Consider the following 56,133-nt stretch of genomic DNA (forward strand, 5'->3'; position numbering starts at 1 on the left):
CCGTTGGTGGATGGCGTTCGGCTCGTGGGAAGACGGGATCCATGTCCTCGAACTCGATCCGGCGACCGGGCTGCGGCTGCAATCGAACAGTGCGCTTCCGGTGATCGCCTTTCGCGGCGCGGGCCAGGAGGGGCCCTTCGTCCTGCCGCGCGTGGTGAACGGCCAGCAATGGTATTATTATTTCGGCTCGAACAATCCCTGCTGCTCGGCGAGCAGCACCTATCGGGTGGTGGTCGGACGATCGGCGAGTCCGACGGGACCGTTCCTCGATCGGGGCGGACTCGATCTGCGCGACGGCGGCGGCACGATCCTCCTGGGCACCCACGGCTATGTCGTCGGACCGGGCGGGCAGAGCGTGCGCGAGATCGGTGGGCAGCTCAAGCTGGTGTATCATTTCTACGATAGCCGCGCGAACGGCGCTCCCAAGCTCGGACTCAACACCATCGCGTTCGATGCCGAGGGCTGGCCGTACCTTCAGTAGCAGGCTGCGGTTCCGGGCCCGCGGCTTGAACGGCGCGGGCCACTCTTCGCTGTCCTAGGCTTCGCGCTTGTGCTTATGCATAGCTCGCGTGCGCAACCGTTTCTCGTCTGATGGCCGCCGAGCGCGGAGCTGGCGGCAAGCGGGGGCGCCGAGCCTTCAGGAACTAGCGCCGAGCCGAGACGCCGATGCCCGCCTATGCCTATCGCGCCGCTGACCGCACGGGTGCCTCGAAAAAGGGGCTGATCGAGGCTTCGTCGCCCGCCGCGGCGCGGGCGATGCTGCGCGATCAGTCATTGCTGCCGCTGTCGGTCGAATCGGCGGGCGAGCGGCGCAATCTCGGTGCCACCAGTATCCGTCTGCCGCGAATCGGCGGCCGGAGCGTCTCGTCCAAGCAGCTCGCGACGCTCACGCGCCAGATCGCTACGCTGGTCGGCTCGGACATTCCGGTCGAGGAGTCGCTCCGCCTCGTCGCCGTCCAGTCCGAATCGCAGAGCGTGAGTGCGCTGCTGCTCGGAGTGCGCGGCGCGATCCTCGACGGGCGCAGCTTCGCCGCGGCGCTGGCTCAGCATCCCAAGGCGTTTCCCGAATTCTACCGCGCCTCGGTCGCCGCGGGCGAGGCATCGGGCAAGCTTTCGAGCGTGCTCGAGCATCTCGCCGCCTTCGTCGAAACGCGTCAGGCGAACAGTCAGAAGCTGGGCCTTGCTTTGCTCTATCCGGCGCTGCTTGCGCTGGTCTCGCTCGGCATGGTCGTGCTGCTGATGATCTATGTCGTGCCCGATATCGTGCGCGTGTTCGTCTCGCGCGGTGCCGATCTGCCGTTCCTCACCCGGGCGCTGATCGCAGTGAGCTGGTTTCTCCAGAGCTTCGGCCTGTATCTGCTGATCGGGGCGGGCGCCGCGTTCCTGCTGTTCGGCCGCTGGTCGCGCGTGCCTGCGAACCGGCTGCGGCTGCACCGCTGGTTCGCCGTCCGCTCGCCGCTCAAGCGGTTCAGCCGTCAGCTCAATGCGGCACGCTTCGCGGGCAGCCTCGCCACCCTCGTCGGCAGCGCGGTCCCGCTGGTCGAGGCGCTGCACGCCGCCGCGGCCGTCACCCCCAATCTTCACGTCCGCGAAAAGGCGATGGGCGTCGCCCAGCGCGTGCGCGAGGGCGTCAGCCTGCGGGCGGCGATGCAGGAAGCGGGCGTGTTCCCGACGATGCTCGTCGCGATCGTCGCCTCGGGCGAATCGAGCGGCAAGCTGGCTCCCGCGCTCGCCCGCGCCTCGGGCGAGCTCGAACGCGAGCTCGACGCGCTGGTGGCGACGCTCGTCTCGCTGGTCGAGCCATTGGTGCTACTGGTGATGGGCGGGCTGGTGCTCACCATGGTGCTCGCGATCCTGCTGCCTATCATCAATCTGAACGAGCTGGTCACGCTGTGATTTGCTTCGATCCCTGCCTCGGCGGGCGAAGCATCGAAGCGCCGTCACATCTGTCCCTGCACGCGCATTCCGCCCGGCACGCCGAGGAACGGCAGCACTCTCGCTCCGTCCTGCGTCACGCCGACGTCGATCGTGCCGTCCTCGGTCAGCGTCGCTTCGACCAGCGTCTGGCGGCGCTGCGCGGCCGGCGTCAGGCGGATACGGGTTTCGTCGCCGATATGCTGTGCGGTCAGCAGCAGTGCCGGCACGGGAGTCGCCGCGCCGCCGCCGCGCGGAGTGCAGCTGCCGGGATCGGTCACGATCGTGCCCTGCAGCATCTGCTCGCCGCCGCCCGCCACGATCCGGTCCATGTCCACCTGCATCGTGAAGTCGCAGCTGAACGGCAGATTGGGCTGGAGCGCCTGCAACAGCGTCGCATCGGCCGATCCGCTCACCGTGTCGAGCGTGACGCCGGAAAAGCCGATCAGCAAGCGGCCGCCCAGGTCGGTATCGTTGCCGGCCGCGGTCCAGTCGGCGGCGAAGCCCAGACTGGTGAGCGAGCGGAGCGGCGCCCAGTTCCACGAAAGGATGCTGCCGCCGGCGATCCCAACTTCGCCGTTCCACACGGTTCCCGCGATGCCGGTGCGCCACGGCCGGTTCTTCAGGAACACGCTGGCCGGCATGGTGAAGACCATCGCCAGTGCATATGCGGCTATGCCGATTGCGGCGAAAACGATAAGACGCCGCCGTGCGACGAACCCTGTATCCTGAGGCGGCGATGAATCGGCGGAGCCTGCTGAAGTCCCTGCAAACCGGAGTGGTGGCAGCAACGGCATGCTATGCGTTCCCTTCGTTCGCATCGGTGGGCCGCCGCGGTGATCCTGCCACCGGGCTGCTCCTTCCGCTCACCGGCGAGCGGGCGCGGCTGGGCAATAGCATGCGTCAGGCGGCCTTGCTCGCCGAAAGTGGCGAGTTCCTCAAGATCCACGATACGGGCGATACGGCGGCCGGTGCGGCCGCTGCCGCCACTGCGGCGCTGCGCGAGGGTGCGGCGCTGCTGCTGGGGCCGCTGCTCGCCGAGCAGGTGCCGGCGGTCGGCAGTACCGCGGCGGGCCGCGTGCCCGTCATCGCCTTCAGCAACGATGCCGTGCTGCGCCAACCGGGCACCTATATCTTCGGCATCACCGCGGGCCAGGTTACGAGCGCTATCCTGCGCTATGCCCGCAGCCGCGGCGTCCGCTCGGTAGCGGTGATCGACGATCGCAGCCCCTGGTCCGCCGCCGCCGCGCTCGCGGCAGGACGGACGGAGACCGAGCTCGGCCTGCGCGTCCGCATCCTCGAAGTCGTTCCCGGCCAGCCGCTCCCCGATCCGGGCGAGGCGCCCGATGCGGTGCTGCTTCCGGGGAGCGGTGAGGCGGTACTGGCGGCGGCGCGGACGCTGAAGGACAGCGGCATCCAGCTGCTCGGCACCCTGCAGGCGCTCGACCATCGGCCCGCGGCGCTAGACGTGCTCGACGGCGCCTGGCTGGCAAGCCCGAGCCCGGACGAGTTCGGCCGCTTCGCCGCCGAGTTCGAAGCGCGCAACGGTGGCGGCGCAGGCGCGATCACTGCGCTCGCCTATGACGCCGCCTCGATTGCCAAGACGCTGCGCGAGGCGGAAAAGCTGGGGACGCAGGGCCTGCTCGAAAGTCCGGGCTTCCGCTGCGTCACCGGTCCGGTGCGTTTCCGAACCGACGGCAGCGTCGCGCGCGACTTCGCGATCCTCGTCGCCTCGCCCTCGGGCTATCAGGCCGTGGCGGTGAGCTCCGGATCGTGACTCGGGCGCCGTCCGGAGCGGCGGGCGAGCACGGCTTCACGCTTCTCGAACTGATGATCTCGCTGGCGCTGTTCGCACTGATCGCAGTCGCGGGGCTGGCGCTGGTGCAGAGCATCATGGGGGTGCAGGGACGCACCGAGGCGCGGCTCGACCGAGTCCAGCAGCTCCAGCGCAGCATGTATGTTCTCACCAGCGACTTCGATCAGATCGCTCGTGGCCGGCTTTCGGGGGAAGGGGCGGGCATCTCGTTCACACGTGCCGCGCCGGGCCTCGGCGGTCCGCCGGTGCCGATGCGCTACGATGCCTCGGGCGGCGCGCTGGTGCGCAGCATCGGGCCGGTGCCGCAACTTCTTCTGCCGGGAGTGACGGCGGCGCGATGGCGCTTCTGGAATGGCGAGTGGGTCGATCGCTGGCCGGCCGACGATACCCAGCCGGATGCATGGCCGCGCGCGGTCGAAGTCGAGATGCAGGTCGCGACGCCGGGCGGGCCGGGCGGCGTGCTCCGCCGTGTCATCGTCCTGCCCGAACGGCCCGAGGAGCCTGCGGCATGAAGCGTCGGCCCGAGCCCGACGAGGCGGGCATGATCCTCGTCAACGTGCTCATGTTCGTTGCGATCGCCAGCGCCATGGTGCTGCTGATGATCAATCGCGAGGCGCTCGCGCTCGATGGAGCGGTGCGGATGCGCGAGGCGTCGCGGGCGCTCGCAATCGCCCGGGGGGGCGAGCTTTCCGTGCTGGTCGCGCTCCGCCGCGACGCGGAGGAGGCGCCCGACAGCGATCATCGCGGCGAGGCCTGGGCCAACCTGGGCGAGCGCGGTGTCGCGATCGAGGGCGGCAGCTTCGACCTTGCCGTTTCGGACGCGCAGGGCCGCTTCAACATCAATCTGGTGCGCTCGGGCGATGCGGCCCCGCTGATCCTCTTCCAGACGATTGCCCAGGAGGCGGGCGCAAGCCGCGAGCAGATCCTGAAGCTGGTCGAGCTGGTGCGGCTCACCGGCCCTGTGACCGACATTCGCCCGCTGCGCGCCGCCGGCCTCGATGCCGAGCTCGCCGCGCGGCTCGAGCGGCTGGTGACGGCGCTGCCCGGCCGCACGTCGATCAATCTCAACGCGGCCGATCAGGAAATGCTGCGCATTCTCTTTCGCGACGCGGTCGTGGCGGAGCGGCTCGCAGCGGTGCGCGACCGGCAGGGCTATCTCACGCCGGAGGATCTCGCGGAGCAGAATGTCACCATGCCGTTCGGCACGGGGTTTCGCTCCGAAACCTTCTGGGTGCGGACCCGCGCCACGATCGGCGACACCAGCCAGGAAATCGCCACGCTCGTCCAGCGGCGAAGGAGCGATGGGGTCGCGGAGGCGATGCCGGTCGAGCGGTGGCGCGGCGCGGCGGTCCCGCCCGGTGCGCCGCCGCTCGCGCAAGCCGATTGAAGCGCGGCCAAGGCGCGCATCGGCACCGTTTCGCCTCAAGCGCAGAAATTTGGTCGGGGAGAGAGGATTCGAACCTCCGGCCCCTGCCTCCCGAAGGCAGTGCTCTACCAGGCTGAGCTACTCCCCGACCGTACTGGCCGAGGCCAGCGGACGACAGAGGCGGCTCTATACGGAGGGCTTTCGGGGAGTTCAAGCGGCGTTTCGCATCCCGCATCATGAAGTGCGCGCGTCCAGCATTCGTTCGATCGTCGTGAACTTCTCGCGTGGGGCGCCCGCGCGCGCGGCGGCGATCTCGGCGGTGTCGATCTTCTGCCAGTCGCGGAAGGTGACGAGGTCGACCCCGCGTTCGGCGAGCAGCGAATCGAGGCCCGGGCGGCCCGGCTTGCCGCTGTCGCCCGGCATGTCCGCGGCGATCTTCTCGGCGATCGCGAAGCCGTCTGGCCGGTTGGTGCCGATCGTGCCGGTCGGGCCGCGCCGCGCCCAGCCGACGGCATAGAGACCGGGCAATACGCGCCCTTCGTCATTGGCGAAGCGGCCGGCGCGATCGTCATAGGGGACGCCCTCGATCGGCGGCGTGCGATAGCCGATGCAGCTCACGACGAGCGATGCGGGGATCGCATAGGTTTCGCCGGTGCCCTGCGCCCGGCCGCTGGCATCGAGCCGCGTGCGCTCGACGAGCACGCGCTCGGCGCGATCTTCGCCTTCGATCGCAACCGGCTGGGCGAAGAAATCGAAGACGATGCGGATCGGCTTGCTTGCGTCTGCGCCTCCGGCCGCGAATGCGCGCAGATGACCGACGGACTTGCGCTGGCCCGGATCGAGTGCTGCGTCGGCGTCCGGCGGCGGCAGATCGGCCGAGTCGACGATCGGCGCGGCGCGGGCGAGCTCGCCCAGTTCGCCGAGCTCCTTGGGAGTCATCGCGATCTGATGCGGACCGCGGCGGCCGAGGATGGTGATCGTCTCGATCCCGGAGCCGCGGAGCTCGGCGAGCGCATGGGCAACGATATCGGCTCCCTCGAACTCGCTTTCATCCTTGGCAAGGATGCGCGCGACATCGAGCGCGACATTGCCGTTGCCGATCACGACTGCCCCTGGGCCATCGAGCGGCGGGGCGAGATCGGCGAAATCCGGATGGCCGTTGTACCAGCCGACGAACGCCGCCGATCCGACCACGCCGGGCAGGGCGGCTCCCGGAACGTCGAGCGGACGGTCGTTGGGGGCGCCGGTCGCCAGCACTACCGCGTCGTAGAGGCCGCGCAGTTCCTCGACGCTCACGTCGGCGCCGATCGTGACGTTGCCGACGAAGCGGACGCTGTCGGTGAGGGCGACCTTCTCATAGCGTCGCGAAACGCCCTTGATCGACTGGTGATCGGGCGCGACGCCGGAGCGGATCAGGCCGAAGGGGACGGGCAGGCGATCGAGGATATCGACCCGGCACTCCTCGCCGAATTGCTTCTGACAGGCCTCGGCGGTGTAATAGCCGGCGGGGCCGGATCCGATCACGGCAATATGGCGCATGGGCTCTTCTCTGGGCAGCGGATGCAGCGTCGATGGACGGCGGCGGGAATGGCGGATTTGCGTCGAAGGTCACACAAAGGTCGCACCTCAACGCGCGTGCGCGCCCCCGCGCGCAGGCGAGGATCGCAATGTGCGACCCGATGCGCAGCCCGTCCGGGTGGCGAAAGCGAGGTGCGGGGGGCGAAGTGCGCCATGCGCAGGAGCTTGGCAGATTCGCGGCGTGTAGGACAGGGGCGGCGCGCCGCGGCGGAGTCCGCCGTCAGCAGGCGCCATCGCCGCGATCCTGGCGCCTTCCGCGCCGGTCGTGCGGCGCCCGGCAGCTCGACAAGGCGGTTGTCGCGCCCGGAGATGAGCGACTAAGCCGGGAAAACACTGAGGGGAGAGCATGGCGATGGACGCTTCGGGCTTCGGCTGGATTCAGGACGGCGGCGCGTCTCGCCGCGGCGCGGGCGATTGGGCATGAGCGGACGGCCGCCCCTGCGCTCGCTGCTGTTCATTCCGGGCGACAGCGAGAAGAAGCTGGCGAAGGTCGACGGCTGCGGCGCCGACGCCGTGATCCTCGACCTTGAGGATGCGGTCGCACCGGCCAACAAGCCCGCCGCGCGGCGGCTGGTCGCCGAATTCCTCGCGGCGCGGCCGCGCGAAGGGCGCTCGCTCCGGATCTGGGTGCGGGTCAATCCGTTCGATACCGGGCTGACGCTCGAGGATCTGGCGGCGGTCGCGGGCGGCGCGCCCGACGGGATCATGCAGCCGAAGACCGACGGCCCGGCCGACGTCGCGCGGCTTTCGCATTATCTCGACGCGTTCGAGGCGGCGAACGGCACCGCCGCCGGATCGACCGGGATCATCCCGGTGGCGACCGAGACGGCGCGCGCGCCCTTCCACCTCGGCGCGTTCGCCACGGCTGGGCTCGCGCGGCTCGCCGGGCTGACCTGGGGGGCGGAGGATCTGGCCGCGGCGGTGGGCGCGAGCACCAATCGCGGCGCCGACGGCGAATGGGCCTTCACCTACAAGATGGCGCGCTCGCTGTGCCTGCTCGCCGCGCACGCCGCCGGAGTGCCGGCGATCGAGACGCTGCATGGCGATTTTCGCGACGAGGAAGGGCTGCGCGCATCGTGCCGCGCCGCGCGCAGCGAAGGCTTCACCGGGCGGCTCGCGATCCACCCGGCGCAGGTCGCCGCGATCAACGAGAGCTTCCTGCCATCCGAAGCGGAAATCGCCTTTGCGCGGCGGGTGCAGGCGGCGTTTGCCGCCGCTCCGGGGACCGGGACGGTGGGGCTCGACGGCAAGATGCTCGACATTCCGCACCTGAAGGCGGCGCAGCGGGTGCTGGCACAGGCCGAGGCGTTCGGCGTCGGCTGAGCCGCGGCTAGAGCGCGCGGAAGCTGAAGTTGCGGAACCGCGCCGTGCCCTCGCCGGCCGAATAGAGGCCCGGCCGCAGCATCAGGAATCCGCCGCGAACATTGTGGTGGTAGCCCGAGACTTCCATGCCGCGATCGAAGCGGCGCCAGGTCCGGCCGCCGTCCCCGCTGGTGTCATACGTGACGATGTGGCGATCGTTGGTGACTCGCATCCGCATCGCGCGCCCGTGCGGGTTCGCGGGTCGGGCGCGCTCGATGCCATATTGGTGCGTGACGAAGCGCGCGCTGTCGAAGCCCAGCCCGCAATAGAGCCTGTCGTCGTAGAACAGGATCAGCCCGGCGACGCCGCCCGGATCGATTTCGATGTCGCATTCGAAGCAATAGCCGAGATCGCCCGCGACCAGCAGCAGCGGAGACGAACTGCTCGGCGCCGTCCCGCGCGCCGCGAGGTGCAGCGTGTTGTCGGCGATGCCGATGCGACTGCGCTCGTCCGCGGCGGGGCGGAAGAAATTCCATTTGGTACCGAGCGCGAGCGTGGCGAAATCGTCCGACAGCGGCTGGCCGTGCGGAACGGGCACGCCGCCCGCAGGCTTGGCGATCGGCTGCGACAGGTCGCCGCCGGTCATGCGGAACCAGCCGTCGGGGGTCCATTCGACCGGATCGAGCAACGTCTGCCGTCCCAACGTCCAGAAGCCGTTCTCATAGCCGTGATAGACCGACCACCAGCCGCCGTCCGGCCCCTCGACCAGCGTGGCATGGCCGCGCGACCACCAGCGCTCGTCGACGCTGGTGGTGCGGACCAGCGGGTTGTGCGGGCAATGTTCCCACGGGCCGTGCAGCGATCGTGCGCGTGCGGCGATCACCATATGGCCGGTGGGCGGCCCGGCAGTCCCGCCGACGGCGGTGATCAGATAGAAATAGTCGCCGTGGCGCGTGATCTTCGGCCCCTCGGGCGCGAAGCCCTCGACCACCCAGTCGGCCGGATAGCGCCAGGGGTCATAGACATGTTCGACCGGACCGGCGGTGGCCAGGCCGTCGGGGGTGAGCGGCACGCGATCGCCGCCCGACAGGAAGAGCCAGCGCGACCCGTCCTCGGCGACGGCGTGGCCCGGATCGATATGGTCGGGCAGATGCAGGTCGATCGGATCGCTCCACGGGCCGCGAATATCGTCGGCCCAGGCGACATAGCTCGACCGGTAGCTGGCGGTGCGCGCCGGGATGTAGAGGAAATAGCGGCCGTCATGCTTGCAGAGTTCGGGCGCCCAGACCGAACCGATGTCTTTCGTCAGCGCCGCCGTGACCGGTTGCCAGTTCACCAGGTCGCGCGAGTGCCAGATGACCAGGCCGGGATAGGATTCGAAGGTGGAGAAGGTCATGTAATAATCGGCACCGTCCTTCAGGATCGAAGGATCGGGATGGTCGCCCGACATCAGCGGATTGAGGAAGGTGCCGTCGCCGCGATCGGCGACCCGCTGATTATCGAAACCGCGGCGCCACTGCGGCGATTCCGCCAGGCACTCCTCGGGAGCGCGGGCGAAGGCGGGGAAGGGCATGCCGGCGGCGATGGCGGCCAGCAGCGCGTCGCGGCGATGCAGCTTCATGACACCGGTTTCTCGCACGGTTTTCGGGGCACGCCAAGCCACCAAAGGTGCTGCGCCGCAGCACGTTTCGCGCGATGCGATGCTGTCCCGATGCTGAACAGCGGTTAACCATGGATGGGGGTGGCGCGAACCGTAAACGAGCCCTTAACCTTGCCGGCATGCACCACCAGCTTCGCCTCGCCGATCAGCGCCACGGGCATCCGTTCCGTGCGACGCTGCGCACCGCCGCCCTAGAGCGCCGCCGCGCGGCGGAAGACAGCGACGTCAAGTTGTTCGTGCTCAGCTTCACTGCCTTCTTCGTCTGCTTCTACACCTTCATCGCCTGAAGGCGGCTGCCGCTCAGCTGTGCGGCACGGCCCCCGCGCGGTGGAGCAGCCAGGCCGACCAGGCCGAGGCGAGGCACAGCGCGAAGATCACCCACATCGCGCCGAGCACGCTCAGCCCCAGCTGAGTCGCGCCGTAGATGCCGACCGAACCCGCCACCATCGCGCCCGAACTGACGATGTTGTTCGCCGCCACCGTGCGTGACGTCTGTGATTTTTCGACCGTGGTGGTGAGGAAGGCATAGAGCGGCACGACGAACATGCCGCCGGTGATCGCGATCATCCCCAGATCGAGCAGGATGCGCCAGGTGCTGGGCAGCGCGAGGAACGCGCCGGTGTTGAGCAGCGGCCCGGCGCGCTCAGGCCAGCCGCTGGCGGCGAAGTAGAAATCGGCGACGAACCCTGCCATCACCAGCACCGAGACGGTGCCGTAGCGCGCCGAAACCTCGCCCCTGAGCAGCCGGTTGATGATCACCGATCCGATCGCGATGCCGACCGAGAAGATGGCGAGGAACACGCTCGCCACATCCTTTTGCGCGTGGAAGACGTTCTTCACCAGCGGCGGAAACAGCACGCCGAGGATCGCGGCGATGCTCCAGAAGATGCTCATCGCCACGATCGCGAGCGCGACGCGCCGGATCCGCATCACGGCGCCGACCAGCCGGATCGAGGCGCGGACGATGTTGTAATCGACCTTCAATGTCGTCAGCGGCGGCGCGGGCGGGATCTTGAGCGACGCCAGCCAGCCCGCGATGGCGATCAGCAGCACGGCGACCGCGGCAACATGCGCGCTCAGCAGCCCGCCGGCGATTGTGCCGCCCAGGATCGCGATATAGGTGCCCGCTTCCACCAGCCCGGTGCCGCCGAGCACTTCCTCGTCCGCCAGATGCTGCGGCAGCACCGAATATTTGATCGGCCCGAAGAAGGCCGAATGGACTCCCATGCCGAACAGCGCGAGCAGCATCAGCTCGATATGCGCGGTGAAGATGCCGATCGCGCCCACGGCCATGATGCCGATCTCGGCGGCCTTGATGATCCGCATGATCCGCGCCTTGTCATATCCGTCGGCGAACTGGCCGGCGAGCGCGGAGAACAGGAAATAGGGCAGGATGAAGATGCCCGTCGCGATCGCGCTGAACCGGGTCTCCGCCTCGATCGAATTGTAGATCTGATAGGTGGCGAAGAAGACGAGCGCGTTCTTGAACAGATTGTCGTTGAACGCGCCCAACGACTGAGCGACGAACAAGGGCAGAAACCGCCGCTTCGTGAGCAGCCCGACGAACTGGATCATGCGGAGAAGCGGTCCTTCGTCCCACCGGCAGGAAACCGGCCCATAGCCGAGCCCGGCGCGGCGCTTCAATCGGTTAATCGCCTCGCCCCTTCCCGTGGCGCGGCACGGAGTGGTAGGACAGGCGCATGTGGAGCCTGCCCAACATCCTCACCCTTTCGCGAATCGTGCTGCTGCCGCTGCTCATCTGGCTGCTGTGGTGGCCGGAATGGCAGGGCGGGTTCGCGGCCGCCTTCGCCCTCTATGTGCTGCTGGCGGTCACCGACTATGTCGACGGGGTGCTCGCCCGCGCGCGCGGCGTCGCCTCGAAGCTCGGCGCGTTCCTCGATCCGATCGCCGACAAGATCATGGTGGCTGGCGTGCTGCTGATGCTGGTTGCGCACGACTTCATCTTCGGCGTCCACGTGATCGCCGCGATCCTGATCCTCATGCGCGAGATCCTGGTGTCGGGGCTGCGCGAGTTCCTGGGCGGACTGCCCCAGTCGGTCGCGCTGCCGGTGTCGAAGCTCGCCAAGTGGAAGACGATGGTGCAGATGGTGGCGCTCGGCGCGCTGATCCTGGCGGGCGCGCTGCCCGACGTGCCGGCGGTGCTCACGCTGGGGCTGGCGGCGCTGTGGGGCGCGGCGCTGCTGACGACGATCACCGGCTGGGACTATCTGCGGGTCGGCCTGCGCCATATGGACACCTGATGCCGGTCACGATCCTCTACTTCGCCTGGGTGCGCGAGGCGGTGGGGGCCGGCGAGGAGCAGGTCGAGGTGCCGGAGGCGGTGCGGACCGTCGCTGAGCTGATCGACTGGCTGGCGGCGCGAAGCGATGGCCATGCGCAGGCGCTGAGAGAGCCGGCACGGCTGCGCGCCGCGCTGGACCAGCGGTTCGTGCCGCTCGACACGCCGCTGGGCGATGCGCGCGAAGTGGCGCTCTTTCCGCCGGTGACGGGCGGATGATCCGAGTTTCGGTCCAGCCCGCGCCGATCGAACTCGCGGTCGAAGTGGCGGCGCTCGAGGAGCGCGGGGCCGGCGGCGTCGCGACCTTCACCGGCGTGGTGCGCGGCGACGACGGAGTCACCGAACTGTTGCTCGAACATTATCCGGGCATGACCGAGGCGGCGCTGGTCGCGCTGGCCGAGCAGGCGACGCAGCGCTGGGGCCTGCTCGGCGTCACACTCGTCCACCGCATCGGCGCGATGGCGCCGGACGACCGGATCGTCTTCGTCGGCACCGCCGCGGCGCATCGCCGCGAAGCACTTGAGGCGTGCGCCTATCTGATCGACCGGCTCAAGACCGACGCCCCCTTCTGGAAGCGCGAGCGCCGCGGCGGCGACACGCGCTGGGTGGAGGCGCGGACAAGCGACGCGGAGGCCGCCGAACGATGGCGGTGACCGCGGCGGTGGGGCGGCCCACCCGTGCTGCCGCGAACGGCGTGCAGGACGAGCGCCTCGCGCGGCCGGTGTGACGCCACATTGACTGGGTCAGCGGCGCTCGCTTGCCCCCAGCACCTCCGCGAGCAGCCGGAAATCGCGCTCTCTGGGGCTCGCCTTGCGCCATACCAGCGCGATCTTGCGGGCGGGGTTGTCGGCTTCCAGCGGCCGGGCAGTGACTCGCGTGTTGTCGAGGATGCCGGCATCGACCGCCATCTGCGGCAGCATGGTGACGCCCAGGCCATTGTCGACCATCTGCACCATCGTGTGCAGCGAGGTGCCGAGCATCGTCGCCTCGGCGCGCAGCTCGGGCCGGTTGCATGCGGCGAGCGCGTGATCCTTGAGGCAGTGGCCGTCCTCGAGTAGCAGCAGCCGCCCCTCGGCGATCTGCGACGGATCGATCGCCGAGGGGGTCGGCGGCAGGATCTCGCCCTCGGGAAAGGCGACGTAGAGCCGATCCTCGAACAGCAGCTGCGTTTCCACTTCGCCACAGGCATAGGGCAGCGCCAGAAGCACGCAATCGGTGCGCCCCTGGTGCAGGCTCTCGCAGGCATGGTGGCTGGTTTCCTCGCGCAGGAACAGCTTGAGGTCCGGATAGTCGGTGCGCAGCCGGGGCAGGATCCGCGGCAGCAGGAACGGCGCGATGGTGGGGATCACGCTCATCCGCATCTCGCCCGATAGCGGGTGGCCCGCAGCGCGGGCGAGATCGCCCAGCTCGTCGGCCTCGCGCAGTACCTTACGCGCCTTGGCGACGATCTGTTCGCCCAGCGGCGTGAAGCGGACGACGCGGCGGGTGCGCTCGACCAGCGTGACGCCGATCAGCGTCTCGAGCTCGCGAATTCCCGCCGACAGAGTCGATTGGGTGACGAAACACGCCTCCGCCGCCCGGCCGAAATGGCCGGAATCGTGCAGCGCCACCAGATATTGGAGCTGCTTGAGCGTCGGAAGATAGGTCGCGGCCAGTGATCGTCTCCGTCGATTACCGGGGATCACATAGGGGGTTTTCGCGCATGAGGAAGGGGTGGGGCCTTCGGCCGGAGCCTTTCTGGGGGGCGGGGCCTTTCGGTCGGCGCCTTGGGCGGGTGGGCCCCCTTCTAGACGGAACCTCCGCCGTGCTCGATCTCCTCCTCAGGGGAACGGGTGGGGGCGCAGGTTTTCCGATCCGTTGGAGTGCGCGTTCGGAGGCCGCGGGTCGCAGGGCCCGAGGGGCGGCCGCCTGCCCGAGGAGAGGGGAGGGGAGGCAGGCGGCCTTGGGGTCAGGCTGCTTCGAGTTGCTGGGCTTCCTCGGGCAGCCGGATCAGATAGTCGAACGCCGAGAGCGCCGCGGTGGATCCCGCGCCCATCGCGATCACGATCTGCTTGTACGGCACGGTGGTGGCGTCGCCGGCGGCGAAGATGCCGGGCTGGCTCGTCTCGCCGCGATGATCGATCTCGATCTCGCCATGCGGCGTCAGCGCCACCGCGCCCTTCAGCCACTCGGTGTTCGGCACCAGCCCGATCTGGACGAAGATGCCTTCCAGCTCGACCTGGTGCAGGCTGCCGTCATTGCGGTCCTTGTAGGTGAGGCCGGTCACCTTGTCGCCGTCGCCCAGCACTTCGGTGGTCAGCGCCGACGTGATGATCTTGACGTTGGGCAGGCTGGCGAGCTTGCGCTGGAGCACTGCGTCGGCGCGCAGATCGCTGGCATATTCGATCAGCGTGACGTGCGCGACGATGCCGGCCAGGTCGATCGCCGCCTCGACGCCCGAATTGCCGCCGCCGATCACCGCGACTCGCTTGCCCTTGTAGAAGGGGCCGTCGCAATGCGGGCAATAGGCCACGCCCTTGTTCTTGTACGCGTCCTCTCCGGGAACGTTCATCTGGCGCCAGCGTGCTCCGGTCGACAGGATCAGCGTGCGCGCCTTCAGCGAGGCGCCGTTCTTCAGCTTCACTTCGTGTAGCCCGCCCTCCGCGCGCGCGGGGACCAGCGCCTCGGCGGTCTGCAGGTTCATCACGTCGACGTCATATTCCTTGACGTGCTGCTCGAGATGCGCGGCGAGCTTGGGCCCTTCGGTGTGCGGGACCGAAATGAAATTCTCGATCGCCATGGTGTCGAGCACCTGGCCGCCGAACCGCTCGGCGACCACGCCGGTGCGGATGCCCTTGCGCGCGGCATAGATCGCCGCTGACGCGCCGGCGGGACCGCCGCCGACGACGAGCACGTCGAACGCGTCCTTCGCCGCGATCTTCTCGGCGGCTTTGGCTTCGGCGCCGGTGTCGAGCTTCGCGACGATCTGTTCGACGTCCATGCGGCCCTGGGCGAAGGGTTCGCCGTTCAGGAAGATCTGCGGCACCGACATCACCTTGCGGCGGTCGACCTCTTCCTTGAACAGCGCGCCGTCGATCGCGGTGTGGGTGATGCGCGGGTTGAGCACTGCCATCAGGTTCAGCGCCTGCACCACATCGGGGCAGTTCTGGCACGACAGCGAGAAATAGGTTTCGAAGGCATAGTCGCCGTCGAGTGCCTGCACCGCTTCGATCACATCCTGCGATGCCTTGGGCGGATGCCCGCCGACCTGGAGCAGCGCCAGCACCAGCGAGGTGAATTCATGCCCCATCGGCAGCCCGGCGAAGCGGACCGCGACCTCGTGCGCGCCAGCGCGGCGGATCAGGAAGCTGGGGGTGCGTTCGTCGGCGCCCTCGACGACCTCGATCAGGTCGGAAAGCGCGGCGATCTCGTTCAGGAGGTCGCGCATCTCGCGGCTCTTCGCGCCGTCGTCCAGGCTGGCGACGAGCTCGATCGGCTGCTTCAGATTGCCGAGATAGGTCTTGAGCTGCTGCGTCAGATTGGCGTCGAGCATTGCGGAACTCCTGTTCTTCTATTCTGTCGGGAAAGCCCGGCCCCGGGCGAGGTGCCCGGAGCCGGTTTTCGGTCGCGTCGGCGCGACTTAGATCTTGCCGACGAGGTCGAGCGAGGGAGCGAGCGTCTCTTCGCCCTCTTCCCACTTGGCGGGGCAGACTTCGCCCGGATGCGCGGCGATATACTGCGCGGCCTTCACCTTGCGGAGCAGCTCGGCGGCGTTGCGACCGACGCCTTCGCTGGTGATCTCGACCAGCTGGATCACGCCCTCGGGATCGACGACGAAGGTGCCGCGATCGGCCAGTCCCTGGCCTTCGCGCAGCACGTCGAAGTTCGTGCTGATGCTGTGGTTTTGGTCACCCAGCATGTAGAAGTCGATCTTGCCGATCGCGGGCGAGGTGTCGTGCCACGCCTTGTGGCTGAAGTGGGTGTCGGTCGACACCGAATAGACTTCGACGCCCATGTCCTGGAGCTTGGGATAGATGCCGGCGAGATCTTCCAGCTCGGTCGGGCACACGAAGGTGAAGTCGGCGGGATAGAAGAAAAAGACCGCCCACTTGCCCTTCACGTCCTCGTCGGTGACGGTGACGAACTTGCCCTGCTTATAGGCCTGGGTCGTGAACGGTTTGATCGTGCTGCCGATAAGCGCCATATTGGTTCCTCCGATGGGCGATTGGTGCGGTGCAGCATATATCTGCTGCGCCGCCGTTCCTGTAATGAGTAGCCTCACTCGATGTGATCGGCGAAACCGATCACTCGCCCTCCAATTATCGAAGGTGTCGAACGAAATTCAAGGGCGCGAGGTCGCTTGGTGCAGTGCAAAAACTGCAACCATATCGGTGTGCCGGTGCAACTGTACGGCGCACCTGCGGTGAGCCGGGGCGGGCTTCAGGCGAGCGCGCGATAGAGGCTGTAGAGGCTGGTAAGCGTCAGCACGATCCCGACCAGCATCAGCAATGCCCGCGTCGGCACACGCTTGGCGAAATAGCCGCCGAAGGGCGCTGCCAGCACGCCGCCGATCAGCAGGCCGAGCACCGGGTGGAGGAACTCGTGGCTCAGCCCCTCGATGCCGATCTGCACCAGGAAGGCGGCGGAGATGGTGATGGTGAGGAAGAATTCCACCGTGTTCACCGTCCCGATCGTGGTGCGCGGAAGCGCACCCTGGACCAGCAGGTTCGACGTGACGACCGGCCCCCAGCCGCCGCCGCCCGCCGCGTCGAGGAAGCCGCCGGCGAGCCCGAGCGGCTCGACGATGCGGGGATCGCGCGGCGGCGGCGGAAAGCGCAGCGCGCGGAACAGCAGATAGACGCCGATCAGCGCCAGATAGCCCATCACGAACGGCCGCGTCACCGAGGCCTCGAGCGACGTGAGCACATAGGCGCCCAGCACGCCGCCGATCATGCCGGGGATCAACAGCCGCAGGAACAGGCGCCAGTTGACGTTGCGATGGAGCGCGTGGCTGATGCCCGAAACGCCGGTGGTGAAGCTTTCGACGATGTGGACGCCGGCCGAGGCTGTCGCCGGGGGAACGCCGAGCACGCTCACCAGCAAGGTGCTGGAGATCACGCCGAATGCCATGCCGAGCGCGCCGTCCACCATCTGCGCCGCGAAGCCCACGGCGAGATAGGGGAGGAGGGCGCTCAAATCCAATCCGTCGAGCATTCGGGCCTTTCGCGAGCTATGCTGCATCCACGGGATGGCGCGCGGCCGCAGGGGCGGCAAGACAGTTCGTGTTTAGCCCTGCCAAGCCGCGACACCGGGCCTTCTGGCAATCGCGCAGCGGCTTCCCTAGATTGGAGCGCAGAACGAAGAGGGGGCCAGGCCCATGTTCCAGCGTCTCAAAACCTATCTCGATTCGATCAAGGCGCGCGATCCCGCGCCGAGATCGCGGCTGGAGATCCTCACCTATCCGGGGGTGTGGGCGCTCTTCTACCATCGCATCGCGCATCGCTTCTATCGCAACGGCTGGTTCCTGGCGGCGCGCTTCGTCAACCACTGGTCGCGCTGGATGACGGCGATCGACATTCACCCCGGGGCGACGATCGGGCGCAATTTCTTCATCGATCACGGCTTCACCGTGATCGGCGAGACCGCGCACATCGGCGACAATGTGACCATCTATCAGAACGTCACGCTGGGCGGCACCAGCCCGGACAACGGCGTCGCCGGCAAGCGGCATCCCACGGTGCAGGACGGCGCGATCATCGGGTCGGGCGCGCAGGTGCTGGGGCCGATCACGCTGGGTCCGCGCGCGCGGGTGGGCGCCAATGCGGTCGTCACCAAGGACGTGACCGAGGGCGCGGTGGTGGTCGGCATTCCGGCGCGGCCCACACTGGTCGAAGCGGAGACCTGGCAGCGCGATTTCGTGCCCTATGGCACGTCGTGCAGCGAGATGTTCGATCCGGCGACGCAGAAGCTCGAGATCATGCGCTGCGAGATCGAAACGCTGCGCAAGCGGCTCGACGAATTGCTCGCCGAGCGCGAGGAGCACCGCGACCGCGCCTGATGGGTACTGTAACGCCGCTTCCGCTTCGCCATCCCGCGCAGGTCGGGTTCGACCGCGCCGAGCTTGCCCGGATCCTCGATCTCTACGGCCGAATGGTCGCGGCGGGGCACTGGAAGGATTATGCGATCGACTTGGGGCGCGACGCGGCGGTTTTCTCGGCGTTCCGCCGGACCGCCGAGAACCCCGAATTCCGGGTCGAGAAGCGGCCCGCGCTGCGCAGCCGCCAGGGAATGTGGGCGCTCGTCAACGAAGCCGGGCTGGTGCTGAAACGGGGCCACGAACTGGGCCCCGTTCTCGCGCCGGTCGAGCGCCGGCTGATGAAGCTGGTCGCGGAGTAGCACTCGCCTCCCGCGAAGGAAGGCGAGTGCTCCCCCTCCGGTCAGGCGTATTCGGGCCGGTGGACCGGCGGCAGCCGCGCGTCGAGCCCGCCGAGCAGACTCACCACGCCGCGCCGCATCGGCTGCCAGAAGGCGGACAGCGTCAGCAGCGCCGATCCGATCACCAGCGCGGTGAGCGCCGCACTCAGTTCGACTGCGCCCGACTGGTTGAACAGCGTGTACATCGCGTAGAGCACATAGATCAGCGACGAGACGAGCAGCGCGCGCCGATCGACCGCCAGCGCCACGAAGGCGAAGGCGACGTAGAGCGCCACCACCAGCAGCGCCATGCCGACCGGGATCGCGCCGTCGAACACGCCGAGCATGTGGAACACCGGATGCGCGATCAGCGGCGCGGCGGCGAGGTGCAGCCAGAAGGCGACGTCCGAACGGCGGGTCCGCCGCTCGAGATCAGACATGTCCCAGCGCATCGCGAGCAGGAACACGAGCACGCCCGCAACCAGCAGCAGCGGGTTCAGCCAGCGATCTGCGCCGGGCACGAAGCCCAGGATCAGCGCGACCACCACCGCGACCAGCGCGGCGGCGCCGGCGGCGACGGTGATCGGCACCACGAACCGCTTCCAGTGCAGCCAGGCGGCGATGCTGGTCAGCAGCGCGACGATCGCAGCGATCGACGCGGCGAGCTGGCGTTCCTCCACTTCGCCCGAAACGTCGAGCGCGACCTTGAGATTCTCGCCGTTCATCACGCCGATGCCGCTCAGCCCGATGAAGGTGCCGCCGACGAAGGCGAGCAGCAGCAGGATGCTGGGGAGCGCCATGCGGCGCTTGCGGGTGAAATATTCGGCGAGCAGCCAGGCAAGCGCCGCAACGGCGAGGCCGCCGCCGGTGAAGGCGAGGCCGACCTGTTGCGGCGTATCCCCGCCGGCGCCGGGCAGCGTTCCCATCAGCGCGCCGATCCGCGCCGCCGCGACCAGCATCAGCGTCGCCGCGATCGCGACGAAGATGTCGTTGAAGCCGGAAAGCAGCCGGAAATGTTCTTCATCGACCGCCGGCGCCGAGCGGCCGGCGGCGACATGGTCGCGGAACGCTGCGGCGGCCTCGGGGGAGAGCACTCCCGCCTCGACCGCCTGGGCGATGTCGCTTTCGCTGTACATGGCATTCCTCCCTGTTGCCGGGGGAGGATAGCATTACTGTATTGCATCGGCAATACAGTTGCGGTCAACCCTGCAGCTTGCCCATGATGAGCATCGACTGTTCGGTGCCCGAATTGGGGACGATCTCGCCCGAACGGTCGGTGATCTGCGCCCAGTGCGCCGCCACGCCCTCGGGAGACAGTTCCTCGCCGGTGAGGCGGACGCCGGGCGTCAGCGTGACGTAAGAAGCCTGGAACACGCCCGCTCCGGCGCCCACGATGGCATTCGAGGGGGCATCCTCCGACACGAGATACAGTGCGGCGGGGGCGACATTCTCCGGTGCGAACAGCTTGAACGCTTCTTCGGGCAGGATGTCTTCGGTCATGCGCGTGCCGGCGACCGGCGCCAGCGTGTTGACGCGGATGTTGTACTTGGCGCCTTCGAGATAGAGCGTCTTGGTGAGGCCCGCGAGGCCGAGCTTGGCCGCGCCGTAATTGGCCTGACCGAAGTTTCCGAACAGGCCGGTCGAGGATGCGGTCATCAGAATGCGGCCATAGGCCTGCTCGCGCATCGTCTCCCACACCGCCTTGGTGACGTTGGCCGATCCGTTGAGATGCACGTCGACGACGAAGCGGAAATCCTCCGGCTCCATCTTGGCGAAGCTCTTGTCGCGCAGCACGCCGGCGTTGTTGATCAGGATGTGAACGCCGCCCCAGGCTTCCTTGGCCTTGGCGACCATTTCGACCATCTGGTCATATTCGGTCACGCTGCCGCCGTTCGACATCGCCTCGCCGCCGACGGCCTTGATCTCTTCGACGACCTGGAGCGCGGCGTCCGAATGGCCGGTGCCGTCGCGCGCGCCGCCCAGATCATTGACCACTACTTTGGCGCCACGCTTCGCCAGCTCGAGCGCATAGGCACGGCCGAGCCCGCCTCCTGCGCCGGTGACGATGGCGACTTTGTCGTCGAAGCGGATGGTCATTGCAGGGCGCTCCTCATGCTGGATTCGAGTCGCGCCTTGCTACCGTTTCGTGTGAGATGCGCAATGCGCGTCCCGCGGAGCCGGGCTCCGCGGGACGCAGGCAGCCTCAGCGCTGCATGCAGTTGTCATATTGGTTGGGGCCGCAGGGCGGATAGCTCGCCAGCGGCTGCGGCGGCGGAAACGCCTGATCGGGCGTCATCGTGGAAGGGCGGAATATGACCCGCGTCTGCGGCGTGACCGGCCCGCTGTAGAGCGGCGTCGTCGGCATGTAGCCCGCCATGTTCTCCGCGTCGAGCGGCTGGGGCGCAGTGTTGCTCCCCGGCTGCTGTTTCGGCACATCCTGGTTCATGGGCGCGGTCTGGGCGGCAGCGGGAGCCGCCAGCGCGAACGCTGCTGCAAGAGCAATCAGCTTCATTGACCTTCTCCTGTTGGTTTCGACGATGAGCGATATGCTCCCCTGGCCAACGCGGAAGGCGGCGAAAGTCTCCAAGCCCGGTGCGACGCTCGTTCAGCTGCCCGAATCGAGCGCGTAGCCGGCGGAGCGCACGGTCCGGATGATATCCGGCTTGTCGCCCGCGTTGATCGCCTTGCGCAGCCGCCGGATGTGGACGTCGACAGTGCGGCTCTCGATGTCGCTGTCATGGCCCCAGACCGCGTCGAGCAGCCGCTCGCGCGAGAAGACCCAGCCGGGATGCTCGAGAAAATGCTTGAGCAGGCGGAACTCGGTGGGGCCGAGCGGCACGACCTCGCCGCCGCGGCGCACCTTGTGGCCCACCGTGTCCATTTCGATGTCCGCATAGGTGAGCTGCTCCCCGGCGAGCGCGGGGCGCACGCGCCGCAGCACCGCGCCGACCCGCGCGACCAGCTCGCGCGGGCTGAACGGCTTGGTCACATAATCGTCGGCGCCGGTTTCCAGCCCGCGCACGCGATCCTCTTCCTCGCCGCGCGCGGTGAGCATGATGATCGGCACGTTCGCCGTCTCGGGCATGCGGCGCAGGCGGCGGCACACTTCGATGCCCGACAGCCCTTCGACCATCCAGTCGAGCAGGACGATGTCGGGCGTGGCCTCCTTGGCGAGCAGCAGCGCTTCCTCGCCGTCCGGGGTATGCTTGACCTCGAAGTCCTCGCGCTTGAAATGGTAAATGAGGAGTTCGGCCAGCGCCGCATCGTCCTCGACCAGCAGCATCTTCACGCGCGCCATTTCCCGTCCCCGATAGCTCAGTCGGTCAGCGGACTATCGCCGCGCTCGCGCTCGCCCATATGGCTCCCGGTCGCAGCATAATAGACCATCTCGGCAACATTGGTCGCCTGATCGCCGATCCGCTCGAGATTCTTGGCGACGAACAGCAGATGCGCCGCCTGTGTGATGCTCTTGGGGTTTTCCATCATGAACGTGACGAGCGCCCGGAAGATCGAATTGTAGAAATCGTCGACCGCCTTGTCGCGTTCGCAGATCTCCACCGCGACCGCCGAATCGCGCGCGGCGAAGGCATCGAGCACGTCGTGCAGCATGTCGCTGGCCATGCCCGCCATCGCGGGCAGCACCGACAGCGGCTCGATCTCGCCGTGATCCTCGATGATCGCCACGCGCCGCGCGATGTTCTTGGCATGGTCGCCGACCCGCTCCAGCACGCCCGCGATCTTGAGCGCGGCGACCACTTCGCGCAGGTCGTCGGCGAGGGGAGCACGCAGCGCAATGAGGCGGATCGCCAGCCGCTCGATCTCGTTCTCGAGCGCGTCGATCTTCTTGTCGCCCGCGGCGACGCTGGCGGCGCCTTCGAGGTCGTGCCGCCGCAGCGCCTCGATCGCGCCGGTGATCGCCTGTTCGGCGAGGCCGCCCATCTGGGCGACGAGGCCGCGAAGCTCGCTCAGCTCGTCGTCGAAAGCCTTCACGGTATGTTCGGTCATGGTACGCATTACGTTTCCTTAGCCGTAACGTCCGGTGATGTAATCAGTCGTCCGTTCTTCCTTGGGATTGGTGAAGATATCGGATGTCACACCGTATTCGACCAGATGCCCGAGGTGAAAGAAGGCGGTGCGCTGCGAAACGCGTGCCGCCTGCTGCATGTTGTGGGTCACGATCACGATGGCATAGCGGCCGCGCAGCTCGCCGATCAGTTCTTCGATCTTTGCCGTGGCGATCGGATCGAGTGCCGAGCAGGGTTCGTCCATCAGGATCACTTCGGGATCGACCGCGATCGCGCGCGCGATGCACAGTCGCTGCTGCTGACCGCCCGACAGCGCGGTGCCGCTGTCGGAAAGCCGGTCCTTCACTTCCTCCCAAAGGCCGGCGCGGCGCAGCGAGCGCTCGACGATCTCGTCCATGTCGCGCTTCGACGCCGCAAGCCCGTGGATGCGCGGGCCATAGGCGACATTCTCGTAGATCGACTTGGGGAAGGGGTTCGGCTTCTGGAACACCATGCCGACCCGCGCGCGCAGCTGCACCACGTCCATCTCGGGCGAATAGATATCCTCGCCGTCGAGCGTGATGAGCCCCTCGACCCGCGCGATCGGAATCGTGTCGTTCATCCGGTTGAGCGTGCGCAGGAAGGTCGACTTGCCGCATCCCGACGGACCGATGAAGGCAGTCACATTCTCCATGTCGATGTCGATCGACACGCCCTTGATCGCTTCGTTGCTGCCGTAGAAAACGTGCACGTCCCGCGTCGAAAGCTTGGTCTCGCCGGGCGAGGTGGCCTCGGCGCGCGCGGTTTCGATGGCCTCTCGGCTCACGTCCATATTGGTCATCTCAATCACCAGCGGGTTTCGAATCGGTTGCGAAGATAGATGGCGAGGCTGTTCATCGCGAGCAGGAAGGCCAGCAGCACGATGATCGCGGCAGACGTCTTTTCGACAAAGCCGCGGCTCACTTCGTCCGACCAGAGGAAGATCTGGACGGGCAGTACCGTCGCCGGATCGGTCAGCGTGTCCGGCGGATTGACGATGAAGGCGCGCATCCCGATCAGCAGCAGCGGCGCCGTCTCGCCGAGCGCGCGGGCCATGCCGATGATCGTGCCGGTGAGGATGCCCGGCAGCGCGAGCGGCAGCACGTGATGGAACACCACCTGCACTCGGCTTGCGCCGATGCCCAGCGCCGCGTCGCGGATCGACGGAGGCACCGCCTTGATCGCATTTCGGCTGGCGATGACGATCACCGGCATGATCATCAGTGCGAGCGTTAGCCCGCCGACCAGCGCCGCCGAACGCGGCAGCAGCGGCCCGACCTGGGTGCCGAACAGGTTCCAGGTGCCGAGAAACACCGCGAGGCCGAGCAGGCCGAAGATGATCGACGGCACCGCGGCCAGATTGTTGATCGACACTTCGATGAGGTCGGTCCACCGGTTCCGCGGCGCATATTCCTCGAGGTAGATCGCCGAGAGCACGCCGACGGGGAAGGCGATCAGGAACGTCACCAGCATCGTCAGCAGCGATCCCTTGAGCGCGCCCCAGATGCCGACCTGCGTGGGATCGGTCGAATCCGATTCGGTCAGGAAGCCCCAGTTGAAGCCGCGGTTCAGCGCGCCCGCCGCCTCCAGCCGCTCGACCGCGGCCAGCGCCTCGGGCGTTCCCTGGCCGCTCACGGCCAGGTCGATGTCGGTCGAGGCGGGAACATCGATCACCGGCCGGCCGTCGAGGATCGAGGGATCGTCCTTCACTGCCTGGCGGACATGGGTCCAGGCGCTCTGTGCGATATAGCTCTCGCCTTCTTCGCCGAACGCCGCCACTGCTGCCGCGCGCGTGACGTTCTCGAGCCCGGCGCCCGCCAGCGCCAGATCGGCGCCGGGCGCGTCGAGCGCGGCTCGATCGACTTCGAAGCCGGCGCCGGCGAAATCGATCGGCAACGCGATCTCGGTCCGGGTGAAGCCGCGCGCGCCCTGGGCGATCATCGTCACCAGCAGGAAGGCGAGGAAGGCGGCCGAAAGCACCACCGCCGCCAGCCCGAGCAGCCGAAAGCGCCGCTCGCGTGCATAGCGTTTGCGGATGCGCGCCTGCATCGCATCGGTGCGCCAGTCGGTCGGCTGGCGGGCCGCCGGCTCCTTGGGCGAGAGCGTCGGCGTCTCGGGGACGAGGGACTCACTCATAGGCTTCGCGATACCGTTTGACGACGCGCAGCGCGACGATGTTGAGAAGGAGCGTGACCAGGAACAGCGTAAGCCCGAGCGCGAAGGCGGCGAGCGTCTTCGGGCTGTCGAACTCCGCCTCGCCGGTCAGCAGATCGACGATCTGCTTGGTCACGGTGGTCGTGCTCTCGAACGGATTGAGCGTGATGTTGGCCGCGCCGGATGCGGCCATCACCACGATCATCGTCTCGCCGATCGCGCGGCTGACGGCGAGCAGGATGCCCGCCATCACGCCGGGCAGTGCCGCGGGCAGCAGCACGCGGCGAATCGTTTCCGATGTCGTCGCGCCCATCGCCAGGCTGCCGTCGCGCATCGCGCTGGGCACTGCGGCGATCGAATCGTCGGCCATCGACGAGACGAACGGGATGATCATCACCCCCATTACAACGCCGGCCGCCAGCGCGCTTTCCGACGAGGCATAGGTATAGCCAAGCGACACCGCGAGATCGCGCACCGCCGGCGCGACGGTGAGCGCGGCGAAATAGCCGTAGACGACCGTGGGCACGCCGGCGAGGATCTCCAGGATCGGCTTCATCCAGCGGCGCACCCGCGGTGCGGCATATTGGGTGAGATAGATCGCGCTCATCAGCCCGAACGGGATGGCGACGATCATCGCGATCACCGCGCCGATGAAGAAGGTGCCCCAGAACAGCGGAACCGCGCCCAGCGTCTCGCCCGGATCGGCGGGGTCGATCACCTGCGGACTCCACAGCGTGCCCAGCAGGAAATCGGTGATCGGTACGATCGAGAAGAAGCGCAGCGATTCCCACAGCAGCGACAGGAAGATGCCGACAGTCGTCAGGATCGCGATCAGCGAGGCGATCAGCAGCAGCAGCATCACCGAGCGCTCGACGCGCGAGCGCGCCTTGAAGCCCGCCTGAACCCGTGTGTACGCGAAGGCGCCGCCGGCGAAGGCGAGCACGATCGCCAGCGCGGTGCCGATCCAGGCATAGCGCGTCTGCGCCGCCGCCATCACCGGGGCAAGCTGCTCGGCAAGCGGGTTGAACGCACCCGCATCGGGATTGGCGGCGAGGCGCGAGGCTTCGCTCAGCACGGCGTCGCGCTCGAAGGCGAAAGCGGGAAGCTCGGCCGCGGCGGGATGCTGCATCACCGCCTCGCTCACGAGTCCGGTGCTGACGACGCTCCAGATGCCGAGGAAGATCAGCGGCGGCACGATCGTCCAGATCGCGACGTACCAGCCGTGCTGCGAGGGCAGTGAATGCAGCCGCTTCTGCCGGCCGCGATCGAAGCCGGCGGCGCGGGTGCGCGCCGTCAGCCAGCCGATCAGGCCCAGGCCGCCGATCAGGATCAGCAGGAGGTAAAAGTTCACGGCAGCGTCGACTCGAGCAAGAGTTGGATGCGTGGGCGAATGGCGGCGACCATGGTCACTGCAGTTCGGCGGGATCGAGCGGGATGCGCTGTTCGATGATCTCGGCAGAACGCTGCCGGACCTCGGCGGGGGCGGCGATCATGCCGCGGCGGACGAGCTCGCCGTCGGGGCCCCACATGGTCGAGAACAGCCGCAGATATTCCGGAAGGCCCGGAACCGCGTTCATGTGCTTGTCCTTGACGTAGAGGAACAGCGGGCGCGCGCCCGGATATTCGCGCGCGGCGATCGTGTCGTAGCTTGGCTCGACGCCGTCGATCGGCACGCCGCGCAGGCGATCCTGATTCTCCTCCAGATAGCTGTAGCCGAAGATGCCGATGGCATTGGGGTTCGCGGCGAGCTTCTGGACGATCAGATTGTCGTTCTCGCCCGAATCGATGTAGGCGGCGTCGCTGCGTACCCGGATGCAGACATTCTCCTGCTGCTCGTCCTCGAGCTGCTCGGCTTCCGAATATGCCTCCAGGCAGCCCGGCTCCATGATCAGCTCCGCCAGCGCATCGCGCGTGCCGCTGGTCGACGGCGGGCCGTAGACCGCGATCGGCACGTCGGGCAGCGAGGGGTTCACGTCGCGCCAGGTGCGCGCGGTGTTCGGCTGGCCGCGCGGATTGGCGGCCAGGGCGAGATAGACGTCCTTCTTGGTGAGCTGCATCTGCGGCCCCTGAAGCGACTCGGCGAGCGCCACGCCGTCCATGCCGATCTGCACTTCCATGATATTGCCGACGGCGTTGGCCTGGCAGCGGGCATATTCGCTCGCCTTGATGCGGCGCGAGGCGTTCGCGATGTCGGGGAAATCCGGCCCGATGCCGTCGCAGAAGCGATCGATGCCGCCGCCGGTGCCGATCGATTCGATGACCGGCGCGGACCGGCTGGGGTCCTGATTGACATACGCCTCGGCGACGGCAGTCGTGAACGGATAGACCGTGGACGAGCCGACTGCCTTGATCTGGTCGCGCACGCCGCCGCTGTCGCCGCACGCCGACAGCGCCACCGCCGCCGTTGCGATAATAGCCAGCCTGCCGAGCATCACTGTCTCCTGGAATTGGGAAGCAAGGTGGAGCGCCGCATGGGGATGGCACTCGTTCGCGCCCGCCTCTGTTGCAGCACGGTTACGTCTTCATGACACCCCATGCGGAGGCAGTAGCACAGATACGGTCGTTCCCTTGCCCGTCTCGCTGCTAATGTCCATTCGGCCGCGGTGGCGCTCGACGATGTGCTTGACGATCGAAAGGCCCAATCCGGTGCCGCCCATGGCGCGACTCCGGCCCGAATCGACTCGGTAGAAGCGCTCGGTGAGCCGCGGGATATGCTCGAGCGCGATTCCCTCGCCTTCGTCGGTGACGGTGATCGTCACCATCGACGGCGTCTCCTGGCGCAGCGTGACCGTGACGGGCGTGCCTTCCCGGCCGTATTTCATGGCATTTCCGACGATGTTGTGCAGCACCTGGCTCAGCTGCGCGCGATCCCCGCGAACCGGAGGAACGTCATGAATGACGGTGCACAGGTCGGTCGCGCGCGCGTCGGCGGTGGCGGAAAGCTCGGCGCGGACCTCCTCGATCAGCCCCGCGAGATCGACCGACTGGTCGGGCGCGCGATATTTCTCCGCTTCGATTCGCGACAGCGACATCAAGTCGTCGATCAGCCGCTGCATGCGCTTGGCTTCGTCGTGCATGATTCGCAGGAAACGGTTGCGCACCGCCGGATCGTCGCCCGCTTCCTCGCCCAACGTCTCGATATAGCCGAGCAGGGAGGCCAGCGGAGTGCGCAGCTCGTGGCTGGCATTGGCGACAAAATCGACTCGGATGCGGTCGGCGGCATAGCTGCCGGTGCGGTCGATCAGATGCACGATCCGCTGGCCGAAGCCGACATTGCGCACCCGCATCTCCCACCGCTGCTCGCGCGTGCCCAGGCCGACGAGGTGGATCGGCGCACCCGGGGTCTGGTCGTCGGGCTTCAGCAGGCGCTCGGCCGCCGCCGGGTGGCGGATCGCCAGCCGGACGTCCTGATCGAGAATATGTCGGCCGAGCAGCGCACGGGCGGCGCGGTTCGCCGAAACCACTCGATTTTCCACCACGATCAGAACGGGCTCGGCGATCGCCTCGATCACTTCGGTCATCGGCGGCGCTGGAAGCGCTTCGGCAGGAGGCGGCGCCGCCCGCGCGGTCCGGTTTTCCGATTCGGGTGTTCCCAGCGCCACGAGCGCGGCCACAACCGCGCACACCAGCACGATCATGCTGGCCTCGACATTGGCCGTGACGACAAAGCTCATCAGCGCCGCGAGCCCGGCGATCGCCAGTGCCGTCAGTCCACGCAATCCTCGGGGGGTCACCATCGCGTCTCCTCTAGCCGAAGTTTTCGCGGTCGCGGTAGGCGCTTCGATGCTTTACCTTTGCGAAAGACCGATCGGGCACAAGGACAGCGATGGCGGACGAAGCACCTCCCGAACCGCAAGGCACCACACGCCGCCGCGCGCTGATGCTGGGCGCCGCGGGGGCGACGGCGATCGTCTCGATTCGCCCGGCACTCGCGCAGACCAGCGCCTCGGTGATGAACTGCGAGATTCCCGTCCCCGATCCGGGCCGCGCGGGCAATTATATCGCGCCCGACGGATCGCTGGTGCCGCCGGGCACGCCGGGCGCGTTTCCGCCCACCGGCATGTCGTTCAAGGGCGAGGACGTGAAGCGGGCGCTGTCGGGCGGCACGCTGCCGGGCACCACCTATGAGCAGAGCCGCGCCTATACCAACTACATCCGCCGGCTTCAGTCGGGCACCAGCGGCTTCACTTGCTTCGCTTCGCTGCAGATGCCGCGCGGCTGAGGCGCCTGGGCTTTCCGCATTGCTCGGTTGAAGTGAAGGGCAGTGCCTCATCCGGCTCGGCACGAAGGGGGAAGGAGCCGTGACCGCCATTCGCTATCGCGCTGCCGATGCCGCGACGCTGCGGATCGTGCCGCTCGACGCGCTGACTTTGGTGTTCCACCGCGCTTCCGGCATCACGCATGTCGTCGACTCGCCTGTTCCCGAGATCCTCGAGGCGCTGGGAGAGGAGGTGCTGACCGCGCCCGATCTTCTGGGTCGTCTGACCGCCCGCTACGAGCTGAGCGACGCCGATCCGGTCGCGCTGGCGGTGCGGCTGGACGAACTGGCTGCGGCCGGGCTGGTGGAGCGGCTGTGAGGCACGCGGCATCGCTTCGAATCGGCCCGATCGGCTTTCGGATCGGCAGCGATTGGCGCGGTCCGGTCGCCGCCGTGCGCGCGCTCTATTCCGACTATCCGCAGCCCGACGACGATATCCCCGATTTCAACGTCCATCTTTTCGCGGCGCGGCCGTGGCGGCGGGTGCTGCGCCCGTCGGTCCAGATCGGCGGCGACTTCGTCATTCCCGATGCCGCCCCGCTGCCGCTGGCGCAGGGGCTGCTCGCCGCCGAGATGGGGATGAACCTCCAGATGGCGCTCGGCCAGCGGCGCTATCTGCTGCTCCATGCGGCCACTGCCGAGCGCGAGGGGCGGGCGATCCTGATGACCGGCATCTCGGGCGCGGGTAAATCGACGCTGGCGGCGCTGCTGATGGCGCGCGGCTGGCGGCTGATGGGTGACGAGTTCGCGCTCGTCGATCCGGCGACCGGCCGTGTCCACGCCTTTCCCCGGCTGGTCAGCCTGAAGAACGAAGGCATTGCCGTGGCCGAGGCGGCGCTGCCGCAGGCGCGCTTCGGTCCGCGGCTGGAGGGTACGCCCAAAGGCGCGATCCGCCATCTCGTGCCCGATGCGCGCGCGATCGCCGCAATGGCCGAGCCGGCCGATCCCGCGCTGATCCTGTTCCCGCGCTTCGGCTTCGAGGTGGCCGAGCGGCCGGTGCTGCCGAGCGAGACCTTCGTTCGGCTGACTCAGGCGTCGACCAACTATACCGCGCTCGGCGAACGCGGGTTCGAATCGCTCACTCGGCTGGTGCGCGACGTGCCCGCGCGGGCGATCGACTATCCCGACGCGCAGACCGCGCTCGCCCACATCGAGCGCATCTGGAGCGTCTTGTGAGGCACGACGGCCGCCTCCTCGCCGCCGCGCTGCGCGATCCCGGCTCGACCGCCGCGCTCGATTTCGCCGGCTGGACCGCATTGCTTGCCATCGCGCGCGCCGAGCAGCTGCTCGGCACGCTCGCGCATCGGCTCGAAGGATTGCCGATTCCCGAGGCGGTTCGCCGCATCCTTGCCGACGCGCGCGCTTCGGCCGAGCAGGGGCGCGTCGTCGCGCTGTGGGAAGCGGAGATGGCGCGTCGCGCGCTGGCGCCGAGCGGAATGCCGGTGATGCTGCTCAAGGGTACCGCCTTCGTCGCGGCGGGCCTTTCGGCAGGGCGCGGGCGCCAGATCGGCGACCTCGACATATTGGTGCCGCGCGACCGGATCGACGAAGCCGAAACCGCGCTGATCGCGGCGGGATGGGAATGGGTGAAGCCCGATCCCTATGATGACGCCTATTACCGGCGCTGGATGCACGAGTTGCCGCCGCTGATTCATCGCGAGCGTGACCGGATGATCGACGTGCATCACACGATCCTGCCGCTCACTGCGCGGATCACGCCCGATGCCGCCGCGATGCTGGCCGATGCGCGCCCGCTGGCGAACGGACTGCGCATCCCTTCGCCCGAGGATCTGCTGTGCCACGCCGCCGCGCATCTCTTCGCCGACGGCGATCTGGCGGGTGGCATGCGCAATCTGTGGGACATCCACTGCCTGCTCGACGAGTTCGACGGCTCGGGCTTTGCCGAGCGGCTGGAAGCGCGCGCCAGGCTGCATGGGCTGGAGGCGGAGATGGCCCGCGCGCTGCGGCTGCGGGCGGCCCTCTATACCGGCGAGCGGTCGAGGCTGGTCGGGGCGGATCGTCTCTATCTGCGCCGGTTGACTGCGCGCGATGGATGGGGACGCCAGATCCGGAAGGCCACTCGCCTCGGCTTCTACATCCGGTCGCACTGGCTGCGGATGCCGCCGCATCTGCTGGCGCGGCATCTCTGGACCAAGTTCAGGAAGGGCCATTCGCCAGGCTGAGCAGCGTCGGGACCAGCTCGTCGAAGTGATCGATCACTGCGTCCGCGCGCAGATCCTCGACCGGGCCGAGCAGAAAGCCGAAGCTGACTGCGATCGCCGGAACGCCTGCGTTCCGCGCCGCGCCCATGTCGTAGATCGAATCGCCCACGAACGCCGCGCGGCCGCCGCCGCAGCGGCGGATCATCTCGTCGATCGGAGCGCGATGCGGCTTGGCGAAGCCCTTGCCCATCGTGTCGCCGCCGATCAGGCAGGCGAAGCGCTCGCGCAGGCCGAGCGCGCCGAGCAGCTTTTCGGCGAAGCCTTCGAACTTGTTGGTGACGACGGCGGTGGTCACGCCCAGCGCGTCGAGCCGGTCGAGTGCGTCGATCATGCCCGGAAAGGGCCGAGTGCCGTCGGCGATATGCTCCTCATAATGGCCGAGCAGCAGCTTGTAGAGGCGGCGGAACTCGTCGTCCGGGCATCCGCCGGTCGCATCGAGCGCCTGGCGCAGCATGTTCTTCGCGCCGCCGCCCACCATCGGCACCACGTCGGCGGACGTCAGCAGCGGGCGCTCCGCCGCGGCGAGCGCATGGTTCACGGCGGCGGTCAGGTCGGCGCTGGTGTCCAGCAGGGTTCCGTCCAGATCGAAGCCGACGATGTCGAAGGGGAAGGATGCCATGGCGGCGCTGGTGCCAGCATCGCTATGGAATTGGCAAGGAGATCATGGCAGGGGCAGGGCTTCAGGAGGCTTGCATGACCACGCCGGTAGCCGCCGTGATCCTTGCCGCGGGCAAGGGGACGCGGATGAAATCCGATCTCCACAAGGTGCTCCATCCGATCGCCGGACGGCCGATGCTGCTGCATCTCGTCGCCAGCGTGGGCGCGCTGGCACCCGAGCGGACGATCGTCGTCGTCGGCGCCGGGCGCGAGCAGGTCGAGGCGGCGGTACACCCGCATGGCGCCGAGACGGTGCACCAGGCCGAACAGCTCGGCACCGGCCATGCCGTCGCGCAGGCGGAAGCACCGCTCGCCGGTTTCGCGGGCGACGTCCTGATCCTCTATGGCGATGTGCCGCTGGTGACGCCCGCCACGATGCGGCGGATGCTCGATCGGCTGCACGGCGACGATGCGCCCGCCGCCGTCGTGCTCGGCTTTCGCCCCGCGGATCCGGGCGCCTATGGCCGCGTGATCGCCGATCCCGACGGGCGGATCGCGAAGATGGTCGAGTTCAAGGACGCGACCGCGCAGGAGCGCGCGGAGACGCTCTGCAACTCGGGACTGATGGCGGTTCGTTCCGCAGACCTGTTTGCACTGCTTAAGCGGGTAGGCAACGACAACGCCGCCGGCGAGTATTATCTGCCCGATATCGTCCTGCTCGCCGCTGCCGACGGCCGCCACAGCGCTGTGATCGAAACCGACGCGCGGGAAGTGGCGGGTGTGAACAGCCGCGGCGAGCTGGCGGCGCTCGAATCCGAATGGCAGTCGGCCCGCCGCGCGCGCGCGATGGCCGAGGGCGCCACCTTGACTGCGCCCGAAACCGTGTGGTTCGCGCACGATACGGCGATCGGCCGCGACGTGACGATCGGGCCCAATGTGGTGTTCGGACCCGGCGTGGCGATCGCCGACGGTGCGACGATCCACGCCTTCTGCCACATCGAAGGCGCGACGATCGGGTCGGGCGCATCGGTCGGCCCCTTCGCGCGGCTGCGCCCCGGCACGCAGCTGGGCGAGGGCGCGCGGATCGGCAATTTCGTCGAGACGAAGAAAGCGGTTCTCGGCAAGGGTGCGAAGGCGAACCACCTCACCTATCTGGGCGATGCGGCGATCGGCGCCGGCGCCAACATCGGCGCCGGGACGATCACCTGCAACTATGACGGGTTCGGCAAATACGGCACGGAGATAGGGGCGGGGGCCTTCGTCGGATCGAACACTGCGCTTGTCGCCCCCGTCTCGGTGGGCGCGGGCGCGATGATCGGTGCCGGGTCGGTGATCACCGCGAATGTCGAAGCCGATGCGCTGGCCGTGGCGCGCGGCACGCAGGAGGCGCGGCCCGGCTGGGCCCGACGCTTCCGCGAGCGCATGGCCGCACGGAAAGGAAGCACATGACCGATCGTTACGAAGGCAAGCCGTTCCTCAAGCTCCTCGACAGCTACGTCCTCGATGCGATCGACGCGCTCGACACCACCGCCGAGGCGGCGCTGACCGCGATCGAGCCGCAGCTGCGCGACAGCTATGGCGTGCAGGGAAGCTGGCGCGAGATCGTGGTGCGCGAGATGCAGTTTCCCGAAGGGATGCAGGGTGCGATCCGCGAAGTCTGGGAGAAGGGCCGGGTGCGGTTCGTCCAGACGGTCGGCAAGGAGCCCGATCCGGTCGAATTCGCCCGCACCTTCGTCGACACCAATTTCCCCCGCTGACCGAAAAGGAACGCCAAGCGCATGTGCGGTATTGTCGGTATTCTGGGCGCGGAAGACGTCGCCGGTCGCTTGTTCGACGGGCTGAAACGGCTCGAATATCGCGGCTATGACTCGGCCGGAATCGCGACGCTGCACGACGGCGCGATCCTGCGCCGCCGCGCCGAGGGCAAGCTGGCGAAGCTGGGCGCGCGGCTGGCGGAGGATCCGCTGCCCGGCACGATCGGCATCGCGCACACTCGCTGGGCGACGCACGGCGCGCCGACCGAGGACAATGCGCACCCGCACATCGTCGGCGACGTCACGATCGTTCACAACGGCATCATAGAGAATTTCAAACCGCTGCGCGACGAACTCATCGCCGACGGGCGCACGTTCAACAGCCAGACCGACACCGAAGTGGTCGCGCATCTGGTGGACCGTGAACTCAAGGCGGGCAAGTCGCCGCAGGACGCTGTCGCCGCGGTGCTGCCGCGCCTGCACGGCGCGTTCGCCATTGCCTTTCTGTTCGCGAACCAGCCCGATCTGCTGATCGCCGCGCGGCAGGGCGCGCCGCTGACCGTCGGCTATGGCGAGGGCGAGAATTACCTCGGTTCGGACGCGCATGCGCTGGCGGGGCTGACCCAGCGCATCGCCTATCTCGACGAAGGCGACTGGGCGGTGCTGACGCGCACCGACATCGAGGTGTATGACCGCGACAATCGCCCGGTCACGCGCGCGATCGTGCCGTCGGGCGTGTCCCCGGCGATGATCGACAAGGGCAATCACCGCCACTTCATGCTGAAGGAAATCTTCGAGCAGCCGGTGGTGGTGGCGCAGACGCTCGCGTCGTACGTCCGGCCCGTCGAGCAGCGCGTGGCGCTGCCCGACATGGCGTTCGATCTGGCGGGCACCGAGCGCGTGGCGATCGTCGCCTGCGGCACCGCCAGCTATGTCGGGATGATCGGCAAATACTGGATCGAGCGGTTCGCGCGGCTCCCGGTCGAAATCGATGTCGCGTCCGAGTTCCGCTATCGCGATCCGGTGCTGCTGCCGAACACGCTCGGCGTCGTCGTCAGCCAGTCGGGCGAGACCGCCGACACGCTGGCGGCGCTGCGCCACATGAAGGCGAACGGCGTGACCACCGCCGGCATCATCAACGTGCCGACCAGCTCGATGGCGCGTGAGGTCGATCTGCTGCTGTCGACGCATGCCGGGCCGGAAATCGGCGTCGCCTCGACCAAGGCGTTCACCTGCCAGCTCGCGGTCATGGCCGCGCTCGCGGTCAATCTCGCTCGGGCCAGGGGGCTGTTGTCGGAAGGCGAAGAGCGCGAGATCGTCCGCCATCTGCTCGAGGCGCCCGCCGCGATCAACGCCGCGCTCCAGCACGATGCCGAGATCGAGGCGATGGCGCATACCATCGCCGGTGCCCGCGACGTGCTGTATCTGGGCCGCGGTCCGGAATATCCGATGGCGCTCGAAGGCGCGCTGAAGCTCAAGGAAATCAGCTACATCCATGCCGAGGGCTATGCCTCGGGCGAGATGAAGCACGGGCCGATCGCGTTGATCGACGATTCCGTGCCGCTGATCGTGCTGGCGCCGTCGGGGCCGCTGTTCGACAAGACCGTCTCGAACATGCAGGAGGCGCAGGCGCGCGGCGCGCAGGTGGTGCTCATCAGCGATGCCGAGGGGCTCGCCCAGGCCGGCGAGGACGCGATGGCGACGATCGAAATGCCCAAGGTGCATCCGCTGATCGCGCCGCTGGTCTATGCGGTGCCGGTCCAGCTGCTCGCCTATCATGTCGCGGTCGCCAAGGGCACTGACGTCGACCAGCCGCGCAACCTAGCCAAATCCGTCACCGTCGAATAGCGCGGGCTAGGCCAGCACGCGCTCCAGCGCCGCCGCCAGATCGGCTTCGCGATAGGGTTTGCCGAGCAACGGCACGCCTTCTTCGAAGCCCGCGGGTGCATTGCCGTAGCCGCTGGCGAAGACGAACGGGATGCCGCGCGCCCGCAGCGCCGCGGCGATCGTGTCGCTGCGTTCGCCCGCCAGGTTGATGTCGAGAACGGCGGCGTCCGCCTGCGCGTCGCGGGCGAGCGCCAGTCCCTCGGCGAGCCGTCCGGCGGGGCCGATCACGCTGCACCCAAGCGCCATCAGCATGTCTTCGAGGCACATTGCGACGACCGGCTCGTCCTCGACGATCAGCACGCGGATTCCGGCAAGGCGGCTCATGCGGCCGCGCTCGGGATCGGCGCTTCGACGGTGCAGCGCAGCCCCTCCGGATCGAAGTGGATCGTGACGCTGCCGCTCAGCTCGGCGGCCAGTCCGCGCTCGATCATCCGCGTGCCGAAACCGCGGCGTTCGGGGTGGCGCACGGGCGGTCCGCCGCGCTCGGTCCATTCGAGCAGCAGTCGGTCCGCGTCGCGGCTCCAGCGGATCGTCACCGCTCCCTCGGCCACCGAAAGCGCACCGTGCTTGACGGCGTTGGTCGCCAGTTCGTGCACCGCAAGCGCCAGCGAGATCGCGGTCTTGGGGGCGAGCGCCAGGTCCGGCCCGTCGAGCAGGAAGCGGCCTTCGCCGCCGCCGTGCGGCGCGACCGCGTCGCTGATGATCCGCGCCATCGAAACCGGCGACCAGTGTTCGCGCGTGAGCAGGTTGTGCGCTTCGGACAGCGCCGCCAGCCGCCCCTCGAACGCGGCGCGCGCCGCCGCCATGTCTTCCTCGTTGCGGAAGGTCTGCTGCGCAATGCCCTGGACGATCGCCAGCGTGTTCTTCACCCGGTGGTTGAGTTCGTCGATCAGCAGCCGCTGATGCGCCTCGAACCGCTTGGCTTCGGTCACGTCGCGCGCGATCGCGTGCAGCCCGGTCACGGTGCCGTCCTCTTCGTCGGACGTGAGCTGTGAATTGACTTCCCAGACCAGCTCGCGCCCGTCGCTCGAGCGCACGCGGATCGTGTGCCGCGTGGTCCCGCCCTCGATCAGCTTGCGCCGGAGCATCTCGCGGCTTTGGGCGAACTGGTCCGCGTCCATGAAATCGCCGATCGAGCGGCCGACGAGCTGATCCTCGGCATAGCCGAGTGCGGCGAGCAGGGCGGGGTTCACCGACGTGATCCGGTGATCGAGATCGCAGGTGATCAGATAATCGTTCGCCTGTTCGAAGATCGTGCGGAAGCGCGCCTCGCTGGCGCGCAATTCCTGTTCGGCGCGCTTGCGCGTGGTGACGTCGAACGACACGCCCACGAACCGCCGGGCGCGCTCCTCGCCCTGCTCGATGCAGCTTCCATGGCTCTGCAGCCAGCGCTCCTCGCCCGTATCGGCCCGGTGGATCCGATATTCGATCGTGAAGGGGCTCGAATCGTCGAAGCAGCCGAAGGCAGCCGCGCGCACCGCTTCGCGATCGTCGGGGTGGACGCGCGCCAGCCAGTCGTCGACCGAGCCCTCTCCGGCCGGATGGCGCTCGAGTCCAAGAAGATCAAACCGGTTTGCGGACCAGACTCCGCTCATCGAGGCGAGATCGAGTTCCCAGGTCGCCATGCCCGCACATTCGACGGCGAGGCGGATGCTCTCCTCGCTCTTGCGCAGCGCCATCTCGTTCGCGCGCCGATCGGTGACGTCGATCGTCACCGCCAGAACGCCATAGGGTTCGCCGGTCTCGCGGCGGAGGACCGCAACCGAATTGTTCACCCACACGATCTCGCCGTCGCTGCGGACATAGCGCTTCTCGAGCACGAACGGCACGCGCTCGCGAATGGCGCGATCGAACAGCTTCTGGTTCCTGCCGAGGTCGTCCGGATGCGTGATCGACTGCATCGTCCGGTTGAGCAGCTCCGCGCGCGTCCAGCCGGAGATCGCGCAGAAGCGGTCGTTCACCAGCGTGAACCGGCCGCTCAGATCGGTCTGGGCGAAGCCTGCCGTCGCCTGATTGACGAAGGCGGAAAGTTGCGCCTCGCGCTCGCGCAGCGCGAGTTCGGCTTCCTTCGCCTCGGTCACGTCGTGGGCGACGCCGATGAAGCCGATATGCCGTCCCCGCGCGTCGCGTCGCGGCTGCGATACCGACCGCAGCCAGCGCCAGCTGCCGTCGCCGCGGCGATAGCGGCCCTCGAGCGTAAAGGTCTGCAGACCGGCTTCGCCGGCAATCGACTCCGCGACGATACGATCCCGATCGTCGGGGTGAATGATCGTGCGCCAATCGAACACCAGTGCCGCGGGATAGTCGACGCCGAGGAAATCCAGATAGGCACGGTTCACGAAGCTGCGGGTCCGGTCGAGGCGAGTCACCCAGATCGGCACCGGTGCGCTGTCGGCGATCAGGCGAAATTCGTCCTCGCCGCTGGGCCGCGGCTCATCCCCCGGCAGGGGATCGGCAGCAGGCTCTTCACTATACTCCGAACTGGCCATCGTCCCGGTGGTAGTGCGGTTCCGCGATGAATCAATCATTAGGTCGCGTTCATGCCGACGCAAGCGACCTGGATCGGGGCGGGCACCTGCCGCTCGTGCGGGGAACCCAAGGGTGCGTCCCGCCATTCAAGTTCCGGGACCCGGATGGATAGGAGCTAGCATTGGCAGAACTGTTGGACGACGCACCCGCGTCACGCCGCCGCCGCAAGAAGATCGCGCTCACGTTGCTCGCCCTGTTCGTCCTGCTGCTGATCGCGACGATCCTGTGGTGGACCAGCCTGCCGAACGACGATGACGTGCTCGTCGGGCAGCCGGTCGCACCGGTCACGCTGACGGGCGGCGACCTGATCGCGGCCTATGAGGCGGATCCGGGGCTGCGCGATCTTCCGGCAGGGCCGCATCGCGTGATCGCTCCTCTGGTCGCGCCGCCCACGGGTACCACCGTGCTGCTCCGCACGGCCGACCCGCTCCTCAGCATCGCGGCCCGGATCTCGCCGACCGACGCTTCGAGACTTGCCGGGCTGGAGCGCGGCGCCGAGGTGGTGCTGCTGTGCGACCGGATCGTGGCGGGGATGCGAGCGCCGGCGCTCGAGGGTTGCACGGTGGCGATGCCGCCCGCGTAATTCGGCGAAAGTGAGCCCGCGTCGGGGACGACGGTCGCGGATACGCTCCCCTCCTGCGGCGCCAGCTTTTACTGCGCCTTAACCCTGCCCGGTTACGCCATGGCAAGGCTGTTGCAGGGGATCATCGGCAGTGCGCATTCTGATCGTGGACGACGAACCGGCGATGCACCAATCGTATCGCCAGGTGTTCGGATCCGGCGCCGCCGGCGCGGGGAGCAGTGCCGCGCTTTCGGCGATGGCGGCCGAGCTGTTCGGCGACGATGAAGGCGCCGGTGATGCGCCCGATGCCCCGTCGGCGAACGATTCCATCGTCTTCGACTGCAATCACCAGAGTCAGGGCCTCGATGCGGTCGCCGAAGTGGAGGCCAGCATCGCGAGCGGCGAGCGGTTCGCGGTCGCCTTCATCGACGTGCGCATGCCCCCCGGTATCGACGGCAAGGAGACCGCCAGGCGGATTCGTGCGCTCGATCCCGACATCAATCTGGTGATCGTTACCGGCTATTCCGATTTCTCGCCGCTCGACATCAGCCGCGCGGCGGGTCCCGCGGACAAGATCTTCTACATCGCCAAGCCGTTCCAGGCCGAGGAAGTGCTCCAGACCGCGAGCGCGCTGGCGCACCGCTGGCAGGTGGACCGCGAACTCGCGCAGGCGCGCGAGGCGCTCGCCGCCAAGATCGACGAGCTCGAGGAACAGAAGCTCGAGCTTGCGGCAAACGAATCCAGGGCCGTTCACTTGGCCAATCACGATCCGCTGACCGATGCGCCGAACAGGCTCGCTTTTCTCCGCGCGCTTACCGAGCATGTTCGCGGCCGGGATTGCTTCGCGATGGCGATGATGGACCTCGATCGGTTCAAGCTCGTCAACGATACGCTGGGCCATCTCGCGGGCGACGAGCTGATCCGCATGGTTTGCGAGCTGCTTCAGCGCACCGTGCCCGAGGGGAGTCTGGTCGCGCGGCTGGGTGGCGACGAATTCGCGGTGCTGATGAGGGTGATCGGCGAGGACGAGGCGGCGATGTGCTGCGAAAAGCTCATCAAGGCCGTATCGACGAGCTTCAAGGTGTTCGGCCACTCGGTGCAGGGCGGCGCCTCGATCGGGCTGGTGGTCGTCGATCCCGACGAGACCACCGATCCGATCGACGTCATGCGTCGCGCCGATCTCGCGCTCAACGAATCCAAGCGTGCCGGCCGCGGCGTCGCACGCTCGTTCGACGAGAGCATGGACGAGTCGATCCGCTTCCGTCGCCAGATCGAAAGCGGCTTGAGTCAGGCCATTGCCAATGGCGAACTCCGGCTGGTCTATCAGCCGATCGTGCATCGCGACCGGCTCGAAGTCGTCGGGTTCGAGGCGCTGATGCGGTGGAACACCGAGGAATATGGCCCGATCTCGCCGGCGATGTTCATTCCGATCGCCGAGGAATCGAACCTGATCCACGAGCTCGGCGACTGGGCGATCGACGAGGCGCTCAAGACGCTCCAGCACTGGCCGGGGCAATATGTCTCGGTCAATTTCTCGCCGCGCCAGTTCCGCCGCCAGAATTTCGTCGGCCATGTGATCGAGCGCGTGCAGCGCAGCGGCGTCTCGCCCTCGCGCTTCCAGATCGAGATCACCGAAACCGCGATCTTCGACGATGCCGAGCGTGCCGCCGAGACTCTCTATCGCCTGCGCCAGATGGGTTTCCGCATCGCGCTCGACGATTTCGGCACCGGCTATTCCTCGCTGTACAACATTCGCAAATTCGCGCTCGACTGTCTGAAGATCGACCGCAGCTTCATCGACGGCATGGGCCGCGAGCGCGAAAGCGCCGCGATCGTCCATTCGATCATCCATCTGGGCCGCGCGCTGGGGCTCGAAGTCGTCGCCGAGGGCGTCGAGACCGAAGCGCAGCTCCAGACGCTGCTGACGGCCGGATGCAGCCATCTGCAGGGCTATCACCTCGCGCGTCCGGTCGACGCCGATCAGGCGCTGGCGCTCGCCGAGCAGCGCTATTTCGCGGCGGATGGCGAGGCGGAGCCGGAGCTACAGGCGAGTTACGGGACCACCGGCTGATGCGGGCACTGCTCGCCGGCGCCGCGCACGGGCTGCGCAGGCGTATTCCCGTGTCGCTCGGCGCGAAGCTCGTCCTGATCCTCACGGCGGTCGGTCTGCTCGGCTCGGCGGCGATCACGCTGCTGCTCGCCGCGATCATCACGCCGAGCTTCAACCAGCTCGAAAACAGCGCCGTTTCCGCGCATGTCGAGCGCACTCGCGCCGCGCTGGCGGATTTTGGCGCAAAGCTGGAGACGGCGGTGCGCGACTATGGCGACTGGACCGACAGCTACGACTATATGGGGCGCCCGAACCGCGCCTTCGAGGAGGATTCCTTCTCCACCACCGCGATGGCCAATCTGGCGGTCCCCGGCATGGCCTATGTCCGCCCCGACGGATCGGTCGTGCTCGCGCGCTGGATCGATACCGCGACGCAGGAGGATTCGCCGGAGATGAAGGCGCGCTTCCTGCACAAGCTCGCGCCGGTCGATCTCGATGCGATTGCCGGGAGCGACAGTTCGGGCAGTTTCTACATGCGGCTGGACGACATGATCGCCGCGATCGGCGTCGCGCGCATCCGGCGCAGCGACGGCACCGGCGATCCGCGCGGCTATGTGGTGATGGCGCGCACGCTCACTTCGGATCAGCTCAGCCGGCTGCTCCAGATCTCGGCGCGGCTCGATCTCGACACTCAGGTCAGGGAACTGACGGTGGTGCCGCACGTCTCGCGCGTCGAAATCGCAGTGCCGGTCCGCGGCCCCGGCGATACGCCGGTCGCGACCGCCGCCTATTCGGTGCCGCGCGATCTGTCGCTGCTCGGCAAGCGGATGCTGCTCTTCGCCACGCTCGGCACGGTGCTGCTGATGGGCGTCGTGCTGATCGTGCTGCGGCGAGCGATCGCCCGGCTGGTGCTCCGGCCGCTGCACCGGGTCGAGCGGCACATGGGGCTGGTACGCGAATCCGGGTCGATGCGGCTGCTGAAGGAGGCGCCGCGCGACGACGAGATCGGCAGCCTCGTCACCAGCTTCAATTCGATGCTCCGCCAGCTCAAGGATCTGCGCGAGCAGCTCGAGATGCAGTCGTTCAAGCTCGGCCGTTCGGAAAGTGCGGTCGCGGTCATGCACAATGTCCGCAACGCCCTCAATCCGATCAGCACCATCCTGAGCCAGGGGCTCGGCCGCTCCGAGGCGGTCGATCGAGGCCTGATCGACAAGGCGGTCGCCGAGCTGATCCGCGACGACTTGCCGCCCGCGCGACGGCAGAAGCTCGCGGCCTTCCTCGCCGCAGCCACCGAAGCGATGGAGGCCGAGCGCGAGGAGCGCCGCCGCCAGCTCGAGGTGGGGCGCGAGGCGCTGCACCATGTCCTCGAGATCATCGGCAAGCAGCAGGAAGCGGCGCACGAGCGGCCGCAGCTCGAAGCCTGCGACATTTCGGACATCATCGCCCAGAATGCGACGATCGCGCGTTATTCGGGCGGCAGCTCGATCGCGTTCGGCTTCCCCTCGACGCCGCACTGGGTGCGCGCGAACCGCGTGATCCTGAGCCAGGTGGTCGGCAATCTCTTCGCCAACGCCGCCGAGGCGATCGCGGCGACCGGGCGCGAGAGCGGCAGCATCTCCGTGTCCGTCACCGAGGCGGAAGACAGCGTGCGCGTCGTGATCCGCGACGATGGCGACGGCTTCGAGCCCGGCTCGGCGCCGACGCTGTTCCAGCGCGGTTTCTCCACCCGCAAGCACAAGTCGGGCGGGCTGGGGCTGCACTGGTGCGCCAATGCGCTGGGCGCAATGCAGGGCAAGCTCGAGCTGCGCAGCGACGGTCCGGGCACCGGCGCGCGCGCGGTGCTCACGCTGCAGGCGGCGGGGGAGATGCGGGACAGCGAGGATCTCGCCGCCTAGTCGTCGAGGCGCGTCGCGCCTCAGCTCGCCTTGCGCTCGCGGGTGACGCTGTCCTTCCGGCGCAGATAGGGCGCTACCAGGTTGCGCGCGCGGAACCACTCCTGCCGATCCGGATCGAGCGATTCGAAGTTTCCGATCACCCGGCGGCACGTTTCGGCCCGGCACTGGCAGATCATGTGCCAGTTCGACTGGGTGAGCGTCGTCGAATAATCCCAGGTCACTTCCTCGCCGGGCGCGATGTCGCGCACCGCGACCAGGAACACGCCCTCGTCGACGAAGCGCAGACCGGCGTTGGGGTCGCAGCTGTGGTTGACCAGATCGTCGAGCCGGCCGGACGGGCCCATATAATGGTCGGGCGTCACCTGGACGAAACGGTCGCTGCGCCCGTGCATGATGCTGGGGATCTGATCGGCGCGGAAGCGGCGGCCGGTGAATTCGAGCAGCGTGTCGCCCGGAGCGAAGCGCGTCGCGGCGTAAACCGCCTTGCCGAGGTGATTCTCCTCGACCCGGAACAGGTTATCGGTGGGCCGATAGGCGTCGAGCACGAACAGCGGGCCGCGCCGCACGCCCAGCGAGCGGATCGGATTGATCGTCGCGAGCCCGATCATGAACCAGACGCTCGCATGGCAGAGCAGCTCGACCAGCACATAGCCAAGCTCCGCCACGCCCAACGAAGGCCCGCGCACCGCGACGATCAGCACCGCCAGATCGCCCAGCGTCCACAGGCCCCAGGCGGGGGAGCGTTCGCGCGTGCGGTCCTGCCACACGCTCTGCCACGTCGGCCAGAAGCTCACCGGCACCGCGGCGACCACCAGCAGATGCGCCCAATGCGCCTCGCGGAACACCGCCCAGACGAGCAGCGCGCTCGCGCAGATGGCGATGCACGCGGTTTCGGTATTGGTCGGCGGCGCCCAGGACGAGCGGCGCCAGATGCCGATGGTGACTGCGATGCAGGCGACGGCGGACATGGCAAAGACCCAGCCCTGCGGCGCGCCGGGGTTCACTGCGGCATAGGTGACTGCTTCGAGCGCGGTCGCGCCGCTCCAGATCAGCCACGAGGCGCGGTTCGGCCGCACCAGCTCGCGACGCAGCCCGAGCAGATAGACGGCATAGGCGGAAAAGCTGAGGCAGACCGCCAGAACGAACCAGATATCGTAGCCCAAGCGCCCCCTCCTGAAGCGCTTGTTTACCATGACGGGTGGAATCGGTCCAGCCGCGACTCGCGTTGAATCCGCGAGTCGCAAGCAATGCTCAGCTTCGGGAGAGCGCTTCCAGCACCGGCTCCGCCCATTCGCGGCGGCTGATCAGCAGATCGGGAATCGCGCGCTCGGCGCCGTTATAGACGAGCGGCGATCCGTCGAGCCGCGAGGCGTGCAGCCCGGCCGCCAGCGCAACCGCGACCGGCGCGCAATTGTCCCACTGAAACTGGCCGCCCGAATGCAGGTAGATGTCGCCCGTCCCGCGCACCACCGCCATCGCCTTGGCGCCCGCCGAGCCCATCGGCACCAGCTCGGCGCCGATCGCCTGCGCCACGCGCGCCGCTTCGGCGGGGGGGCGGGTGCGGCTGACCAGTAGGCGGGGCGGATGATTGCCGGGCGGCAGCGGCAGCGGCGTTCCGGTCGACAGCACCGTGTCCAGCGCGGGCAGGGCGACCGCGCCGACCGCCGCCGCTCCGTCGACTGACAGGCCGACGTGCACGGCCCAATCGTCGCGGCAGTCGGCGAATTCGCGGGTCCCGTCGAGCGGATCGACGATCCACGCGCGCCGAGCGTCGCAGCGGGCGAGATCGTCGGGCGATTCTTCCGAAAGGATCGCGTCGTCGGGTCGCTCGGCCCGCAGCCGCTTCAGGATCAGCGCGTTCGCCTGGCGGTCGCCCGCCGCGCCAAGCGCGCTGCCGGCGGTGCCCTCGCGCTGGAGGCGCAGCAGCAGCGCGCCCGCCTCGGCGGCGATCGACGCCGCCAGTGCATGGTCGTTCACAGCACGGGTGCCCACACGCCCATGATCCGCTCGACGATCCGCTCGGCGGCTTCCTCGGGCGTGGTGCGGCGCGTGTCGATGTGGATCTCCGGCCGCTCGGGCGGCTCATAGGGGCTCGAGATACCGGTGAAATTGGCGATCTCGCCCGCGCGCGCCTTGCGATAGAGCCCCTTCACGTCGCGCGCTTCGGCCACTTCGAGCGGCGTGTCGACGAAAATCTCGAAAAACTCGCCTTCCGGCATCATTCGCCGCACCATCTCGCGCTCGGCGCGGAAGGGCGAGATGAAGGCGGTCAGCACGATCAGCCCGGCATCGGTCATCAGCTTGGCGACTTCGCCGATGCGGCGGATATTCTCCACGCGGTCGGCGTCGGAAAAGCCGAGATCGCGGTTGAGGCCGTGGCGGATATTGTCGCCGTCGAGCAGGAAACTGTGTTTGCCGAGCGCGTGCAGCCGCTTCTCGACCAGATTGGCGATGGTCGACTTGCCCGATCCCGACAGGCCGGTGAACCACAACAGCCGCGGCGACTGGTTCTTCTGCGCGGCATGCGCCTCGCGGGTGATCTCGACCGTCTGCCAATGCACGTTCTGCGCACGGCGCAGCGCATGGTGCAGCATGCCCGCCGCCACCGTGGCGTTGGTCATCTTGTCGATCAGGATGAAGCCGCCCAGCGCAGGGCTGTCGCCATAGGGTTCGAACACGATGCGCCGGTCGGTCGCCAGCTCGGCCACGCCGATGTCGTTGAGGCCCAGCGTCTTGGCGGGCAGCCTGGCCAGCGTATTCACGTCGATCGCATGTTCGGGCTGACGGATCGTGGCGCTCACCGTCTGGGTGGCGAGCTTCAGCCAATAGCTGCGGCCGGGCAGCAGCTCGGCCGGGTCCATCCAGACGAGCGTGGCTTCGAACTGGTCGGCGGCCTCGGGCGGGGCATCGGCGGCGGCGATCACGTCGCCGCGCGAGCAATCGACTTCGTCGGCAAGCGTCAGCGTTACCGACTGGCCGGCGACGGCCGCGTCGAGATCGCCGTCGAAGCCCACGATCCGGGCGATGCTGGTGGTGCGCCCGGAGGGAAGGATACGCACCCGATCCCCCGGCCGGATCGTGCCGCTCGCGATCGTCCCGGCAAAGCCGCGGAAATCGAGGTTGGGCCGGTTCACCCATTGCACCGGCATGCGGAACGGCTGCGCTTGCGCGGCGGTCACGTCGACTTCGACGCTTTCGAGATGCTCGATCAGCGTCGGCCCGTCATACCAGGGCATCGCCTCCGATCCCGCGGCGATATTGTCGCCGCGCAGCCCCGACAGCGGAATGGCGGTGAACGCCGCGATTCCGATCTCGCTGGCGAAGGCACGATAGTCGGCGACGATCGCGTCGAACGCCGCGCGGTCATAGCCGATCAGGTCCATCTTGTTCACCGCGAGCACGATGTGACGAATGCCGAGCAGATGGGCGAGGAAGCTGTGGCGGCGCGTCTGGGTGAGCACGCCCTTGCGCGCGTCGATCAGGATCACGGCCAGGTCGGCGGTCGACGCGCCGGTCACCATGTTGCGGGTATATTGCTCGTGGCCCGGCGTGTCGGCGACGATGAACTTGCGCTTCTCGGTCGCGAAGAAGCGATAGGCGACGTCGATGGTGATGCCCTGTTCGCGCTCGGCGGCGAGCCCGTCGACCAGCAGCGCGAAGTCGATCTCGCCGCCCTGCGTGCCGATGCGGCGGCTGTCGCTCTCCAGCGCGGCGAGCTGATCCTCGAAGATCATCTTCGAATCGTAGAGCAGCCGGCCGATCAGCGTCGACTTGCCGTCGTCGACCGATCCGCAGGTGAGGAAGCGCAGCAGCGACTTGTTCTCGTGCTGCGCCAGATAGGCCGAAATGTCCTGCGCGATCAGCGCGTCGGGGCGATAGGCGGAGGACATCAGAAATAGCCCTCCTGCTTCTTCTTCTCCATGCCGGCGCCCGCCGCGTCCTTGTCGATCGCGCGGCCCTGGCGCTCGCTGGTCGTCGTGAGCAGCATCTCCTGGATCACTGCGTCGAGCGTGTCGGCAGCGCTCTCCACCGCCCCGGTGAGCGGATAGCAGCCGAGCGTGCGGAAGCGGATCGAGCGCTCGACCGGCGTCTCGCCGGGTGCCAGCGGAAAGCGTGCGTCGTCGACCATCAGCAGCATGCCGTCGCGTTCGACGGTGGGGCGCGGCGCGGCGAAGTAGAGCGGGACGATCTCGATCGCCTCGGCGCGGATATATTGCCAGATGTCGAGCTCGGTCCAGTTCGACAGCGGAAATACGCGGATGCTCTCGCCCTTGGCCTTGCGGGCGTTGTAGAGGTTCCACAGCTCGGGCCGCTGGTTCTTCGGATCCCAGCGATGGTTGCGGTCGCGAAAGCTGAACACCCGCTCCTTGGCGCGGCTCTTCTCCTCGTCGCGGCGCGCGCCGCCGAACGCCGCGTCGAAGCCGTGCCGGTCGAGCGCCTGTTTCAGCCCCTCTGTCTTCCAAAGATCGGTGTGCAGGCTGCCATGGTCGAACGGATTGATCCCGCGCGCCATGGCGTCGGGATTGTGGTGGACGATCAGCTCCATCCCCGCCGCGGCGGCGGCGCGGTCGCGCAGCGCGTACATCGCCTGGAATTTCCACGTCGTATCGACGTGGAGCAGCGGAAACGGCGGCGGGGCGGGGTGGAAGGCCTTGCGCGCCAGATGCAGCATCACCGCCGAATCCTTGCCGACCGAATAAAGCATCACCGGCCGCTCGGCCTCGGCGACCACTTCGCGCAGCACATGGATGCTCTCGGCCTCCAGCCGCTGGAGGTGCGTCAGCGGAGTGGGGTCCGAGCCCGGTCGGGAAGCCGTCGTCGCAGGTTCTAGCAGCATTGCCGACGATGTACGACGCTGCGTGGCCACTCGCGATCTAGTTTAAGTTTAGCCCCGGATAGAAGCCGGTCCGCACATCAGAACGCGTTCTTGTGGATCAGCACCTTGAAGGTGAGCAGGATGATCCGGATGTCCTTCCAGATCGACCAATGGTTGAGATATTCGAGGTCGGACTGGAGCCGGTTCGTGAGGTCGGCCTGAACCATGGTCGCCCCGCGGAAGCCGCGGATCTGGGCCAGGCCCGTCAGCCCGGGCTTTGCGGCGTGGCGATGGAAATAGCGCTCGTCGATTTCCCAGAACAGCTTGTTTTCGGCTTTGGAGCCGATGGCGTGCGGACGCGGGCCGACGATGCTCATGTCGCCGAGCAAAACGTTCACGAGCTGCGGCAGCTCGTCGATGCTCGTCTTGCGGATGAAGCGGCCGACCCGCGTAATCCGGTCATCGTCGCGCATGGTGGAGGTGTTGCCGTCGCCATCGCACTGCTCGACTCGCATGCTCCGGAACTTGAGCATCCGGAACATCTTGTTGCCGCGCCCGATCCGCGTCTGCACGAAGAAGACGGGGCCCCGGCTCTCCAGCTTGATCGCCACGGCGACGGCGACGAACAGCGCGAGCAGCGCCAGTAGCGCCGCGCCGGAGACGCAGATGTCGAAGGCGCGCTTGATGAAGGAATCCACTTTGCCGAGCGGCCCGTCGGCGACGACCAGCGTTGGCGTGCCGTTCCATTCGCCGAGGCCCAGCGGCGCCAGCGACAGCAGCTCGGGGACGATGATCTCGCTCTGGATGTTGGCGCCCTTGAGCGCCCTGGCCCAACTCATGCGGCGTTCCGCCGAGCAGGCGACGACGACGCGATCGGCGTCCTTCAGCGAGGTCGCGAGCCGGTCATACATCATCGGACAATGATCGTCGGGATCGAAATTGGACTCGGCCAGGACGATCGATCCGTTCGCCACCGCCCCGGCATCGCCGATCACCACGATGCTGAACGGATTTCCGCCGACGATCTTGCGCGCCTTGCGAAGGAACATGTCGCGCGCGATTCCGAGCAGGACCACGCTGGCCATGAAGCCGATCGCGATCGTCGCGCGCGAGAAGCTGTCGCTGGCCTTGAGGTAGAAGGCGATGAGGATGACCGCGCCGGCCGCCACCACCAGGGCCTGAAGCGCGCGCGACACGCCGCGGAACGGCTCCTGGATCACGCCAGCGGCATAGGCATGGCCGTTGATCGCCGTCACGAGGTAGAGGGGCAGGATGATCGCGGCGATCTCCAGCCAGTGATTGCCCTCCTTTGCGGGCCCGTACAGCAGCCCGGCAGTCATGAATCCGCCGAAGATGCACAACAGGTCGAGAAGGATCAGACCTGCGACGAGACGAGCGCGCAGCTGCGTCCGGCTCGGCTGCCACCGCGCCCGTGCCGCGCTGGGGCCCACCGAAGACGCATCAAAACGGCCGATCTCTAGGTTCACGACCTTACCCCTGTCGATTCGTCTGCGGGACACTGCCGAAACCTATCTGCGAAGTCGATACCGCAACGCAGCAACAAGGTCGTGAAGCGCGGACAGTGTGGCACAAAGACACCAGTTTCTTGTGGCGGTCCAGTGCAATAGTGCAGATGCAGCTGCGATGACTTGGCGACGCGGCAGAACGAGCCAGCGATGCGGCGTGTTGCGCTTTTCGGGTCCCGACGGGTAGCTGACTCACGCCCCCGAACGACTATGCCGGGCACCATCTGCGGGTCCGCTGTCCCGGATCGGGACGCCGAGCAGGCTCTTTGCAGGGCCGGCGCACGGCCGCCGGCCGGAGGTCTCCGCCGACGCCCGCCGGTTCAGCGCGCCGCTGCCGAGCTCCGCTTGCCGACGCTCGTGAGCCTCAGGCCGGCGCGTTCGGCTTCGCTGCGCGGATAGATGTTTCTCAGGTCGATCAGCACCGGCTGCTTGAGGATCTTCGCCACCCGGGCGAGATCGAGCGCGCGGAATTCGTCCCATTCGGTGACGATCACCAGCGCATCCGCGCCTTCGGCGGCGACATAGGGATTGGGGCAGAACTCGACCCCGGTCAGCATCGTCTTGGCCTGTTCGGTGCCTTCGGGATCATAGGCGCGCACCTTCGCGCCCGCGTCCTGCAGCGCGGCGATGATCGACAGGCTCGGCGCGTCGCGCATGTCGTCGGTGTTCGGTTTGAAGGTCAGGCCGAGCACCGCGACGGTCTTGTCGCGCGCATCGCCGCCCATCGCCTTGATCACCTTGCGGCCCATCGCGCGCTTGCGGCTCTCGTTCACCTGAACTGTCGCCTCCACGATCCGCAGCGGTGTCTCGTTGTCGGCGGCGGTCTTCATCAGCGCCAGCGTGTCCTTGGGGAAGCACGACCCGCCGTAGCCGGGCCCGGCGTGGAGGAACTTCGGTCCGATCCGATTGTCCGATCCGATCCCGCGCGCGACTTCCTGCACGTCGGCGCCCACTTGTTCGCACAGGTCGGCGATCTCGTTGATGAAGGTGATCTTGACCGCGAGGAAGGCATTGGCGGCATATTTGATCAGCTCGGCGGTGCGCCGCCCGGTGAACAGGATCGGTGCCGACTGGTTGAGCGACAGCGGACGATAGATCTCGCGCATCACCCGCGTCGCCTCTTCATCCTCGCTGCCCACCACTACGCGGTCGGGGCGCTTGAAATCGGCGATCGCCGCGCCTTCGCGTAGGAACTCGGGGTTGGAGACGACTTTCGCGCCGCTGTCCGGAGCGACGTCGCGCAGGATCCGCTCGACTTCGTCGCCGGTGCCCACAGGCACGGTCGACTTGGTGACGATCACCGAAGGTTTGGTCAGCGCGCGCCCGATCTCCTCGGCGGCGGCGAACACATAGGAGAGGTCGGCATGGCCGTCGCCCCGGCGGCTGGGCGTGCCGACGGCGATGAACACCGCATCGGCATCCTTCACTCCCGCGGTCAGATCAGTGGTGAAGGAGAGCCGCCCGGCGCGCACGTTCGACGCGACCAGCTCGGCGAGGCCCGGCTCGTAGATCGGCATCACGCCGCTCTCGAGCAGCTCGATCTTGCGCGCGTCCTTGTCGACGCAGACCACCTCGTGCCCGAAGTCGGAGAAACAGGCCCCGGACACCAGGCCGACATAGCCGGTGCCGATCATCGCAATACGCACTGAAATCACCCCTGGCTGGAGAATGCAGCCGCGCTCTTAGCGCAGCCAGCCCTCAGGGCAAGGCTCGGGTTCCTGGAGCGGAGGTTCCGTATCGCCCCGGGCCCGGCCGCGCGCATAAAAAAAGGCGCCGCAAGGCGCCTCGCTCGACCGATTCGGAACATTCGGTCCGGACCGGTCACGCCGCCCGTTCAGGCGGCATCGTGACCGGACCGGCCGGATGTGAAGGACTTAGAACGGCACGATGTCATCGCCGCTGACGCCGTCACGAAAAAGAAAGTTGAGTGCGAACATCTTTAATCTCCCATCGTGCGCAATCGCGCGGCATTTGGTTAGCAGAAAATTAACCAGCGAACAATCGCGTCGGGGCGGGATAGGGGAATCTCCGGAGCGGCGGTCGCCGTGCTTAACGCTTCCTTCAGCGCTGTCGGTTAGCCCCGGTCCAATGTCGGCTCGCAGCGATCACGCCATGCCCGCCAAGCCGGGTTCCTCGCAGGTACCGCCCGGTGCAGCGCGAGCCGCCAGGGCGGCGCGCCCGCCGCGGCTGCAGGCCGAGGCGCCGGTCGCGTTGCGCGTGCCACGTGCACCCGGCGCCGCCGACCGGGCTCGCCGGATCTCCGGACCGCGGATCTGGCGCATTCTCTGCCTGTGCCAGATCGACAATTTCAGTGCCCTGCGCCGCCATCTGGGCCGGGCTCGCGCAGAGGTGCTGATCCGCGATGTCGCGGATCGGATCCTCGCGCTCTGCCCGGATGTGCGCCTTACAGTTGCTGGCCGTGCCCTGCTGGAGATCGGCTTCGAGCGCGATGCGCCAGAAGTGGCCGCGGACGAGATCGGTCGCCTGTGCGCCGCGTTCGCGGAGCCGCTCGATGTCGATGGCGAACCGCATCAGCTCCAGCTGGTGTTCGGCATCGCGGCGGCGCCGGCTGCCGAGGAAGATGACGTGCGGCTCGCCGAAGCGGTCGAGGCGGCGCTCGAGCAGGCGCGCGCGGAAGGGCGCGTGGTGCTGCGGGATCTGTCGCGGGCGGATCTCGCCTTCGATCGCTTGACGCTGATGCGCGAACTGCCGCGCGCGATCGCCGAAGGCGAGATGTTCCTCCAGTACCAGCCCAAGGTCCATGTCCGGCGGCAGGAGATCGCCAGCGCCGAGGCGCTGATCCGCTGGCAGCATCCGACGCGCGGGCTGATCCTGCCGGGCGATTTCATCTCGGTAGCGGAAGACGCGGGCGAAATCGGTCCGCTGACCCTCTGGACGCTGCGCCAGGTGATCGCCGATCAGCGGCGGCTCGCGGCTGCGGGCCATGACTTCCCGGTGTTCATCAATATCTCCGGGCTGCTGCTCGCCGATGAGCGCTTCGTCGGCGAAGCAAGCGCGATCATCCGCGAGAGCGGCGCGCGGATCGGGTTCGAGATCACCGAGACTTCGGTCATCCGCGATCCGGAAAGCGCGATCCGCCATCTCCGCTCGCTTGCGGAGATCGGCGTCCGCCTCGCGATCGACGATTATGGCGCCGGGCTTTCGTCGCTTGCGTATCTCAAGCAGCTGCCCGCCGCCGAGCTGAAGATCGACAAGATGTTCGTATTGCAGCTCACGTCGAGCAATCGCGATCCGCTGATCGTCCGATCGACGATTGACCTTGCGCATGCGCTTGAGATGGAAGTGACCGCCGAAGGCGTGGAGACTCCCTCGGCGCTCGCGCTGCTGAGCGTGATGGGATGCGACATGGTGCAGGGCTTCCTCATCAGCCGCCCGCTCGCGATCGAGGCTTTCCAACGCTTTCTCGACGAGGACGAGCATCTTCTTTCCGTCGGCGCGAGCGGCGCGTCGTTCGTTCGCGGCGAGGGCTTCTGGAAGCGGGCGTGAGTCGTTTAGCGGCAGCTTAACGGGTTTCTGCGACAGCGGTGCCGTGATGCTGCGTCTCCGCCTTGTTCTGGCCACTCCGGTCGCGATCGTGCTCGCGTGGCTACTGGCCCCGCCGGCGCTTGCGCAGGCTGAGTATCCGCCTCCGCTTGCGGCTGCGTTCGAGGCGGCGAAGTCCGACATGATGACCGCTCCTGACGAGACGTTGCGTCACGTCGCACGGGCGCGCGCCATCGCGATGCGACTGCCGGAAGGCCGCCAGCGCACGCTCGCGCTCGCCACGGCCCGCTGGCTCGCCGCAGAGGCGCACTGGCGGAGCAACGACATCGCAGCCGCCGAGCCGCTCGTCGCCGAGGGGCTCCGGCTGATCGAAGAGATTCGCGAGCCGATCAAGCTGCGCGCCGACCTGCTTCAGTCGCGCGGCATGCTGAACATGCAGCAGGATAGGGCCGCACAGGCGCTCGCCGACTTCCAGCAGGCGTTCCGCATCTTTCAGCAGGTCGGCGAGCCGCGCGGCGCGTCGATCGCACTGCAGAATATCGGCGCGCTTTACTGGTCGGCAAACGACAGTGTCCGTGCCGAACGCTATTATGGTCAGGCGGCCGAGGTCTACGGTGACGATCCGTTGCTGTCGCTTTCGTTGCACAACCGCCGTGGCAACGTGCTGCTCGCGCTCGAGCGCTACGGCGATGCCGAGGCGGAGTTCGATAAGGCGCTCGAACTCGCGCAACGGCTTGAGGAGCCTAAGCTCGAAGCACGGGTGCTCGGCAATCTCGCACGAAATCAGGTGGAGGCGGGGCGCCTCGACGCCGCGGAGCGCACGCTTTCGCGCGGCCTACGGATCACCGGCGGAGCGGATGAACTCGAATTCCGCCAGCATTTCTACGCGACTGCGGCGCGAGTGGCGCAGGGCCGTGGGAAACTGGCGGAGGCGCGCCAGCTGATCGGGCGCGCGTTCGAAGGGGTTGATCTTGCAGAAACTTCGGGCGCCTTCCATGCAGCCCACACCTATGCCTATCAGATCTATGCCGAATCGGGGGACAGTGCCCGGGCGCTCCGCCATCTGGAGGCGGTGCGGCGGCTGAAGGACGAAGCCACCACCGTGGCGACCAGCACCAGCGCCGCGCTGATGGCCGCGCGCTTCGACTATGCGAACCAGGAGCTGCGCATTGCCAACCAGCGCGTGGCCTACGAGCAATCGCGCGCCCGCTGGCAGCGGATCGTATTCTATGGGCTGGGCGGCGCGACGCTGGTCGTGATCGCCTTGATGAGCTTCGGTATCGTCACGCTCCGGCGCAGCCGCAACGACGTGCGCGCGGCCAACGCCGACCTGGCCTCGACCAACGCCGCGCTCGAAAAGGCACTGCGGGCCAAGACCGAGTTTCTGGCCACCACCAGCCATGAAATCCGTACGCCGCTCAACGGCATTCTCGGCATGACTCAGGTGATGCTGTCCGACAGCCGGCTGCCCGAGGCGACGCGCGACCGGATCAACGTCGTCCATGGCGCCGGCGTGACGATGCGCGCGCTCGTCGATGATATTCTCGACGTGGCGAAGATGGAGACAGGAAATCTGACGGTCGATCCGGTGCCGACCGACCTGCATGCGCTGCTTCGCGAAGCGACGCGGATGTGGGAGGAGCAGGCGCGCGCCAAGGGGCTGCGGTTCACGGTGGATGCCGGCGATACGCCGCACTGGGTCGTCACCGATCCCGGACGCTTGCGCCAGATCGTCTTCAATCTGCTCTCCAACGCGCTCAAATTCACGCAGGCGGGCGGCATCACGGTGAGTGCCTGCACCGCGGAAGCGGGCGAAGACCGCCGGCTGCGGATCGCGGTGCGCGATACCGGAATCGGAATCCCGCCCGAGAAGCACGAGGAGATCTTCGAATCCTTCCGCCAGGTCGATGCCGGCACCACACGTCGCTTCGGCGGAACCGGCCTGGGCCTCACCATCTGTCGCAATCTGGCCTGCGCCCTGGGTGGAGACGTTCTCGTCGAGAGCGTGAAGGGGAAAGGGACATGCTTCGTCATCGATCTGCCGTTGGAGATCGCGGATGCTCCGGACGCGCGGACCGCCGCCGAAGCGGGTGCCGGTGCGGCGGTGCTGGTGCTCGATCGCAATCCGATCGCACGCAGCATGTTCCGCACGCTGCTCGAGCCGCACGCCGGAAGCGTCCGCTTCGTGGCCTCGGTCGACGAGGCGCTTGCCGCGCTTGCCGAGGGCGGTGTCACGCGCCTGCTCGCAGACGAGGCGACTCTGAAGGCGAGCGGAGACGATTCCGTCGCCGAGTTGCGCCGGCTGGTCGAGGCGGCAGCCACGGCGGCCGTCGCCAGCACTGTCTTGTGGAGCCCGGCCGATGCAAAAGTGCTGGAGACGCTACGGCGGACCGGCGTCGGTCAAATCCTTGAGAAGCCGGTGAAAGGAGATGAGCTGATCGCCGCGATCTTCGCAGGTGCCGATCAAAATTCGCACGCGCAGCGGTCCGGCCCGCTTGTCTCCCACGCCGCATAGCGCGATAGCGGTCCCGAGATGAAAAAGGTCGCCACCTGTCTCGCGCATGCCCACGGCTGCCGTCCATGAAGATTCTCTTCATCGAGGACGATCCGATGAATCGTCGGGTCGTGAAAGACATGCTCGACGTGGCCGGAGCGGACATGGCCGAGGCGGAGAGCGCCGAACTTGGTCTCGAGAAGATCGAGGCGGAGAATTTCGACGTGATCCTCGTCGATCTGCGCATGCCGGGCATGGACGGGATGACGGCAATCCGCACGATCCGCGCGCGGGGCGACGCCAAGGCCGAGCTGCCGATCATCGTGGTCACGGCGGATACCGCTCTCGACCTGCGCGAGCGCTGCCTCGCGACGGGGGCAGACGACGTGCTGTTCAAGCCCGTCGCGATGGACGCGCTGTTCGATTCGATCGGTCGTGTACTCGCCGTCCGCGGCAGCGGCGGCATCGTCTCCTAGCTCGGTCGGATGCGCCGAAAGCGGCGGAGGGCGGATGGTTGAAATCCGGCCGCTCCGCTGCGTTCGCGCTTGAATTCCGGAGCCGGGACTGGTAAGCGCCTTCCAACGCCCGTAACTTTGCGTTCCGGCGAACCCTTTTCTATTGGTTCGCGGAGCGTGCGAAGCGGACCATCGAAATTGATCGGAGACTGACGGCCTTATGCAAATCATCGTTCGCGACAATAATGTCGACCAGGCGCTGCGCGCGCTCAAGAAGAAGCTGCAGCGTGAGGGCGTCTATCGCGAGATGAAGCTCCGCCGTCACTACGAGAAGCCCAGCGAGAAGCGCGCCCGCGAGCGTGCCGCCGCGGTCCGCCGCGCGCGCAAGCTGGAGCGCAAGCGCGCCGAGCGCGACGGGGCGCGGTAACGATATTGCGCCCGCGCGCAACTTCCGCAAAGGAAGTGCGCGAAAACCGCGAAGTGAAGCGGTGTCGTCTCGTCGAGGAACCGATCGCATGTCCGTGACCGCCGTGCCGCTTCAGCCCATCAAGCGGGCGCATATCGTCTGGCTCTGGGTCGGCCTCGCTCTGGCGGTGGCGCTCGCGCTGCTGCTGGCGTGGCAGGGCACGCGTGCGGCGGCATCGGTCGCTTGGGACGACGAGCGTTTCCTCGCATGGCATGCGGGCCAGCCCGGCGTGCGGACGACCGAATCCGGTCTTCAGTACATGGTGCTCGAAGCCGGGCGCGGCGGATCGCCGTCGGCGGGCGACATCGCGCTGATCGATTTCGAGGGTCGGCTGCGCGACGGCACCGTCTTCCAGCCCGAGCAGGCGGGACAGGGCTGGCGTGTCGGCGACGGTATTCCCGGCTTCGCCGAGGGGCTGCAGCTGATGAGCCGTGGCGCGCGCTACCGCTTCTGGCTCCCGCCCGAGCTGGGCTATGGTCCCAATCCGCCGCAGGGGTCGCGTATTCCCGAGGATGCCGTGCTCATCTTCGACGTTACGATGACCGATTTCATCAGCGAGGCCGAGGTCCGCGAGATGCAGATGCAGCAGCAGC

Annotated in this window: 54 protein-coding genes and 1 tRNA gene (2 of these 55 running past the window's edge); 27 read left to right on the plus strand and 28 right to left on the minus strand. The window is 67.7% G+C overall.

Annotation, left to right across the window (positions count from 1 at the left end):
• Both H7V21_RS15330 and H7V21_RS15335 read left to right on the plus strand, forming a co-directional pair.
• Nucleotides 1-481, plus strand: partial view of a family 43 glycosylhydrolase gene (locus tag H7V21_RS15330; protein WP_188054566.1) — the 3' end only. 1,076 nt of this gene lie to the left of the window's left edge; 481 of the gene's 1,557 nt are visible here — the last part of the coding sequence; its start codon lies beyond the left edge, outside the window; its stop codon occupies nt 479-481.
• Between the two features lie 185 nt (nt 482-666).
• Entirely contained in the window at nt 667-1,896 is a 1,230-nt protein-coding gene (locus H7V21_RS15335; protein ID WP_188054567.1) for a type II secretion system F family protein, read from the plus strand.
• Nucleotides 1,897-1,940: 44 nt separating this feature from the next.
• Here the strand turns inward: H7V21_RS15335 and H7V21_RS15340 are convergent, their stop codons facing one another.
• A complete protein-coding gene (locus tag H7V21_RS15340) occupies nt 1,941-2,570 on the minus strand; it encodes a hypothetical protein (protein ID WP_188054568.1) in 630 nt (209 codons plus the stop codon).
• Between the two features lie 125 nt (nt 2,571-2,695).
• Between H7V21_RS15340 and H7V21_RS15345 the strand changes: the two genes are divergently transcribed.
• The 3 genes from H7V21_RS15345 to H7V21_RS15355 are packed head-to-tail and all read left to right on the plus strand — an operon-like array spanning nt 2,696 to nt 5,117.
• On the plus strand, nt 2,696-3,691 hold the full coding sequence (locus tag H7V21_RS15345) for an ABC transporter substrate-binding protein (protein WP_262503913.1): 996 nt from the start codon (nt 2,696-2,698) through the stop codon (nt 3,689-3,691).
• Nucleotides 3,688-4,242, plus strand: a complete 555-nt coding sequence (locus tag H7V21_RS15350; protein WP_262503914.1) for a type II secretion system protein GspJ — start codon at nt 3,688-3,690, stop codon at nt 4,240-4,242. Before H7V21_RS15345 ends, H7V21_RS15350 begins: the two co-directional genes overlap by 4 nt.
• A complete protein-coding gene (locus H7V21_RS15355; protein ID WP_188054569.1) occupies nt 4,239-5,117 on the plus strand; it encodes a general secretion pathway protein GspK in 879 nt (292 codons plus the stop codon). The genes H7V21_RS15350 and H7V21_RS15355 overlap by 4 nt, the downstream gene beginning before the upstream one ends.
• 50 nt (nt 5,118-5,167) lie before the next feature.
• Here H7V21_RS15355 and H7V21_RS15360 read toward each other — a convergent pair.
• Both H7V21_RS15360 and H7V21_RS15365 read right to left on the minus strand, forming a co-directional pair.
• Nucleotides 5,168-5,244, minus strand: a tRNA-Pro gene (locus H7V21_RS15360).
• Between the two features lie 86 nt (nt 5,245-5,330).
• The gene (locus H7V21_RS15365; protein ID WP_188054570.1) at nt 5,331-6,635 is read right to left on the minus strand and encodes an FAD-dependent oxidoreductase; all 1,305 of its coding nucleotides are present in this window, start codon (nt 6,633-6,635) and stop codon (nt 5,331-5,333) included.
• Between the two features lie 459 nt (nt 6,636-7,094).
• On the opposite strand from H7V21_RS15365, the gene H7V21_RS15370 reads away from it, so the two are divergent.
• On the plus strand, nt 7,095-7,997 hold the full coding sequence (locus tag H7V21_RS15370) for an HpcH/HpaI aldolase/citrate lyase family protein (RefSeq protein ID WP_188054571.1): 903 nt from the start codon (nt 7,095-7,097) through the stop codon (nt 7,995-7,997).
• 7 nt (nt 7,998-8,004) lie between these two features.
• On the opposite strand, the gene H7V21_RS15375 is transcribed toward H7V21_RS15370, so the two are convergent.
• A complete protein-coding gene (locus tag H7V21_RS15375) occupies nt 8,005-9,597 on the minus strand; it encodes a family 43 glycosylhydrolase (RefSeq protein ID WP_188054572.1) in 1,593 nt (530 codons plus the stop codon).
• Nucleotides 9,598-9,755: 158 nt separating this feature from the next.
• Here H7V21_RS15375 and H7V21_RS15380 point away from each other — a divergent pair, with 158 nt between their 5' ends.
• Entirely contained in the window at nt 9,756-9,923 is a 168-nt protein-coding gene (locus H7V21_RS15380; protein ID WP_188054573.1) for a hypothetical protein, read from the plus strand.
• Between the two features lie 13 nt (nt 9,924-9,936).
• Here the strand turns inward: H7V21_RS15380 and H7V21_RS15385 are convergent, their stop codons facing one another.
• Nucleotides 9,937-11,211, minus strand: coding sequence for an MFS transporter (locus H7V21_RS15385; protein ID WP_188054574.1), 1,275 nt, complete (start codon nt 11,209-11,211; stop codon nt 9,937-9,939).
• Nucleotides 11,212-11,336: 125 nt separating this feature from the next.
• On the opposite strand from H7V21_RS15385, the gene pgsA reads away from it, so the two are divergent.
• Genes pgsA through H7V21_RS15400 form a run of 3 tightly spaced genes read left to right on the plus strand, consistent with a single transcriptional unit; the run spans nt 11,337 to nt 12,588 of the window.
• A complete protein-coding gene (gene pgsA / locus H7V21_RS15390; protein ID WP_188054575.1) occupies nt 11,337-11,897 on the plus strand; it encodes a CDP-diacylglycerol--glycerol-3-phosphate 3-phosphatidyltransferase in 561 nt (186 codons plus the stop codon).
• Entirely contained in the window at nt 11,897-12,154 is a 258-nt protein-coding gene (gene moaD / locus H7V21_RS15395) for a molybdopterin converting factor subunit 1 (protein ID WP_188054576.1), read from the plus strand. Before pgsA ends, moaD begins: the two co-directional genes overlap by 1 nt.
• Nucleotides 12,151-12,588, plus strand: coding sequence for a molybdenum cofactor biosynthesis protein MoaE (locus H7V21_RS15400; protein ID WP_188054577.1), 438 nt, complete (start codon nt 12,151-12,153; stop codon nt 12,586-12,588). The genes moaD and H7V21_RS15400 overlap by 4 nt, the downstream gene beginning before the upstream one ends.
• Before the next feature lie 90 nt (nt 12,589-12,678).
• Here the strand turns inward: H7V21_RS15400 and H7V21_RS15405 are convergent, their stop codons facing one another.
• The 4 genes from H7V21_RS15405 to H7V21_RS15420 all read right to left on the minus strand — a co-directional run bounded on the left by H7V21_RS15405 (nt 12,679) and on the right by H7V21_RS15420 (nt 17,128).
• Nucleotides 12,679-13,590 (minus strand): hydrogen peroxide-inducible genes activator, encoded by a 912-nt coding sequence (locus H7V21_RS15405; RefSeq protein WP_188056593.1) that lies wholly within the window; start codon nt 13,588-13,590, stop codon nt 12,679-12,681.
• A 293-nt stretch (nt 13,591-13,883) separates the two neighbouring features.
• Nucleotides 13,884-15,467, minus strand: coding sequence for an alkyl hydroperoxide reductase subunit F (gene ahpF / locus H7V21_RS15410; protein ID WP_188054578.1), 1,584 nt, complete (start codon nt 15,465-15,467; stop codon nt 13,884-13,886).
• 87 nt (nt 15,468-15,554) lie between these two features.
• A complete protein-coding gene (gene ahpC / locus H7V21_RS15415; protein WP_188054579.1) occupies nt 15,555-16,118 on the minus strand; it encodes an alkyl hydroperoxide reductase subunit C in 564 nt (187 codons plus the stop codon).
• Between the two features lie 236 nt (nt 16,119-16,354).
• A complete protein-coding gene (locus tag H7V21_RS15420) occupies nt 16,355-17,128 on the minus strand; it encodes a sulfite exporter TauE/SafE family protein (protein WP_188054580.1) in 774 nt (257 codons plus the stop codon).
• A 163-nt stretch (nt 17,129-17,291) separates the two neighbouring features.
• Here H7V21_RS15420 and epsC point away from each other — a divergent pair, with 163 nt between their 5' ends.
• Both epsC and H7V21_RS15430 read left to right on the plus strand, forming a co-directional pair.
• On the plus strand, nt 17,292-17,972 hold the full coding sequence (gene epsC, locus H7V21_RS15425) for a serine O-acetyltransferase EpsC (RefSeq protein ID WP_188054581.1): 681 nt from the start codon (nt 17,292-17,294) through the stop codon (nt 17,970-17,972).
• Nucleotides 17,972-18,310, plus strand: coding sequence for a DUF2794 domain-containing protein (locus H7V21_RS15430; protein WP_188054582.1), 339 nt, complete (start codon nt 17,972-17,974; stop codon nt 18,308-18,310). The genes epsC and H7V21_RS15430 overlap by 1 nt, the downstream gene beginning before the upstream one ends.
• A gap of 41 nt (nt 18,311-18,351) precedes the next feature.
• On the opposite strand, the gene H7V21_RS15435 is transcribed toward H7V21_RS15430, so the two are convergent.
• From H7V21_RS15435 to H7V21_RS15480, 10 genes are all read right to left on the minus strand, one after another.
• Nucleotides 18,352-19,464, minus strand: a complete 1,113-nt coding sequence (locus H7V21_RS15435) for a hypothetical protein (protein WP_188054583.1) — start codon at nt 19,462-19,464, stop codon at nt 18,352-18,354.
• 64 nt (nt 19,465-19,528) lie between these two features.
• On the minus strand, nt 19,529-20,425 hold the full coding sequence (locus tag H7V21_RS15440) for an SDR family NAD(P)-dependent oxidoreductase (RefSeq protein ID WP_188054584.1): 897 nt from the start codon (nt 20,423-20,425) through the stop codon (nt 19,529-19,531).
• Nucleotides 20,426-20,531: 106 nt separating this feature from the next.
• The gene (locus H7V21_RS15445; RefSeq protein ID WP_188054585.1) at nt 20,532-20,840 is read right to left on the minus strand and encodes a hypothetical protein; all 309 of its coding nucleotides are present in this window, start codon (nt 20,838-20,840) and stop codon (nt 20,532-20,534) included.
• A gap of 93 nt (nt 20,841-20,933) precedes the next feature.
• Complete coding sequence (gene phoB, locus H7V21_RS15450) at nt 20,934-21,626, minus strand: phosphate regulon transcriptional regulator PhoB (RefSeq protein ID WP_188054586.1); 693 nt, start codon at nt 21,624-21,626, stop codon at nt 20,934-20,936.
• A gap of 17 nt (nt 21,627-21,643) precedes the next feature.
• Nucleotides 21,644-22,342: a phosphate signaling complex protein PhoU gene (gene phoU, locus H7V21_RS15455; RefSeq protein WP_262503915.1), complete on the minus strand. Its 699-nt coding sequence runs from the start codon at nt 22,340-22,342 to the stop codon at nt 21,644-21,646.
• A 9-nt stretch (nt 22,343-22,351) separates the two neighbouring features.
• Nucleotides 22,352-23,173, minus strand: coding sequence for a phosphate ABC transporter ATP-binding protein PstB (pstB, locus tag H7V21_RS15460; RefSeq protein ID WP_223177088.1), 822 nt, complete (start codon nt 23,171-23,173; stop codon nt 22,352-22,354).
• A gap of 5 nt (nt 23,174-23,178) precedes the next feature.
• Nucleotides 23,179-24,507 (minus strand): phosphate ABC transporter permease PstA, encoded by a 1,329-nt coding sequence (gene pstA, locus H7V21_RS15465; protein ID WP_188054587.1) that lies wholly within the window; start codon nt 24,505-24,507, stop codon nt 23,179-23,181.
• Nucleotides 24,500-25,876, minus strand: a complete 1,377-nt coding sequence (gene pstC / locus H7V21_RS15470; RefSeq protein WP_188054588.1) for a phosphate ABC transporter permease subunit PstC — start codon at nt 25,874-25,876, stop codon at nt 24,500-24,502. The genes pstA and pstC overlap by 8 nt, the downstream gene beginning before the upstream one ends.
• A 55-nt stretch (nt 25,877-25,931) precedes the next feature.
• A complete protein-coding gene (locus H7V21_RS15475; protein ID WP_188054589.1) occupies nt 25,932-26,957 on the minus strand; it encodes a substrate-binding domain-containing protein in 1,026 nt (341 codons plus the stop codon).
• 90 nt (nt 26,958-27,047) lie between these two features.
• Nucleotides 27,048-28,262 (minus strand): ATP-binding protein, encoded by a 1,215-nt coding sequence (locus H7V21_RS15480; RefSeq protein WP_188054590.1) that lies wholly within the window; start codon nt 28,260-28,262, stop codon nt 27,048-27,050.
• A gap of 89 nt (nt 28,263-28,351) precedes the next feature.
• Between H7V21_RS15480 and H7V21_RS15485 the strand changes: the two genes are divergently transcribed.
• The 4 genes from H7V21_RS15485 (at nt 28,352) to H7V21_RS15500 (ending at nt 30,966) form a co-directional block, all read left to right on the plus strand.
• The gene (locus H7V21_RS15485; RefSeq protein WP_188054591.1) at nt 28,352-28,747 is read left to right on the plus strand and encodes a hypothetical protein; all 396 of its coding nucleotides are present in this window, start codon (nt 28,352-28,354) and stop codon (nt 28,745-28,747) included.
• 79 nt (nt 28,748-28,826) lie between these two features.
• A complete protein-coding gene (locus H7V21_RS15490; RefSeq protein WP_316715469.1) occupies nt 28,827-29,102 on the plus strand; it encodes an HPr-rel-A system PqqD family peptide chaperone in 276 nt (91 codons plus the stop codon).
• Entirely contained in the window at nt 29,099-29,959 is an 861-nt protein-coding gene (locus H7V21_RS15495) for an HprK-related kinase A (protein WP_188054592.1), read from the plus strand. Before H7V21_RS15490 ends, H7V21_RS15495 begins: the two co-directional genes overlap by 4 nt.
• Nucleotides 29,956-30,966, plus strand: coding sequence for a nucleotidyltransferase family protein (locus H7V21_RS15500; protein ID WP_188054593.1), 1,011 nt, complete (start codon nt 29,956-29,958; stop codon nt 30,964-30,966). The genes H7V21_RS15495 and H7V21_RS15500 overlap by 4 nt, the downstream gene beginning before the upstream one ends.
• Here the strand turns inward: H7V21_RS15500 and H7V21_RS15505 are convergent.
• Entirely contained in the window at nt 30,941-31,624 is a 684-nt protein-coding gene (locus H7V21_RS15505; protein ID WP_188054594.1) for an HAD-IA family hydrolase, read from the minus strand. The genes H7V21_RS15500 and H7V21_RS15505 overlap by 26 nt on opposite strands.
• Before the next feature lie 74 nt (nt 31,625-31,698).
• On the opposite strand from H7V21_RS15505, the gene glmU reads away from it, so the two are divergent.
• The 3 genes from glmU to glmS are packed head-to-tail and all read left to right on the plus strand — an operon-like array spanning nt 31,699 to nt 35,204.
• Nucleotides 31,699-33,051: a bifunctional UDP-N-acetylglucosamine diphosphorylase/glucosamine-1-phosphate N-acetyltransferase GlmU gene (glmU, locus tag H7V21_RS15510; protein ID WP_188054595.1), complete on the plus strand. Its 1,353-nt coding sequence runs from the start codon at nt 31,699-31,701 to the stop codon at nt 33,049-33,051.
• Nucleotides 33,048-33,359: a hypothetical protein gene (locus H7V21_RS15515; protein ID WP_188054596.1), complete on the plus strand. Its 312-nt coding sequence runs from the start codon at nt 33,048-33,050 to the stop codon at nt 33,357-33,359. Before glmU ends, H7V21_RS15515 begins: the two co-directional genes overlap by 4 nt.
• Before the next feature lie 21 nt (nt 33,360-33,380).
• The gene (gene glmS / locus H7V21_RS15520) at nt 33,381-35,204 is read left to right on the plus strand and encodes a glutamine--fructose-6-phosphate transaminase (isomerizing) (RefSeq protein ID WP_188054597.1); all 1,824 of its coding nucleotides are present in this window, start codon (nt 33,381-33,383) and stop codon (nt 35,202-35,204) included.
• Nucleotides 35,205-35,210: 6 nt separating this feature from the next.
• Here glmS and H7V21_RS15525 read toward each other — a convergent pair whose 3' ends face one another.
• Together H7V21_RS15525 and H7V21_RS15530 are read right to left on the minus strand one after the other, a co-directional pair.
• Nucleotides 35,211-35,567, minus strand: coding sequence for a response regulator (locus tag H7V21_RS15525; RefSeq protein ID WP_188054598.1), 357 nt, complete (start codon nt 35,565-35,567; stop codon nt 35,211-35,213).
• A complete protein-coding gene (locus H7V21_RS15530) occupies nt 35,564-37,732 on the minus strand; it encodes a PAS domain S-box protein (protein WP_188054599.1) in 2,169 nt (722 codons plus the stop codon). The genes H7V21_RS15525 and H7V21_RS15530 overlap by 4 nt, the downstream gene beginning before the upstream one ends.
• A gap of 161 nt (nt 37,733-37,893) precedes the next feature.
• Between H7V21_RS15530 and H7V21_RS15535 the strand changes: the two genes are divergently transcribed.
• From H7V21_RS15535 to H7V21_RS15545, 3 genes are all read left to right on the plus strand, one after another.
• Nucleotides 37,894-38,355: a hypothetical protein gene (locus H7V21_RS15535; RefSeq protein ID WP_188054600.1), complete on the plus strand. Its 462-nt coding sequence runs from the start codon at nt 37,894-37,896 to the stop codon at nt 38,353-38,355.
• A 130-nt stretch (nt 38,356-38,485) separates the two neighbouring features.
• Nucleotides 38,486-40,405, plus strand: coding sequence for an EAL domain-containing protein (locus H7V21_RS15540; RefSeq protein ID WP_262503916.1), 1,920 nt, complete (start codon nt 38,486-38,488; stop codon nt 40,403-40,405).
• Complete coding sequence (locus tag H7V21_RS15545) at nt 40,405-42,279, plus strand: CHASE4 domain-containing protein (RefSeq protein ID WP_188054601.1); 1,875 nt, start codon at nt 40,405-40,407, stop codon at nt 42,277-42,279. Before H7V21_RS15540 ends, H7V21_RS15545 begins: the two co-directional genes overlap by 1 nt.
• Nucleotides 42,280-42,299: 20 nt before the next feature.
• Here H7V21_RS15545 and H7V21_RS15550 read toward each other — a convergent pair whose 3' ends face one another.
• The 6 genes from H7V21_RS15550 to H7V21_RS15575 form a co-directional block, all read right to left on the minus strand.
• Complete coding sequence (locus H7V21_RS15550; protein ID WP_188054602.1) at nt 42,300-43,442, minus strand: SET domain-containing protein; 1,143 nt, start codon at nt 43,440-43,442, stop codon at nt 42,300-42,302.
• 88 nt (nt 43,443-43,530) lie between these two features.
• Nucleotides 43,531-44,271, minus strand: coding sequence for a 3'(2'),5'-bisphosphate nucleotidase CysQ (locus H7V21_RS15555; RefSeq protein WP_262503917.1), 741 nt, complete (start codon nt 44,269-44,271; stop codon nt 43,531-43,533).
• Nucleotides 44,253-46,169, minus strand: a complete 1,917-nt coding sequence (cysN, locus tag H7V21_RS15560) for a sulfate adenylyltransferase subunit CysN (RefSeq protein WP_188054603.1) — start codon at nt 46,167-46,169, stop codon at nt 44,253-44,255. The genes H7V21_RS15555 and cysN overlap by 19 nt, the downstream gene beginning before the upstream one ends.
• On the minus strand, nt 46,169-47,116 hold the full coding sequence (gene cysD / locus H7V21_RS15565) for a sulfate adenylyltransferase subunit CysD (protein WP_188054604.1): 948 nt from the start codon (nt 47,114-47,116) through the stop codon (nt 46,169-46,171). Before cysD ends, cysN begins: the two co-directional genes overlap by 1 nt.
• Nucleotides 47,117-47,193: 77 nt before the next feature.
• Nucleotides 47,194-48,582 carry an exopolysaccharide biosynthesis polyprenyl glycosylphosphotransferase gene (locus tag H7V21_RS15570; protein ID WP_188054605.1) on the minus strand — a complete coding sequence of 463 codons (1,389 nt, stop codon included), beginning with the start codon at nt 48,580-48,582 and terminating at the stop codon, nt 47,194-47,196.
• A gap of 359 nt (nt 48,583-48,941) precedes the next feature.
• On the minus strand, nt 48,942-50,267 hold the full coding sequence (locus H7V21_RS15575) for a UDP-glucose dehydrogenase family protein (protein ID WP_188054606.1): 1,326 nt from the start codon (nt 50,265-50,267) through the stop codon (nt 48,942-48,944).
• Nucleotides 50,268-50,709: 442 nt separating this feature from the next.
• Between H7V21_RS15575 and H7V21_RS15580 the strand changes: the two genes are divergently transcribed.
• The 5 genes from H7V21_RS15580 to H7V21_RS15600 all read left to right on the plus strand — a co-directional run.
• Nucleotides 50,710-52,128 (plus strand): GGDEF domain-containing phosphodiesterase, encoded by a 1,419-nt coding sequence (locus tag H7V21_RS15580; protein WP_262503919.1) that lies wholly within the window; start codon nt 50,710-50,712, stop codon nt 52,126-52,128.
• Between the two features lie 46 nt (nt 52,129-52,174).
• Entirely contained in the window at nt 52,175-54,640 is a 2,466-nt protein-coding gene (locus H7V21_RS15585; RefSeq protein WP_188056600.1) for an ATP-binding protein, read from the plus strand.
• 65 nt (nt 54,641-54,705) lie between these two features.
• Nucleotides 54,706-55,095: a response regulator gene (locus H7V21_RS15590; RefSeq protein ID WP_188054607.1), complete on the plus strand. Its 390-nt coding sequence runs from the start codon at nt 54,706-54,708 to the stop codon at nt 55,093-55,095.
• A 199-nt stretch (nt 55,096-55,294) separates the two neighbouring features.
• A complete protein-coding gene (gene rpsU, locus H7V21_RS15595; protein ID WP_007404630.1) occupies nt 55,295-55,501 on the plus strand; it encodes a 30S ribosomal protein S21 in 207 nt (68 codons plus the stop codon).
• A gap of 88 nt (nt 55,502-55,589) precedes the next feature.
• Nucleotides 55,590-56,133: the 5' portion of an FKBP-type peptidyl-prolyl cis-trans isomerase gene (locus H7V21_RS15600; protein ID WP_188054608.1), read on the plus strand. 80 nt of this gene lie beyond the right edge of the window; only the first 544 of its 624 coding nucleotides appear in the window; its start codon is at nt 55,590-55,592; the stop codon falls past the right edge of the window.

It is taken from the genome of Sphingosinithalassobacter sp. CS137 (assembly GCF_014334115.1).
GTDB lineage: Bacteria > Pseudomonadota > Alphaproteobacteria > Sphingomonadales > Sphingomonadaceae > Sphingomonas.

Excerpts from the sequence above, each read along its gene's own strand:
- H7V21_RS15335 (WP_188054567.1), top strand. The coding sequence starts at position 667 with ATGCCCGCCTATGCCTATCGCGCCGCTGACCGCACGGGTGCCTCGAAA.
- H7V21_RS15340 (WP_188054568.1), bottom strand. The coding sequence starts at position 2,570 with ATGGTCTTCACCATGCCGGCCAGCGTGTTCCTGAAGAACCGGCCGTGG.
- H7V21_RS15355 (WP_188054569.1), top strand. The coding sequence starts at position 4,239 with ATGAAGCGTCGGCCCGAGCCCGACGAGGCGGGCATGATCCTCGTCAAC.
- H7V21_RS15365 (WP_188054570.1), bottom strand. The coding sequence starts at position 6,635 with ATGCGCCATATTGCCGTGATCGGATCCGGCCCCGCCGGCTATTACACC.
- H7V21_RS15370 (WP_188054571.1), top strand. The coding sequence starts at position 7,095 with ATGAGCGGACGGCCGCCCCTGCGCTCGCTGCTGTTCATTCCGGGCGAC.
- H7V21_RS15375 (WP_188054572.1), bottom strand. The coding sequence starts at position 9,597 with ATGAAGCTGCATCGCCGCGACGCGCTGCTGGCCGCCATCGCCGCCGGC.
- H7V21_RS15380 (WP_188054573.1), top strand. The coding sequence starts at position 9,756 with ATGCACCACCAGCTTCGCCTCGCCGATCAGCGCCACGGGCATCCGTTC.
- H7V21_RS15385 (WP_188054574.1), bottom strand. The coding sequence starts at position 11,211 with ATGATCCAGTTCGTCGGGCTGCTCACGAAGCGGCGGTTTCTGCCCTTG.
- pgsA (WP_188054575.1), top strand. The coding sequence starts at position 11,337 with ATGTGGAGCCTGCCCAACATCCTCACCCTTTCGCGAATCGTGCTGCTG.
- moaD (WP_188054576.1), top strand. The coding sequence starts at position 11,897 with ATGCCGGTCACGATCCTCTACTTCGCCTGGGTGCGCGAGGCGGTGGGG.
- H7V21_RS15400 (WP_188054577.1), top strand. The coding sequence starts at position 12,151 with ATGATCCGAGTTTCGGTCCAGCCCGCGCCGATCGAACTCGCGGTCGAA.
- ahpF (WP_188054578.1), bottom strand. The coding sequence starts at position 15,467 with ATGCTCGACGCCAATCTGACGCAGCAGCTCAAGACCTATCTCGGCAAT.
- ahpC (WP_188054579.1), bottom strand. The coding sequence starts at position 16,118 with ATGGCGCTTATCGGCAGCACGATCAAACCGTTCACGACCCAGGCCTAT.
- H7V21_RS15420 (WP_188054580.1), bottom strand. The coding sequence starts at position 17,128 with ATGCTCGACGGATTGGATTTGAGCGCCCTCCTCCCCTATCTCGCCGTG.
- epsC (WP_188054581.1), top strand. The coding sequence starts at position 17,292 with ATGTTCCAGCGTCTCAAAACCTATCTCGATTCGATCAAGGCGCGCGAT.
- H7V21_RS15430 (WP_188054582.1), top strand. The coding sequence starts at position 17,972 with ATGGGTACTGTAACGCCGCTTCCGCTTCGCCATCCCGCGCAGGTCGGG.
- H7V21_RS15435 (WP_188054583.1), bottom strand. The coding sequence starts at position 19,464 with ATGTACAGCGAAAGCGACATCGCCCAGGCGGTCGAGGCGGGAGTGCTC.
- H7V21_RS15440 (WP_188054584.1), bottom strand. The coding sequence starts at position 20,425 with ATGACCATCCGCTTCGACGACAAAGTCGCCATCGTCACCGGCGCAGGA.
- H7V21_RS15445 (WP_188054585.1), bottom strand. The coding sequence starts at position 20,840 with ATGAAGCTGATTGCTCTTGCAGCAGCGTTCGCGCTGGCGGCTCCCGCT.
- phoB (WP_188054586.1), bottom strand. The coding sequence starts at position 21,626 with ATGGCGCGCGTGAAGATGCTGCTGGTCGAGGACGATGCGGCGCTGGCC.
- phoU (WP_262503915.1), bottom strand. The coding sequence starts at position 22,342 with ATGCGTACCATGACCGAACATACCGTGAAGGCTTTCGACGACGAGCTG.
- pstB (WP_223177088.1), bottom strand. The coding sequence starts at position 23,173 with ATGACCAATATGGACGTGAGCCGAGAGGCCATCGAAACCGCGCGCGCC.
- pstA (WP_188054587.1), bottom strand. The coding sequence starts at position 24,507 with ATGAGTGAGTCCCTCGTCCCCGAGACGCCGACGCTCTCGCCCAAGGAG.
- H7V21_RS15475 (WP_188054589.1), bottom strand. The coding sequence starts at position 26,957 with ATGCTCGGCAGGCTGGCTATTATCGCAACGGCGGCGGTGGCGCTGTCG.
- H7V21_RS15480 (WP_188054590.1), bottom strand. The coding sequence starts at position 28,262 with ATGGTGACCCCCCGAGGATTGCGTGGACTGACGGCACTGGCGATCGCC.
- H7V21_RS15485 (WP_188054591.1), top strand. The coding sequence starts at position 28,352 with ATGGCGGACGAAGCACCTCCCGAACCGCAAGGCACCACACGCCGCCGC.
- H7V21_RS15505 (WP_188054594.1), bottom strand. The coding sequence starts at position 31,624 with ATGGCATCCTTCCCCTTCGACATCGTCGGCTTCGATCTGGACGGAACC.
- glmU (WP_188054595.1), top strand. The coding sequence starts at position 31,699 with ATGACCACGCCGGTAGCCGCCGTGATCCTTGCCGCGGGCAAGGGGACG.
- H7V21_RS15515 (WP_188054596.1), top strand. The coding sequence starts at position 33,048 with ATGACCGATCGTTACGAAGGCAAGCCGTTCCTCAAGCTCCTCGACAGC.
- glmS (WP_188054597.1), top strand. The coding sequence starts at position 33,381 with ATGTGCGGTATTGTCGGTATTCTGGGCGCGGAAGACGTCGCCGGTCGC.
- H7V21_RS15525 (WP_188054598.1), bottom strand. The coding sequence starts at position 35,567 with ATGAGCCGCCTTGCCGGAATCCGCGTGCTGATCGTCGAGGACGAGCCG.
- H7V21_RS15530 (WP_188054599.1), bottom strand. The coding sequence starts at position 37,732 with ATGGCCAGTTCGGAGTATAGTGAAGAGCCTGCTGCCGATCCCCTGCCG.
- H7V21_RS15545 (WP_188054601.1), top strand. The coding sequence starts at position 40,405 with ATGCGGGCACTGCTCGCCGGCGCCGCGCACGGGCTGCGCAGGCGTATT.
- cysN (WP_188054603.1), bottom strand. The coding sequence starts at position 46,169 with ATGTCCTCCGCCTATCGCCCCGACGCGCTGATCGCGCAGGACATTTCG.
- cysD (WP_188054604.1), bottom strand. The coding sequence starts at position 47,116 with ATGCTGCTAGAACCTGCGACGACGGCTTCCCGACCGGGCTCGGACCCC.
- H7V21_RS15580 (WP_262503919.1), top strand. The coding sequence starts at position 50,710 with ATGTCGGCTCGCAGCGATCACGCCATGCCCGCCAAGCCGGGTTCCTCG.
- H7V21_RS15585 (WP_188056600.1), top strand. The coding sequence starts at position 52,175 with ATGCTGCGTCTCCGCCTTGTTCTGGCCACTCCGGTCGCGATCGTGCTC.
- H7V21_RS15590 (WP_188054607.1), top strand. The coding sequence starts at position 54,706 with ATGAAGATTCTCTTCATCGAGGACGATCCGATGAATCGTCGGGTCGTG.
- rpsU (WP_007404630.1), top strand. The coding sequence starts at position 55,295 with ATGCAAATCATCGTTCGCGACAATAATGTCGACCAGGCGCTGCGCGCG.